Below are 57,671 nucleotides of genomic sequence, written 5' to 3'. Positions count from 1 at the left end.
CAACCAAGGGCGTGATGACGCTTTCGGCCTCTGCACTGCGCCCCACCGCCGACGGGCTTCCGTTCCCGTTGATGGGCGGGCAGCTGGGGCGCGACGCCAACGAAATGCACTTCTACGCCATTTTGCTCAACGGACTGTTTCTCACCACCGAACTGCCCAAGAAATTCGGCAACCCGTCCATGCGGCACCAGGCCGAAGCAGTGGAAAACAACCCGGGATTTGCCGCGGCCGCATCGACCGCGTGCGCGGCGATGGTGCTCACGCCCTTCCTCTGGAACAGCCTCAACGTGCTCGGCAATCGACTGCAACACCAGGTGTCGCATCTGGGCGCCCAATTCGCAGAAAGCGCCGGTTTTCAGAGCCAGGCGCAGCGGTTGCGTGCACGCCTGACGCCCGGCCAGATCAGCGCGCAATTGCGCACGCAACTCAACGAGATCTGCGCCGCTCTGGAGAACGGCCGAGAAGCGTTTCAACAGGCACGTCGCGCGTTCACCGACCCGAGCCAAGGGCACGAGCTCACCCGCACGCTTAATGCCCAGTGCACGCACCTGCTGGAGACGCTGGACCAATGCAGCAAGCGACTGAGCAGTGCGCTACAAGTGGACCGGAACCAGGACCAGCCAGCCACCATCCCGCGCCAGGTCACCAACCACGACATTGCACCCAAGCTGGCACTGGCGTCGCTGGCGGCCGGAGTGACCGGGCTGACGGTCTACCTGATCCAACCGGATCGAATCGGCACGGTCGACCTGGTTGCCGACTCTATCCTTGTAACGACCGTGATGATGCAGTCGGCGCTCAACGCACATGCGACCCGCCAGGACGCAATGGAGCGCTTCAAGGCCATGTGCTCCGGCAGCTTGGTGATGGCGCTGGCCCTGGGCGTGGAGAAACTGTCCAAGACCTTGGCAGACAAGAGCCTGATCGAATCCTCGTCGGCATCGCCTTACTACGCCGGCGCGATCATGTCGCTGATGTCGATGACCATGCCGGGCCCGATGGCGCGTGGCGCAGAGCTGGCGATGAACTGGGGCGGCGCTCAGGTCATGCGGGTGTTCAAAGGGCCCGACGGCACCACGCTCGCAATCCGTAGGCCGTCCTCGCCCGAGGAGCTCATCCAGAACGTGGAAGACACGGCCAGATATGTGCAAAGCCTGTCGCCGGACCAGGCACAGGAGTACGCGCAGCGGGTCGGCGAGATCGCCCTGCAGGTGATCGAGGACGCCGGCGCGCAGGCGCAGACCAGGCCCAGCAGCAGCGTCACGATCACCGATATCGAGGAGACGAACGACGACGCTGCGTTGGCCGCAGCCAGTGCATCGCCTGAGCAACGCTCGCCTGCGCACGCGCATCGGTCGCCGGATCAGGCCGCAAGCAGCACAGCGCCTTCGTCCTGACGGGACGAGCGCCGGTCATCGGCAACTGCCGCATGCATGCGCAAGCGTGAGTGACGCGCATAAAAGAACCCCGCCATTCGGCGGGGTTCTTTTACTGCAACAACCGAGTGGCGTGGATCAGAAATCCATGCCGCCCATGCCGCCCATGCCACCGCCGGCCGGCATCGCCGGCTCGTCCTTCTTCGGTGCATCGGCCACCATGGCTTCGGTGGTGATCATCAGGCCGGCGATCGAGGCTGCGTTCTGCAGCGCCGAACGGGTGACCTTGGTCGGGTCCAGAATGCCGAATTCGACCATGTCGCCGAACTCGCCGTTGGCCGCGTTGTAGCCGTAGTTGCCGGTGCCTTCCTTGACCTTGTTCAGGATCACGGACGGCTCTTCGCCGGCATTGGCCACGATTTCGCGCAGCGGGGCTTCCATGGCGCGCAGGGCGATCTGGATGCCGTGGGTCTGGTCTTCGTTGGCACCGGTCAGGTTACCGACGGCCACCAGCGCACGCACCAGGGCCACACCACCGCCCGGGACCACGCCTTCTTCGACGGCTGCACGGGTGGCGTGCAGGGCGTCTTCGACGCGGGCCTTCTTTTCCTTCATTTCGATTTCGGTCGAGGCGCCGACCTTGATCACTGCAACGCCACCGGCCAGCTTGGCCACGCGCTCCTGCAGCTTTTCGCGGTCGTAATCGGACGAGGTGTCTTCGATCTGGGTCTTGATCTGGCCGACGCGGGCTTCGATCGCGGCCGAGTCGCCGGCGCCATCGATGATCGTGGTGTTTTCCTTGGAAACCTGCACCTTCTTGGCGCGGCCCAGGTCCTTGATGGTGGCCTTCTCCAGCGCCAGGCCCACTTCTTCGGAGATCACGGTGCCGCCGGTCAGCACGGCCATGTCTTCCAGCATCGCCTTGCGACGGTCGCCGAAGCCCGGTGCCTTGACGGCCACGACCTTGACGATGCCGCGGATGGTGTTGACCACCAGGGTCGCCAGCGCTTCGCCTTCGACTTCTTCGGCCACGATCAGCAGCGGCTTGCCGGCCTTGGCCACGCCTTCCAGCACGGGCAGCAGGTCACGCACGTTGGAGATCTTCTTGTCGTGCAGCAGGATGAACGGGTCGTCCAGATCGGCCGACTGGCTCTGCTGGTTGTTGATGAAGTACGGGGAGAGGTAGCCGCGATCGAACTGCATGCCCTCGACCACGTCCAGCTCGTTTTCCAGGCCCGAGCCTTCTTCAACGGTGATCACGCCTTCCTTGCCGACCTTCTGCATCGCTTCGGCAATGATGTTGCCGATCGACTCGTCCGAGTTGGCCGAGATGGTGCCGACCTGGGCAATCGCCTTGTCGTCGGTGGTGGGCTTGGAGATGTTCTTCAGTTCGATGACGGCGGCCTTGACGGCCTGGTCGATACCGCGCTTGAGGTCCATCGGGTTCATGCCGGCGGCCACGGCCTTGGCGCCTTCGCGGATCAGGGCCTGGGCCAGCACGGTGGCGGTGGTGGTGCCGTCGCCGGCGTTGTCGTTGGTCTTGGAAGCGACTTCCTTGACCATCTGCGCGCCCATGTTCTCGAACTTGTCAGCCAGTTCGATTTCCTTGGCGACGGAGACGCCGTCCTTGGTGATGGTCGGCGCGCCGAAGCTCTTCTCGAGCACGACGTTGCGGCCCTTCGGGCCAAGGGTTGCCTTCACGGCATTGGCAAGCACGTTGACGCCACGAACCATACGGGTACGTGCGTCTTCACCGAAACGAATGTCTTTAGCAGCCATTGTCTGAAACTCCGGGATTTGAGATTGGGGATTGGGAATTCGCTAGAGCGGGTTCCGGGAGGGATGCGGGATCAGCTGCGCCAAGCGCACTGACCAATCCCGAATCTCGACTCCCGAATCCCGCCGTCAACGGCTTGAGCCGATGACGGCCAGAATGTCGTCTTCGCGCAGCACCTTGTACTCGATGCCTTCGGCCTTGTAGCTGCTGCCGGCGTACTGGCCGTAGATGACCTTGTCACCGACCTTGACCGCCGGCGCGCGCACGCTGCCGTTGTCCAGCGGCTTGCCGGGGCCGATGGCGACGACTTCACCCTTGGTGGACTTTTCCTTGGCGGAGTCCGGGATCACGATGCCGCCGGCGGAAACTTCGTCGGCTTCGATCGGCTTGACTACAACGCGGTCGTGAAGCGGCTTCATGCTCATAGAGAAAGACCCTCTTAAGTGTTTGATTGTTCTTGAAATTATCGGCGATGTTAGCACTCGCATATGACGACTGCCAGCACAGCGCGCGGAAAAAACCCGACAGAGCGGGTGCGGGCCAGAGATTGTGCTGCGCGGGCGGCTTTCAAGGGCTGGGCGCAAAAAATTTTTCGTCTGCGCGGTCTCATCCAGAGGCTAGGACAACTGCGGCGGCGGCCCGCAACGCGTCCTGCGCGTGCGCATCGGCAGCGGCGGCAGGGCCGATGCAGGCGCTCCTTGCCCGAAGCCACACCGCGCGAAGCAGCGCCGCCGCTGATCTCCCCGCAGCCACCGCGTGCCCCATGCCGCGCAGGCCCAGGCGCGCATCCAGTCGCGCTCTAGAAATGGAACCAGGTTCCACCGTTTGTCATGCGCACGTTTTACAGTCGGGAGCGCATTCCCCGATCACAAGGAGCTGTCGATGAGGTTGCCGTCCCGTGCTGTGACCCTGCGTTGCACCCTGCCCCTGGCCTGCGCGTTCGCGCTGAGCGCCACGGCCGCCAATGCGGCGGTCTTCATCAACGAGCTGCACTACGACGACGCAGGCGCCTCCGGCGACAGCGGCGAAGGCGTGGAAGTGGTGGCCACCGCCGGCGAATCGCTGAGCGGCTACCGCATCTATCTGTATAACGGCAGCGCCCCGAGCGCGGCCACGGTCTACGCCAACACCGCGGTGCCGGCCGGCAGCCTGGTCAGCTGCGGCAGCCAGGTGCGGCTGGCCACCGTGAGCTACGCCAGCAACGGCGTGCAGAACGGGCCCAACGACGGCGTGGCATTGGTCGACCCCAATGGCCAGTTGGTGCAGTTCCTCAGCTACGAAGGCGCCATCACCGGCGGCGGTGGCCCGGCGGCCGGGGTCACCAGCCAGAACCTGCCGGTCAGCGAGAGCAACAGCAGCGCGGTCGGCAGTTCGCTGCAACTCACCGGCACCGGCACCGGCAGCGCGGAAGCGAACTTCAGCTGGGCCGGCTCGGCGGCGCAGACCTTTGGCGCCTGCAACCGCGGCCAGACCTTCAACGGCAGCGGCGGCGGTGGCGGCGGCACGGGCGCACCGACGATCACCAGCACCTTGCCGAACCAGGGCGCCACCGGCTTCCCGGCGGCCGGCGACCTGGCGGTGGGCTTCAGCGAAGCGGTGACGTTGAGCAGCGGCGCGTTCGCGCTGAGCTGCGCCCGTTCCGGCAACGTGGCACTGAGCTACGCAACCGCGGGCACCCGTTTCACCCTGTCCACCAACACCGCCCTGGTCGGCGGCGAGCGCTGCACCCTGGCCATCACCGCCAGCGCCATCCGCGATGCCAGCGGCCTGAGCCCGGCCGCCAACCAGGCCATCGCCTTCACCGTGGCCACTGCCAGCGGCGGCGCCACCGGTTACTACTCGCGGGTCAACACCGCCAATGCCAGCCAGCTGCGCTGCTCGCTCAACGCCACCATCCGCGGCCACACGGTCTACCCGTACAGCGGCACCGGCACCAATACCTGGACCATCCTGGAGATGGCCGACGAGGACCCCAACAACAGCGGCCGCATCCTGGACGCCTACCGCAACCGCAGCTACGCCAAGGGTAGCGACCGGGCCGGGACCGGCAGCGGGCTGACCTACAACCGCGAGCACACCTGGCCCAACTCGCTGGGCTTCGGCAGCGCCACCGGCGACCGCGGCCTGCCGTATGCGCCCTATACCGACACCCACATGCTGTACCTGACCGACACCACCTTCAACGCCGACCGCGGCAACAAGCCCTATGCCTCCTGCACCAGCAGCTGCGGCGAGCGCGTGACCGAGATCAACGACGGCAGTGGCGGCGGCAGCGGGCGCTACCCGGGCAATTCCAACTGGGTGCGCACACCCGACGGCAACGGCGGCACCTTCGAAGTGTGGGGCAAGCGCAAGGGCGACATGGCGCGTGCGGTGATGTACATGGCGATCCGCTACGAGGGCGGCACCGACGCGGCCACCGGGCAGTCCGAGCCGGACCTGGAGCTCACCGACGACCGCAGCAAGATCGTGCAGACCTCTGCCTCGCCGGCCTACATGGGCCTGCTGTCCACGCTGCTGGCCTGGCACCAGGCCGACCCGCCGGACGATGCCGAACGTGCCCGCAACCAGGTGATCTTCAGCTTCCAGGGCAACCGCAACCCGTTCGTGGATCACCCCGAATGGGCCACTACCGGTCTGTTCAATTCGGCCAGACCGGCCAGCTGCCAGCTGGCCAACTGAGCTGCGCCGGCCCGGCGCATGATGCGACGGGCCGGTAGAGTTGGGTCATGCGGGAAAAGACGTACGGGAACCGGTGGCGGCCAGGCGCCGGTGCCGACGGCGTGCTTCGCAGCAGGCAGCACGCCCTCGATCGGATCCGATGCTGGTAACTAACGCCGGGCGTGGCAATGCGTAGCCTCCGCACCGACATGCGGAATTTCAACAACGCCTCGCCAACGACTGCTGCCTCCTCGCACGCGAGCGAAATAATCGTCGGGGCAGCCCGCGCAACGCACGCCGCAGACGTTGTCGGCCAGTCTTCGCAACCGAGCCCGCGTTCTTAGCCCTGGCATGGCCGGCGCAGTGCAGCACGCGCTACTTGCCGGCCCCAGGCCGCCGCTGCACGCAGGCACGGCCGCCCTGCCCTCCCGCACGGCGAAGGCAGCGAAGTTGCCACTGTTCCAGAACCGGCGGTCGATCCCCCGCAGGCAGGGGATTACACTGGCAGGCCGAATGAGCGCACCTTCTCTCCATTTGTTGTTCAGCACCTGCCCGGACGCCGACAGCGCCGACCGCATCGCGCACGCGTTGCTTGAAGAGCGGCTGGCGGCCTGCGTCACCCAGCTGCCTGGCGCGCAATCGCTGTACCGCTGGAGCGGCGCGATCGAGCGCAGCACCGAAGTGCAACTGCTGATCAAGACCTGGGACGACCGCCTGCCCGACGCCATCGCGCGGTTGCAGGCCTTGCATCCGTATGAACTGCCGGAAGCGGTCGCTGTCCAAGCCAGCGCCGGGCTGCCGGCATATCTCGATTGGGTCCGGGCCGAAACCCGCAAGGAATCCTGACGTCCATGAAGTCTCTGTCCCGCTGGATCGCCCGCTGCGCGTTGCTGGCCGCCCCCTTGTTCGCCGCGCCGCTGGCGTTACTGGCACCTGCCCCGGCGCAGGCGGCAGTGACCGAAGCCGACCTGCTGCCGGTGGACCAGGCGTTTGCACTGAGCGCCACCGCCGACAGCCGCGACCGCATCGCGTTGAGCTGGAAGATCGCGCCGGGCTATTACCTGTATCGCCACCGCATCAGCGTCAAATCCGGGCAGGGCTTTGCTGCCGGAGAGCTGGCGCTGCCGGAAGGCGAGAGCAAGCACGACGAGTTCTTCGGCCAGGTGCAGACCTACCGCAAGCAGCTGCAGGCCACCCTGGCCGGCAAGGCCGTGCCGGCCGTGCAGACCGCCGTCCTGCAGGTGCAATACCAGGGCTGCGCCGATGCCGGCGTGTGCTACCCGCCGCAGCGGCGCGAGATCCGCGTCAGCCTGCCCGCCGCCGCAGCGGCCGGCGCGTCAGCCACCGCCCCGCAACGCGAAAACCTGGGCGCGCTGGTGCCGCGCAGCGCGGCAGGCCCGCGCCTGTTCGGCGCCCCCGGCCAGACCGCCGGCGTGGACGCGCTGCCGCTGCCGGCCGAGCAGGCCTTCACCTTCGAAGCCATCGTCGGCGACGGCAACAGCCTGCTGCTACGCTTCACCCCGGCGCCGGGCTATTACATCTACCGCGACCGCACCTCGTTGGCGCTGGAAGGCGCCGGCGGCGTGCGCACCGGGCTGCCGCGCTGGCCGCAGGGCAAGGCGCACCGCGACGAGCACTTCGGCGATGTGGTGGTGTATTTCGACCAGGCCGAAGTCACCTTGCCGCTGCTGCGCGATCACCCCGACCCGGCGCATCTGACCCTGGTGGCCACGTTCCAGGGTTGCCAGACCGACGGCATCTGCTACCCGCCGATGACCCGCCGCGTCGCCCTCGACATCCCGGCCGGCACGGTGTCGCCGCAGAACCAGGCGCAAGCCGCGCCGTTGATGATTTCGCCGCTGGCCGCCGGCCAGGCGCCGGTTGAACCCGCACCCGCCGCCGATACTGCCGGCCCGGTCGCCGACGCTTCGGCCGGCAACCCCCAGCGCACCCCGCCACCGCATACCGACAAGGGCCTGCTGGCGATGCTGGTGCTGGCGCTGCTTGGCGGGCTGGTGCTGAACCTGATGCCGTGCGTGCTGCCGATCCTGTCGCTGAAGGTGCTGGGCCTGGCGCACAGCGGCGAGAGCCGCAGCCACGCGCGCAGCCATGCCATCTGGTACTCGCTGGGCGTGCTGGTGTCCTTCGCCGCCATCGGCGGGCTGGTGATCGGCTTGCGTGCAGCCGGGCAGGCCGCCGGCTGGGGCTTCCAGCTGCAGCAGCCGTGGTTCGTCGCCGCGCTGGCGTACCTGATGTTCGCGGTGGGCCTGAGCCTGTCGGGCGTGTTTACGCTGGGCAGCAATCTGGGCGGCATCGGCCAGTCGCTGGCATCGCGCAACGGCCCACTCGGTGATTTCTTCACCGGCGTGCTGGCCTGCGTGGTGGCAAGCCCCTGCATCGCCCCGTTCATGGGTACCGCCCTGGCGTATGCGTTCACCGCACCGGCGCTGCTGGCAATGCTGGTGTTCCTGGCGCTGGGCCTGGGCCTGGCGCTGCCGTTCCTGCTGATCGGCTTCATCCCCTCGCTGGCGCGGCGCCTGCCCACGCCCGGTGCGTGGATGGAAACGCTCAAGCAGGTGCTCGCGTTCCCGATGTATCTCACCGCGATCTGGCTGCTGTGGGTGCTGGGCAAGCAGCGCGGTGTGGATGCGCTGGCGTTGATGCTGGTCGGTGCCACCCTGCTCGCCTTGGGGCTGTGGTGTTTCGAACGCAGCCGCTGGAAGAGCCACCGCCTGGGCATGGGCCTGGCCACGGTGATGCTGGTGCTGGCGCTGGTGCCGGTGGTCGCAGTCACCCGCCTCAGCCTGCCCGCGGCCACCGCGGCCGAAGGCGTGGTGGCGTTCTCGCCGCAACTGCTGGACCGCCTGCGCGCCGACAACCGCGTGGTGTTCGTCAACATGACCGCCGACTGGTGCGTGACCTGCAAGGCCAACGAAAGGAACGTGCTGAGCAGCGCCGAATTCCGCGATGCACTGCGTCGCGTCGATGCGGTCTACATGAAAGGCGACTGGACCAACGTCGACCCCAAGATCAGCGCCTTCCTGGACCAGCACCAGGCCGTCGGCGTGCCGCTGTACGTGGTCTACGGCCCCGGCGCGCCACCGGCGATCCTGCCCACGGTGCTGACTGGCGCGATCACCGAGGATGCCTTGCTGCGCGCGGCGCGGTGAGTCGCGTTGTGAGTGCAGGCAAGGGTGTGATGTTCTGCGAACGCGTCGAGGGCGACACACCAACCCCGGCAACGCCACCCAGGCTGCGCACGGCGCTGCACTGACATAGATCGTTGTGGCGGCGCTGCCGCTGCAATGCGCAAACAGATCCGGCGGCCAACGACGAGCATCCGCCGGCTGTTGGTGGTCGCAGCAGACACGCCAGCGTCGATTGGCGGCACTGCTGGCGGTGCGACTTGCGACACGCCACTGCGCCATTGCCACCGCAGGCCGCCCGGGCGATCGACCACCACGCGAGGCAGCGCGATCGAAGACCCAAACGACGAACTGCTGCCGCGGGCACAAAACCCCGACGCGCGGCTGTGGAGGATGCAGATATCCAAACCGGCAGCACTGCCGACCTGGCCGTGTCGCCTGATTGCCGGGCCCAAGCGCATCGAGCCTGACTCCACGCCGACGCGTTGAAGCTCTACGCACGGCAGGCGGCGGGCCCTCGCAACCGGACCTGTTCTGCCCGGATGCCCGCCAGCACTCGCACCCGCCGCAGCCACTGCGCACTTTCAATCGAACGTTTAAAACACGCACAACTTCGCCTATCTGGACAGCAACGCCCACATCGCGCAGACTTCGGGCCTTTCCACTCTGCTGGATCCCATGGCCCACCTGCTGCTGTTGCACGGCCCCAACCTCAACCTGCTCGGCACCCGCGAGCCGGAGGTCTACGGGCGCACCACGCTGGCGCAGATCGATGCGGCCCTGGTCGACCATGCGCAGGCAGCCGGGCATACGCTCAGCAGCCTGCAATCCAATGCCGAGCACGTGCTGGTGGACCGCATCCACGCCGCACGCGAAGACGGCACTGCCTACATCCTGATCAACCCGGCCGCGTTCACCCACACCTCGGTGGCGCTGCGCGACGCGCTGCTGGGCGTGGGTCTGCCGTTTGTGGAAATCCATCTGTCCAATCCGCATGCGCGTGAACCGTTCCGTCACCACAGCTATCTCAGCGACAAGGCCGAGGGCGTCATCTGCGGTTTTGGCGCAGACAGTTACCGGCTGGCGCTGGAAGCGGTGATTGCGCGCCTGGAGCGCGACGCATGACACCTGCAGCACCGACCTCGGCCAGCGTGCCTGCGTCCTGACCCTATTCCCGCCGGCATCCGCCGGCACTCCCCACCGTTTCACTTCCAGAGGCCCTTATGGATCTCCGCAAAATCAAGAAACTGATCGACCTGCTCGAAGAATCCAATCTCGCCGAAATCGAGATCAAGGAAGGCGAAGAAAGCGTGCGCCTGGCGCGCGTGCCCAAAAGCACGGCCATGATGAGCGCCCCGGTGCAGCAGTACGCGCCGGCCCCCGCCCCGCAGGCACCGGCCAGCATGCCGATGCAATCGCCCACCGAAGCCTCCACCGGCGGCGCCAAGCAGGGCGCCGCACTGCCGGAAGGCCACGTGCTGCGCGCGCCGATGGTCGGCACGTTCTACATCTCGCCCGCACCGGACAAGCCGGCCTTCGTCACCGTTGGCCAGCAGGTCAAGGCCGGCGACACCCTGGCGATCATCGAAGCGATGAAGATGTTCAACCCGATCGAAGCCGACGCCTCCGGCACCATCGTCGCCATCCTCGGCGAAACCGGCCAGCCGGTGGAATTCGATCAGCCGCTGTTTGTGATTGGCTGAAGCGCCGGGATTCGGGAATCGTGATTCGGGATTCGCAAGAGCGACCGCATGAGCGCCTGACGGTGTGGCGCGATGCGATGTCGCTTGTCGAAGCGATCTACCGCCTGAGCCACGATTTTCCCGATTCCGAACGTTTTGGACTGACAGCACAGATGCGGCGTGCGGCAATCAGCGTACCGTCCAACATCGCCGAAGGTGCTGCACGGCGCTCCACCGCCGAATACCTGCGTTATCTCTCGATGGCGCGAGGCTCGCTGGCGGAGCTGGACACGCAACTGCAGATTGCAACACGCCTGCAGTTCGCATCGCCCGGTGCGGCAACTGTCGATCTGCTGAATCGCACGTTTGCCAGGCTCAATGCATTGATCCGCACGCTGGAACAATCGCGCCATCTGCGCGAATCCAGCGCCCTGTACGACTCCCCAATCCCGAATCCCGAATCCCATGCTCGATAAAGTCGTCATCGCCAACCGAGGTGAAATCGCGCTGCGCATCCTGCGCGCGTGCCACACGCTCGGCATCCGCACGGTCGCGGTGCATTCCACGGTCGACCGCAACCTCAAGCACGTCGCCATGGCCGATGAGTCGGTGTGTATCGGCCCGGCCGCGTCCAGCGACAGTTACCTCAACATCCCGGCGTTGATCGCCGCGGCCGAGGTCACCGATGCGCAGGCCATCCATCCCGGTTACGGCTTTTTGTCGGAAAACGCCGACTTTGCCGAGCGCGTGGAAGAATCCGGCTTCATCTTCATCGGCCCCAAGGCCGACACCATCCGCCTGATGGGCGACAAGGTCGAAGCGATCCGCGCGATGAAGGCCGCTGGCGTGCCGTGCGTGCCCGGCTCGGGCGGCCCGCTGGGCGATGACATCGTCGCCAACACCAAGGTGGCGCGCGAGATCGGCTACCCGGTGATCATCAAGGCCGCCGGCGGTGGCGGCGGGCGCGGCATGCGCGTGGTGCATTCGGAAGCGGCGCTCAAGGCCGCGATCGAGACCACCAAGTCCGAAGCCAAGGCCGCTTTCAGCAACGATCAGGTCTACATGGAGAAGTTCCTGGAAAATCCGCGGCACGTGGAAATCCAGGTGCTGGCCGACGGCCAGGGCGGTGCGATCCATCTGGGCGAACGCGATTGCTCGATGCAGCGCCGCCACCAGAAAGTAGTGGAAGAAGCCCCCGCACCGGGCATCACCGAAGAACTGCGCAACGCCATCGGCAAGGTCTGCGTGGACGCCTGCATCCGCATCGGTTACCGCGGCGCGGGCACCTTCGAATTCCTGTTCGAAGGCGGGCGTTTCTACTTTATCGAAATGAACACGCGTATCCAGGTGGAGCACCCGGTGACCGAGCGCATCACCGGCATCGACCTGGTGTGCGAGCAGCTGCGCATCGCCGCCGGCCACAAGCTCAGCATCAAGCAGAGCGACATCGTGCTGCGCGGGCATGCGATCGAGTGCCGCATCAACGCCGAAGACCCGGAAACCTTCATGCCCAACCCGGGCCTGATCACCGCCTTCCATCCACCCGGTGGCCCGGGTGTGCGTGTGGATACGCACATCTACGCCGGCTACAAGGTACCGCCGAACTACGACTCGATGATCGGCAAGCTGATCGTGCACGGCCCGGACCGCGAAACCGCGATCGCGCGCATGCGCGTGGCGCTGAGCGAGATGGTGGTGGACGGCATCAAGACCAACATCCCGCTGCAGCAGCGCATCATGCGCGACAAGGGCTTCCAGGCCGGTGGGCAGAACATCCACTACCTGGAAAAGCGCCTGGCCGAGCGCAAGAACAAGTCGATCGCGTTGACCTGATCGCAAGCGCCATGGCAAGTTGCGAAAAAGCCCGGGAAACCGGGCTTTTTTGTTGCTCCCTGGGGCGTCGCGCCACACTGCATCGCGCCGTCAGCCCTGCAAGCCAGCCGGTCCATGCGTAGGAGCGCAGCCGGGCGCGATGGGGCGTTATCGGTAGAGCCCTGTCGCGCCAGGGTGCGCTCTCACGGAACCGAGTGTTCGAAGACCGATGGCGCAAGCAGCGCCGGATCCGATGTGCAGTTCTTCGGTCATCTGCACACGTGACAGTGGCTGGGCTGCGCCCCGCACGCTCCCGCCGGTGCCGCCCGCGCTACCGGATGCGCAGCGGCCGCGCTCTAGCGACACGCGACGCGCTGCACGTTCACCGCCGCGGCGCAGGCGCCTGCTGGCTGCCGGGCACCGGCACGATGCCGCTGGCCGATGACGGGTCGACCACGGTCATGGTTTCGGTGGAGCCGTCCGGCCACACCACCTGAAACGTCGAGCCGGCCGGCAAGGTGGAAAACGGCATGGCGCTGCTGGCGCGGTACACCGCTGCAACCTGGCTTGCGCCGTGCCGTCGCTGCTGTTCGTCGGCGGTGACGCTGGTGGATTTCACCGACAGCGGCTGGTAGCGGTGATCGGCGGTATCGATCATCACGATGCCCACCGCCGCCGCCGAATACGCCACGAACAATGCGACCCAGAACCAGAATTTGGCGCCATGCGCCAACCGACGGTAATTCATGACTGCGCTCCCGGCTCGGATACCAATTTATCGACCATCTCATCCACCCTGTCTGCTCCCTGCCGCGGCACCGCGGCATCGAATACGAACGACACAAAATCCTGCGCGGCATCGCGCGAGCAGATGCCCGCGTTGGCGCAATAACTGGTGACCAGGGTGCTGTCGGCACTGCAATCCAGCCCCAGCCGGCACGCGGCCACTTGCCAGGCCAGTTCGGCGAACTGATCGCCGGCCACATAGCCTTGCAGACTGTCGTCGCCGCTGGCGCGCGCGCCCATGGCCGGGGCCAGGGCCAGATAGGCCTCCGGGTCGCGCGAGGCCAGCACGCGTTGCACAAGCGCGCGCTTGTAGCCGGGCGATGCCTGCAATGGTTCGCCCAGTGCCAGCATGGCGGCCTCGGCGGCCAGGCTGCCGGCACGCGCCGCGGCCTGGCGTTGCTGGGCGACCACGCGCGCACTCAACCCGTCGGCGGGGGCAAAGCCGGCGCAGCGCTGCGCCACGCGCTCGCGCGCGGCGTGCATCGCCACCACCCCGGGGGTGGGTTGCGCGGCGATCCAGGCACTGTCGGCGGCATAGCCGGACGGGCTGGCCGCATAGGGCGCGCAGTAATCGTAGACACGGCTCAATCGCCAACCTGCTTGCGCATCGCCGGCACGTACCTGCTGCAGCAATTGCTGCGCGTAGCGGTACAGATCCGGTTGCGCTTCCACCGCGTCGCGGTAGGGCAGCTGCAGTGCCGTGCCGTGCTCTGCAAACGCGTGCTGCGGCGTTGTCACACCGCTGAGGTGCGCAGTGCTGGCAGAAACAGCCACTGATCGGTGAGCAGCGTGCTCGGCCGGCTGCGCGCGCACATGCCACCACCCGGCCGCCGCAAGCGCGGCAGGAGCGAGCAACAGCCAGAGATGGCGGGCACGAACAAGCGGCATGACAGGCGGCGACCCTGCCGCGGCAACACCCGCAGCGACGACGCGGAGTCTAGCACCCGCCCATGCGCACAGCCGCGGCCAAGCGGACGCTGCCAGCGCGCGTCGCGGGAGGGGCGATACCGGCAATGACGGCCTGCGCGGAACGCAGGTGCGTGGCGCGCGACAGGTACGCCACGCTGTGCGTTGGTAACGATGCGGCTGACCTTCTGTGATTCGACGCGCATGGCAACGCGCACCTTGTTCGATCACGCGGCAGTGTCATCGACACACCGAGACGCGGCCAGCCGATACACCGCCAACACCAGCACGCACGTCACCGCGCCCCGATTGCAGCCTCATCGCAAGCAGGCACCAGGATCCCGCACGCCCTGCTTGAATAACACCGCACAGCTGCCCGGCAACGAAGCACTTTTCATCAGGAACACTCATTGCCCCAAGCCATCTGTATGCGCGAGGCAATGCTCCAGGGGCGGCGACTGCTCCGAATGCAGCCATCCGCGCAGCGCGGCTGCGTTGGGGCAGGCCAACACGAATGGTCTACGATGCGTGCTTTGGAATGACCCGACCGCCACGATGCCGTTTCTTGAACTGACCCTTTCCTGTTCCGAGGTCACCCAGCCCCGTTTCCAGAATGCGCTGGACGATGTCGGCGCACTGGCGGTGACCATGCTCGACGCCGATGCCGGTACCAGCAACGAGCACGCCCTTCTCGAACCCGGCGTGGGCGAAATGCCGTTGTGGGACAGGCTGACAATGACTGCGCTGTTCGACGGCGAAAGCGACGCGCTGGTGGTGCTGGCGGCGCTGGAAGCCTTCGATCCGGGCCTGGACTGGAGCCAGGTCGCGTTTCGCATGGTGGAAGACAGCGACTGGATACGCGCCTGGATGGACCTGTTCAAGCCGATGCAGTTCGGCGCGCGCACCTTTATCGTGCCGTGGAATCACGACCTGCCCGAGGCTGCCGATACTCCAGAAGCGGCGGTGGTGCGGCTGGATCCGGGCCTGGCCTACGGCTCGGGAGCCAGCCCGACCACCGCGTTGTGCCTGCGCTGGCTCGACAGCCTGGGCACCAGTGGCGCGCTGCAAGGCGCGCATGTACTCGACTTCGGTTGCGGCTCGGGCATTCTTGCGCTGGCCGCGCTCAAGCTGGGCGCCGCCAGCGCGGTGGGCGTGGACAACGACCCGCAAGCGCTGCTGGCCACTGCCGAGAATGCAGAGCGCAATGGCCTGCAAGCGCAACTGACGGCCTACATGCCGGAGGACGAGCCGGTGCAGACCTACTCGGTGGTGGTGGCCAACATCCTGGCAACGGCGCTGGACGCGCTGGCCGAGCTGCTGGCCGCACGCGTGGCCCCGGGTGGACGCTTTGCGATGTGCGGCATCCTGCACGGCCAGGAAGACGCCTTGCTGGAACGCTACGCCCCCTGGTTCGAGCAACTGCGCTGCGAACGCGATGAAGACTGGATGCGCATCGACGGCGTGCGCCGCGCGTCCTCCGGCGCGTAATCCGCACGGCTAACGCGGTGGCCGGGCGGCGCGGATCTGCGCGGTGGTCACCGCATCGGCCACGCTGATCGCCCGCAGCCGGGTCACCGGCTGCCAGCCGCTGCGTTGCAGCGCCGCAGTGCGCCAACGCCCGGCCCAGCGGGCCACGCACAGCCGCAGCACCACCTCTGCCACCAGCAGCACTGCCCATGCTGGGGGCGACCACGCCTGTACGCCTGCAAGCGCCACTGCACCGGCCACGCCCAGCATGAGCACACTCACCGCCAGCAGCGACCAGCGCCGGTCGCGCAGCGCCCGGACGCGTGGTGCCAGCGCGGCTGACCACTGCACGCCCTCGGCAACCGCCGTCCACTCGGAACCGCGTCGCCAGACCTGAAAACTGGGGGCGCCACGAAAGTGTTTTACCGCAGGGTCCAGTGGCGAATGCGCCGGCCATGGCGCGTCTGCGGGCGCGGAAGGCGGGGTGGTACTGCGCCCGTGGGCGTCGGGCTTGGGAACGGCAGGCTCGACCATGAACATCCTCCTTGAGTTCGCTGTGCTGTTGTCGTCATTGACGACACGACAGTATCGCAAACATATGCCGATATGAAAGACATACGAACTATCCCCAAGCGCTGCTAGGGCTATATCTCCCGGCCCTGCCTGCTTTCCAACGGTGCCGTGTGAGCAAGCTGTACGAACGGGTACGCGAAGCCCGCAGCCTCACCAAGCTGACCCAGGAAGCCCTGGCCGGCGAGTTGGGCGTCACCCGCAGCGCCGTGGCGCAGTGGGAGATGGCCGAGGGCACCGCCCCGTCGGTGGAGAACCTGATCGGCCTGGCCAAGCGCAGCGGCATGGCGTTCGAATACCTGGCCACCGGCCGCGGCGAGCGCGTGTTCGGCCCGCCGGTGTCGGCCATTGCCGAAGAACCGGCGCAATACCGGCGCCTGGACGACCAGCAACGCGTGCTGCTGACCCGCTTCGACACCCTGGCGCCGCGCCAGCGCAGCGGCCTGCTGGATCTGTTGCTGGCCGAGGGGAAGACGCGGCGCAGGCGGTGAGCTCGGGATTCGGGATTCGGGATTCGGGATTCGGGAATCGGGAATCGGGAATCGGGAATCGGGAATCGGCGAGCTGACATTGCCGGGGCTGATTTTCCGAGGGGAGGTTTCGCTGGTGGCAGCTCCCACCATTTTTTGGGCCAAGCCTGGATGGGACTCGCTTGCTTGCGGTGGTTCGGCGGCTGCCGTCGGCGTGAGCTGCGCTGCGCGATTGGCGTCAGCACCGACGCTTGCCGGTTCGCCCTGCGACGTGCGCGTGGTTGAATAGGGCTCTTCCCGCTGCACGCCTGCCGATGTCCGAGACTCCGCCACCGCGCCGCCCCCTGGCCACGTTCCTGCGTGCGACGCCGGCCGCTCCATCGCTGATTCCGACCCCGGCTGTGCCGCCCACCGAACCGGCAGAGCAGGTGCCACCGGCCCCGGCTTCCGCATTGCCGCCGGCCCCAGCAGCGGAGCGGGTCGCCGCGCCACCGGCGCCGCGCGTGCCTGCGCCTTCTGCGTCGGCCGCCGCGCATACCGTCCCCGGCGACCACGGGCTGGCCCCGCCCGTTGCCGTTACCGATGCAGCTGCTGCGGGCCGCCCGGACCAAAACACGCAACCACTGCCAGGCACCGTGGACGCGGCGCAGCCGGGTGCGCTGCGTGCGGCAGCCGATCGCGACGCGTCTTATCCGAATGCGCCGGGCACACCACCAGCGTCCGCACACACGACGGGCCGTGACACTTCAATTGCAACAGCGCCAGCCTCTGCGCGGCCTGCAGGCGCCGCGGCAACGCCGACGATCATCACGACAACCGACACCGACACCAGCGCAAGCCACCAGGTGACGAGCGTGACCGACAGCGCACCGCACGCAGATCGTCTTTCCGGCCGCACCGATCCGGCAGCAACCGAACTCGCCACCGCCAGCGCACCGGCAGCCGATCCCGCGGAGGTGGAGGCCGATGTCGGCAGCGCGCCACGCGACACCACAGCGCAGTTCCATCCCCTGCCCGCTGCCGCCGCCCCTGCGTTTGCGCGGCGTGGCATTGGCCGTCCGCGCCTGCGCGCCAGCGGGCTGCAGTGGGCGGTGTTGGTGGGCTTGGTCGCTGTGCTCGGCTTGCAGATCGTCATCGCCGACCGTGACCAGCTGGCCAGCAACGCGCGCTGGCGCCCGTTGGTCAGCGCGGCCTGCACGCTGGCGCGCTGCACGTTGCCGGCCTGGCGCGAGCCGGCGGCGCTGACCCTGCTCAACCGCGATGTGCGCCCGCTGCCTGGCGTGGCCGGCGTGCTGCAGATCCAGGCCAGCTTCCGTAACGACGCGCGCTGGGCGCAGGCCTGGCCGTGGCTGCAGCTGTCGCTGTCCGACGCCGATGGCCGGGTGATCGGCACCCGCGTGCTGTCGCCACAGGAGTATCTGGGCCCGTCGCCAGACGCGCAGGACACCCTGGCGCCGGGGCAGGCGGTGCAGGTGGCGTTCCGCGTGCGCGAACCGGCCGCGAGCACGGCAGCCTTCAGTTTCGACTTCCGGTGAGCGGGCGCGACCGCCACGCATGCGTCACACGGGCGTGGCGAGCGATGAGGTCACGCGCTAGACTCACTCCCCCTCGCCGGCCACGCGTCCCGGCTTCGTGACACTGGGAACCTCCTTTGAACGCAGCCCCCTCTCGTCCTGACACCAGTCGTGGCGCCCCGAAGTCGCCCCTGCGCGAACACGTGGCCCAGTCCGTGCGCCGTTATCTGCGCGACCTGGACGGCAGCGACGCCGATGATGTCTATGAAATCGTGCTGCGCGAGATGGAGATCCCGTTGTTCGTCGAAGTGCTCAACCACTGCGAAGGCAACCAGAGCCGCGCCGCGGCCATGCTGGGCATTCACCGGGCGACGTTGCGCAAGAAGTTGAAAGAGTACGGGCTGACCTGACGCCGGGAGTAGGATTGGCGAATCGTGAGAGCGGTGCAGCGTCGCTGGCTGCTCAGTGCGCTCCACTGCCATGGTTGACGAAGCCAAGCCGCCCTGAGCGCTGATGCATGGAGCGTCGTCTGGATGCCTCGCTCTGCCGATGCGCATCCGGCGCTGACATGCGCGTTTCACTCTGCGTGACCCGCTTCAGGGACTGGCGACGCCAGGCGGGCATGCGGCAGTCATCGGGGGCACTGCAATGCGTGTTTGAGCAGATCAGGCCAACTGCCGCTCATCGGGCAGTTGGCCGCGGCCGTTGATCAACGCCACCGATCGCCTGCGTGCGTTGCTTGCTCAGTGGGGTGCATGCGCGTCAGGCGCGTGATCGGCTGCAGACGCCGACCCGTTGTCATGCTCGAGCACGATCGCGTCGATCGTGTCGAAAGGATCGTCGAATTTTTCGACCACGTTCTTGTCGTCGTCGACCTGATAGGCGGTATCGGCTTCGACACCCTCCTCGCCGGTCTTGGCAATGATGTTGGTATAGCGCTTGCCGTCCCAGCATCGGAAGATCAGCACCGAGTCTTCGCCACCGGTGAGGGTGGAGCCCAGGCTACCGATCAACCGGCTGTTGGCGCCCGCGGTCAGGATGCTGTTCTTGCCGGCGGTCAACTTGCTGCGGTCGCCTGCCATCAGCGTGCAATCGTCGCCTGCGGTGAGTTTGCTGCGGTCCCCCGCGGTGAGGAAGCTGTTGCTGCCGGCCAGCAACTTGCTGCGATCGCCGGCGATCTGGGTGCTGTCGGCGCCGGCGATCAGCTTGCTGCGGTCGCCTGCGGTCTGGATGCTGCCCCTGCCGGCGATCAGCGTGCTGCGCGAACCGGCCGTCTGCGAACTCAGCTTGCCGGCGATCAACATGCTGCGATGGCCGGCAATCTGGGTACTTTCGTGTCCTGCGATCAACGAGCTTCCGTAGCTTGCGATCTGGTTGCTGCCATAGCCAGCGGTCAGATAGCTGCGCACGCCACTGGTCAAGCTGCTGCCATACCCGGCGATCAGCGAGCTGTCCTGTCCTGCGGTCTCGGTGCTGCCGTAGCCTGCCGTCAGCGTACTGTTGTCCAGGGCCATCAAGGTGCTGCCGTAGCCGGCGGTCAACGTGCTGTCGCCACCGGCGGTCTGGCTGCTGCCGTAGCCGGCGATCAGCGTGCTGGAGAAACCGGCGATTTCGGTACTGCCGTAGCCGGCGGTGAGCGAGCTGTTTTCCAGCGCGGTCAGGGTGCTGCCGTAACCGGCGGTCAGGGTGCTTTCGTAGCCGGCGGTCTGGGTACTGCCATACCCCGCGATCAGGGTGCTTTCATAGCCGGCGGTGGAATTGCTGCCGTAACCGGCGGTCAGGATGCTGCCATGGCCGGCCGTTTGCGTGCTGCCGTAGCCGGTGGTGAGCCAACTGATTTCCTGCGCCGTCTGGGTGCTGCCGTAGCCGGCGGTCAAGGTACTTTCGTAGCCGGCCGTCTGCGTGCTGCCATAGCCGGCAATCAACGAACTCTGGAAGCTGGCGGTGGACGTACTGCCGTAGCCGGTGATCAACCAGCTGCTGCTCTGCGCGGTCTGGGTACTGCCGTAACCGGCCGTCAGGAAGCTGTCGTAACCGGCAGTCTGGGTACTGCCATAACCCGCGATCAGCGAGCTGTCCGGGCCGGCCATGGAGGAACTGCCGTAGCCGGCGATCAGCGAACTGCTTTCCTGCGCGGTCTGGGTGCTGCCATAGCCGGTGGTGAGAATGCTCTTGTAGCCGGCGGTCTGGGTACTGCCATAGCCGGCAATCAGCGTACTGTCATGCCCTGCCGTCGATGTGCTGCCGTAACCGGTGGTGAGCGTGCTGCGCTCCTGCGCGGTCTGGGTGCTGCCGTAGCCTGCGGTGAGGATGCTTTTGAAGCCGGCCGTCTGGGTGCTGCCGTAGCCGGCGATCAGCGAGCTGTCGGAGCCGGCGGTGGACGAACTGCCATAGCCGGCAGTGAGCATGCTGCCTTCCTGCGCGGTCTGGGTGCTGCCGTAGCCGGTGGTCAGGACGCTTTTGAAGCCGGCCGTCTGCGTGCTGCCATAGCCGGCAATCAGCGAACTGTCAGAACCCGCAGTTGAAGTGCTCCCGTAACCGGCGGTGAGGTCACTGCCCTTACGTGCGGTTTGCGTACTGCCATAGCCGGCAGTGAGCGAGCTGTCGCCCCCGGAGGTCTGGGTGCTGCCATAGCCGGCGATCAGCGTGCTGTCGGCACCGGCGGTCGATGTGCTGCCATAGCCGGTGGTGAGGTCGCTGCCCTTACGTGCGGTTTGCGTGCTGCCGTAGCCGGCAGTGAGCGAGCTGTCGCCCCCGGAGGTCTGGGTGCTGCCATAACCGGCGATCAGCGTGCTGTCGGCACCGGCGGTCGACGTGCTGCCATAGCCGGTGGTGAGGTCACTGCCCTTACGTGCGGTTTGCGTGCTGCCGTAGCCGGCAGTGAGCGAACTTTCCCCGCCGGAGGTCTGGGTACTTCCGTACCCTGCAATCAAGGTGCTGTCGGCACCGGCCGTGGAGGTGCTGCCATAGCCGGTGGTGAGGTCGCTGCCTTTGCGCGCGGTTTGCGTGCTGCCGTAGCCGGCGGTCAGCGAACTGTCGCCGCCCGATGTCTGGGTGCTGCCATAACCGGCAATCAAGGTGCTGTCGGCGCCGGCCGTGGAGGTGCTGCCGTAGCCAGTGGTGAGGTCGCTGCCCTTGCGTGCCGTTTGCGTGCTGCCGTAGCCCGCAGTGAGCGAACTTTCACCACCGGACGTCTGCGTGCTGCCATAACCGGCGATCAAGGTGCTGTCGGCACCCGCCGTGGAGGTACTGCCGTAGCCGGTGGTCAGGTCGCTACCGCTGCGCGCGGTTTGCGTGCTGCCGTAACCCGCAGTGAGGGAGCTGTCCCCGCCGGAGGTCTGGGTACTGCCATAACCGGCAATCAAGGTGCTGTCGGCACCCGCCGTGGAGGTACTGCCGTAGCCGGTGGTCAGGTCGCTACCGCTGCGCGCGGTTTGCGTGCTGCCGTAGCCCGCAGTGAGGGAGCTGTCCCCGCCGGAGGTCTGGGTACTGCCATAACCGGCAATCAAGGTGCTGTCAGCGCCGGCCGTGGAGGTACTGCCGTAGCCAGTGGTCAGGTCGCTACCGCTTCGCGCCGTCTGGGTGCTTCCATAACCGGCAGTCAGCGAGCTTTCGCCGCCGGAGGTCTGCGTGCTGCCGTAGCCTGCAACCAATGTGCTGTCGGCGCCGGCCGTGGAGGTGCTGCCATAGCCGGTGGTCAGGTCGCTGCCGCTGCGTGCGGTCTGCGTGCTGCCGTAGCCGGCGGTCAGCGAACTGTCGCCGCCCGATGTCTGGGTGCTGCCATAACCGGCGATCAGCGTACTGTCCGCACCGGCGGTTGCGGTGCTGCCATAGCCGGCAGTTAGATCGCTGCCTTTGCGCGCAGTCTGCGTGCTGCCGTAGCCGGCGGTGAGCGAGCTGTCCCCGCCGGAGGTCTGGGTGCTGCCATAGCCGGCGATCAGCGTGCTGTCCGCACCGGCAGTGGATGTGCTGCCGTAACCCGCGGTGAGGTCGCTGCCGGTGCGGGCGGTCTGGGTGCTGCCGTAGCCTGCCGTCAGCGAGCTGTCGTTGCCCGATGTCTGCGTACTGCCATAACCGGCGATCAATGAGCTATCGGCACCGGCGGTGCCCGTGCTGCCATAGCCGGCGGTGAGGTCACTGCCGTCCTGCGCTGTCTGCGTGCTGCCATAGCCGGCGGTCAGCGAGCTTTCTCCGCCCGAGGTCTGGGTGCTGCCGTAGCCGGCGATCAGCGAACTATCGGTGCCCGCCGTGCTGGTGCTGCCGTAGCCTGCGGTGAGGTCGCTGCCGTTCCGCGCGGTTTGGGTGCTGCCGTAGCCGGCAGTCAACGAGCTGTCGCCGCCGGAGGTTTGCGTGCTGCCATAGCCGGCGATCAGCGAGCTGTCTGCACCGGCGGTTTCGGTACTGCCGTAACCTGCCGTCAGCTCGCTGCCCTGGCGCGCGGTCTGGGTGCTGCCATAGCCGGCAGTCAGTGTGCTCCCGCCTCCTGCAGTCTGGGAACTGCCATAGCCGGCCAAGATGGTGCTGTCGGATCCGGCCACGCCGGTACTGCCATAGCCGGCGATCAACTCGCTGCCGTTACCGGCGGTCTCGGTGCTTCCATAGCCTGCGATCAGCTGACTCTGATCGGCGCCGGTGAGCGTGCTGCCATAGGTGGCGATTTCGCGGGTGCGCAGGATCGTATTGGACGGCTGCGCGGCTTGGGGATCGGTGCCGTTGGGCGGTGATGGAAGTGGCGCGGTGGAATGCGGACCGCTTTCAACAGCAGGCGCGGTGAACTGCGCGTACGGTGCCTTGGGGGTGAATTCCGCAGCCATGACCGTGTCGTCAGGCAATTCGGGTTTGGGTGGCGCGTGTTGCTCGATGCCGGCGGCGATGCAGCTCATCGCGCCCGCACGGTTACCGGCGTAGACCACGTCGGCCTTGGGAAACTTGATCATTCCCTCTTCGCCCAACCAGATGATATCGGCGGTCTCCACCATGCACACCACCCAGTGCGCATCGGCATGCATGTTCAGATGCGCATTGGTTCCCTGCCCCCACAACAAACCGGTCAAACCATTTTCCTGTTTGACGCTAGGCTGCCAATGCCTGCATTCGACCGGACCGCTTTTCGGCCAGATCAATCCGCAATGATCGGACATGTTGTTTGTGCATGTGCGTAATGCCAAAACTTTTTCACGATTCATAAGATAATCTCATCTGAATTTTCTAAAACAGCCGCGCAAGTCAGGTTCATGCCATCGCCGATAGAAAGATGGGAGCGACGCCCATGCGGGCGAAACGCATCCTCCCGCTGGCAAGGACTGCGTCGGAACGGCAATGGTGGTCCTTCGGGAACGCCCTAGGGCGCGGAGTGCGCTGGGGTGTCTTGCTTGAATCGCAGGGTCATGGATCGCCGTGACGGCAAGACGCAGCTTAGGATGAGGGCAAGGCTGGCTCCTGCACGGCAGCCCTTGCAGCAAGTAGTGGTGGACGCCTCGCCGACAGCGTCATTGCCTTTGAACGTTAGGGAACTCAACAGATCAGCGAGTCCAGATCGTGATTCAGCAGCACATGGCAGATGTCGCCACAGCAGAAAACATGTTTCCGATACCGAAGCGCGAAACGCGCGTTGCGCCGAGATTTCCAACTTTTTTCTAAATATGCGAACTGGTCTTGATTATGTCATTTGGCGAATCGCTCGCTTTCGAACAGACCGGCAGCCCGCCGATTTTTACAGCAAAGTGTTTTCGTGATTAATGCATTATTTATTGGTGAATTGGCCCGCCAAATCAATTTAATCGCAATGGTCGAATGTCGCTTTTCAGATGTGCACTCAGTCATTTTGCGTTTGTGACGCGGACTTTATCTCACTGCATCAGCGCGCTCCTCTTCTCCGCCGGGTCGATCATGCGCGGCAGCTGCCGCATTTACGGCAAGCCGGCAGCGCGCTGCCATGACTGACATCAGCTGCAGTCAGTAAACGACACCACCGCAGGTGGCCGTTCGATTGCAGGTATCTCGCCGAGTGCCAGACAGCCTTGGGTGGAGCGATCGCTTCGCCGACATCTGCGTGATCATGTCTGGCAACCGAACACCTCGACCGAACGGCACGTGGTCGTCACCCGCTGTCGCCCGATGCCGTTGCGCTCTAGCGCCCACCAACCCTGCGCCCGTAGCAGCGCCTGGAAGCTTCCCGTCAGCACACGGATCAAGGCCATCGCGCAGGTGTCGAGCCCATCGCGCGCTGGCGCAGCCTACAATATCGGCTGCTCCGCAACGACATCCCCCACCGATGGCCTCTGATTTCCTGCCCGTGCGCCGGGCCCTGCTCTCCGTTTCCGACAAGACCGGCCTGATCGACCTGGCCCGCGCGCTGGTGGCGCGCAACGTCGAACTGCTGTCCACCGGCGGCACCGCCAAGGCGATCCGCGAGGCCGGCCTGCCGGTGAAAGATGTCGCCGATCTCACCGGCTTCCCGGAAATGATGGACGGCCGCGTCAAGACCCTGCACCCGCTGGTGCACGGCGGCCTGCTCGGCCGCGCCGGCGTCGATGAGGCGGTGATGGCCGAACACGGCATCGTGCCGATCGACCTGCTGGTGCTGAACCTGTATCCGTTCGAGTCGGTCACGGTCAAAGCCGACTGCACGTTGGCCGACGCGGTGGAAAACATCGACATCGGCGGCCCGGCAATGCTGCGCAGCGCGGCCAAGAACTTCGCCCGCGTGGCGGTGGCTACCGACCCGGCGCAGTACGCCGAGCTGCTGGCCGAACTCGACGCCAACGACGGCCAGCTGTCGGCGGCCAAGCGCTTTGCCTTGTCGGTGGCCGCGTTCAACCGCGTGGCGCAATACGACGCGGCGATCAGCAACTATCTGTCGGCAGTGGCCGATAGCGCCGAAAGTGTGCCCACACGCAGCCCGTTCCCGGCGCAGATCAATTCCAATTTCATCAAGGTGATGGACCTGCGCTACGGCGAAAACCCGCACCAGTCCGGCGCTTTCTACCGCGACCTGTCTCCGGTGCCGGGCACGCTGGCCACCTTCCAGCAGTTGCAGGGCAAGGAGCTCAGCTACAACAACCTGGCCGATGCGGACGCAGCGTGGGAATGCGTGCGTCAGTTCGATGCGCCGGCCTGTGTGATCGTCAAGCACGCCAACCCCTGCGGCGTAGCGGTGGGCGCGGCCTGCGGCGATGCCTACGAGCTGGCCTACGCCACCGACCCGACCAGCGCGTTCGGCGGCATCCTGGCCTTCAACCAGACCCTCGACGCAGCGACGGCGAAAGCCATTCTGGACCGCCAGTTCGTCGAAGTGCTGATCGCGCCCGACTACGAGGCCGGCGCGCTGGAATACGCCACCAAGAAAGCCAACGTGCGCGTGCTCAAGATTCCGCACGGCAATGGCTTGAACAATTACGACACCAAGCGGATCGGCTCGGGCCTGCTGATGCAGTCGGCCGACAACCGCGGCATGTCGCTGGGCGAATTGAGCGTGGTCACCCAGCGTGCGCCCAGCGAGGCCGAACTGGGCGATCTGCTGTTCGCCTGGCGCGTGGCCAAGTACGTCAAATCCAACGCCATTGTCTACGCCAAGGACAGCCGCACCATCGGTGTCGGCGCCGGGCAGATGAGCCGCGTGGTCAGCGCCAAGATCGCCGCGCTCAAGGCCGAAGAAGCCAAGCTCACCGTTGCCGGCTCGGTGATGGCCTCGGACGCGTTCTTCCCGTTCCGCGACGGCATCGATGCCGCCGCCGCGGCCGGCATCAAGGCGGTGATCCAGCCCGGCGGCTCGATGCGCGACGGCGAAGTGATCGCCGCCGCCGACGAACACGGCATCGCGATGGTGTTCACCGGCGTGCGGCATTTCAGGCACTGACGTGCCGGGAATGGGGAGTTGGGAATCGGGAATCGGCAGAGCGGTTCCCTGAATGCCACTCCACATCGTACGGCCTGCAGAACCAAAGACGTTGCTATTCCCTCTTCCATATTCCCCATTCCCGGCACTCAAATGAAAATCCTTGTCATCGGCTCCGGCGGCCGCGAACACGCCCTGGCCTGGAAGATCGCGCAGTCCGCACGCGTGAGCGAGGTCCTCGTGGCGCCAGGCAATGCCGGCACCGCTACCGAGGCCAAGTGCCGCAATGTCGCGATCAAGGTCGACGATCTCGATGGCCTGCTCGCACTGGCGCAGCGCGAAGCCGTCGCGCTCACCGTGGTCGGGCCGGAAGTGCCGCTGGTGCTGGGCGTGGTCGACCGCTTCCACGCCGCCGGGTTGCGCATCTTCGGGCCCACCGCCAAGGCCGCGCAGCTGGAAGGCAGCAAGGCCTTCGCAAAGGATTTTCTTGCGCGTCATGGCATTCCCACTGCGTATTACGCGGTGCACACGGAAGTGGACGCGGCGCTGGCCTATGTGCGCGAGAGGGGCGCGCCGATCGTGGTCAAGGCCGATGGCCTGGCAGCCGGCAAGGGCGTGATCGTGGCGATGACATTGGCCGAAGCCGAAGACGCGGTGCGCGACATGCTCTCGGGCAATGCGTTCGGCGATGCCGGTGCACGCGTGGTGATCGAGGAATTTCTCGACGGCGAAGAAGCCAGTTTCATTTCCGTGGTCGACGGCACACACGCCCTGCCGATGGCCACCAGCCAGGACCACAAGCGTGTGGGCGATGGCGACACCGGCCCGAATACCGGCGGCATGGGCGCCTACTCACCAGCCCCGGTGGTCACACCCGAGGTGCATGCGCGGGTGATGCGCGAAGTGGTCGAGCCGACCGTACAAGGCATGATTGCCGACGGCGTGCCGTTCAACGGTTTTCTCTATGCCGGGCTGATGATCGATGCGCATGGCGCGCCCAAGGTGATCGAGTTCAACGTGCGCTTCGGCGACCCGGAAACCCAGCCGGTGATGCTGCGCCTGCAGTCGGATCTGGTCGATCTGCTCGACGCGGCCATTGACGGCAAGCTCGACAGCGCGCAAGCAAAGTGGGACCCGCGCCCGTCGCTGGGCGTGGTCATCGCCGCCAGGCCGTATCCCGAAACCCCGGTCACCGGCGAGGTCATCACTGGCCTGGACGCAGTGCCGGCCAACGCCAAGGCCTTCCATGCCGGCACCGCGTTGAATGCCGATGGGCAGGTGATCAGCGCCGGCGGTCGCGTGCTGTGCGTTGCCGCGCTCGGCGACAGCGTGCTGGACGCGCAGCGCACCGCCTACGCCGGCCTGCAGCCGATCCACTGGCCCAACGCCTTCCAGCGCAGCGACATCGGCTGGCGCGCGATCGCCCGCGAGCGCGACGCACAGAGCTGAGCACTCGCAACCACACCTTGCAAGGTCGTCAAGCGCGATACATGCCCGTGCAGTTGGCCGGACGCGCAGCTCACGCGGCTGCGCGCAGGCACGTGCTGTCGGGCTGCAGCGCAGGCACCGTCGTCGCGCAATCGGCTCCAATCCGCACAATCGCCGCCCTACTGACAAAGAACTAGCCGCCGTCCACACCGGCGGCGCCGGGCTGCGGCAATAATGCCCGGGCACCCTGCCTTGTAGAGACCGTGGCCACTCCCTCCTTCGAAACCCGCCTTAGCCGCTTGTGGGCCCATGAAAAGGCCAGCTATGGCCTGCGCGTGTTCATCGCGCTGGCGGTGGCGATGGGCGTGTGCTGGCACTGGCAGCAGCTCACTGCGGTGCCGGCGCTGTTCCTGGGCGCGATCGCCAGCGCCATTGCCGAAACCGACGACAACTGGCTGGGCCGCATCAAGTCGGTGCTGCTCTCCTTGCTGTGCTTCGCCGCCGCCGCGGCTGCGGTGGTGCTGCTGTTTCCGTACCCGCTGCCGTTCGTGATCGGCATGGCGTTGGCGACCTTTTCGTTGACCCTGCTCGGCGCGCTGGGCGAGCGCTATGCCTCGATCGCGCAGGCCACGGTGGCCTTGTCGATCTACGCCATGATCGGCATGGATCAGCACGGCAGCCACGATCCATTGATCGCCTGGCACGGCGCGGCGCTGCTGTTGATCGGCGCCACCTGGTACGGCGTGCTGTCGATCCTGTGGACCATCCTGTTCGCCAACCGCCCGGTGCGCGAGCGGTTGGCGCGGCTGTTTTTCGAGCTGGGCCGCTACCTCAAGCTCAAGGCCGATCTGTTCGAACCGGTGCGCCAGAGCGACCTGCATGCGCGCCGGCTGGCACTGGCCGAGCAGAATGCCAAGGTGGTCGGCGCACTCAACGCCGCCAAGACCGCGATCATGAGCCGCTTCGGCCGCTCGGGGCGGCCGGGCGTGCAATCGGGCCTGTATTTCCGGCTGTATTACATGGCGCAGGAATTCCACGAGCGCGCCAGCTCCTCGCACTATCCGTATGAAGCGCTGACCGACGCGTTCTTCCACAGCGATGTGCTGTACCGCTGCCAGCGCCTGCTCGCATTGCAGGGCAAGGCCTGCGCGGCGTTGGGCGAGGCGATCCGCCTGCGCCAACCGTTCGATTACGGCGACAACAGCCGCCTGGCCACCGAAGACCTGCGTCAATCGCTGGACTACCTGCACGCGCGTGCCGACCCTGCGCTGGCGCGCCTGCTCGGTGCGCTGGAATTGCTGGTGACCAACCTGCAGAGCATCGAACGCAAGCTGTCGGAGGCGGCGCAATCCGATTCCACCAGCGATAACCTCGACACCCGGCTGCGCGACTCCTCGCCGCACACCTTGCGCGAAATGGCCGCACGCCTGGGCCAGCAACTCACGCCCGGCTCGGTGCTGTTTCGCCATGGCCTGCGCATGGCCATCGCGCTGGTAGTCGGCTACGCCATCATGCAATCCATCCATGCCGACAACGGCTACTGGATCCTGCTCACCACCGCGTTCGTGTGCCGGCCCAACTACGGCGCCACCCGCCTGCGGCTGGTGCAACGCATCGCCGGCACCCTGATCGGCCTGGTCGCCACCTGGGCGCTGATGCAACTGTTCCCCGGCACCGAAGTGCAGCTGCTGCTGGCGCTGGCCGCTGCGCTGATTTTCTTCATCACCCGCACCGATCGCTACATGCTCGCCACCGCCGGCATCACGGTGATGGCGCTGTTCTGCTTCAACCTGCTCGGCGATGGTTTCGTGCTGATCTGGCCGCGCCTGATCGACACGCTGATCGGTTGCGCCATTGCCGCGGCCGCCTCGTTCCTGATCCTGCCGGACTGGCAGGGCCGCCGCCTCAACCAGGTGATGGCCACGGTGCTGGCCAGTTGCGCGCGTTATCTGGCCCAGGTGCTGGAGCAGTACGCCAGCGGCATGCGCGACGATCTGCCCTACCGCATCGCACGCCGCGACATGCACAACGCCGATGCCGCGTTGTCGGTTGCGCTGTCCAACATGCTGCGCGAACCGGGCCGCTATCGGCGCAATCTGGATGCAGGTTTCCGCTTCCTGGCGCTGTCCAACACCTTGCTCGGCTATCTGTCTGCACTGGGCGCGCACCGTGCCGCACTCGATGGCGAACACGACCCCAGCATCGCGCAGGCCGGCGACTACCTGCAGCGCGCGCTGGGCGAAATCGCCACCGCCTTGCGCGAACGCCAACCGTTGCCGGTGCACGACGAAACCGAAGAAGTGGCCACCGCCGAGGCGCTGGAACAACACGCCGTGCAACTACCGCCCAAGCAGCGCCTGGTGCGCGACCAGTTAGCGTTGACCCTGCGCCTGTTGCCCAAGCTGCGTGCTGCGGCGATGGCGGTTACCACTGCACCGGCAGACAGCACCACCCGGTTGGCGATCAACAAGGCCTAACGCGTCCTTGTCGGTAGGCGCGGAGGCCGCGCACCAATGCAGCATCCATGTGGACAGCCGATGCCGGGCGATGCGATGCAAGCACAGGCGACCTCCATCCGACAGCCGCGCCGTCGCTCTGTCAGCCACACTTACTTCCACTGCTTGCGCGCCACGCTCAGCCACACCCATCCCAACGCCGCCACGGCCAGCACTGCGCCACCGATCACCACGCCGTTCCAGCCGGCCTGCGCATACGCCGCCGTGCCTAATGTCGAACCCACCGCGCCGCCGATGAAGTAGCAGGTGATGTAGGCCGAGGTGATGCGATTACGCGCATTGGGATTGCGCTGATAGATCACGCTCTGGTTGGCGATATGCACGCCTTGCACCGCGATATCCAGCAGCAGCACGCCGACGATCAGCAAGCCGATCGATTGCGGCGCAAACGCCAGCAATCCCCACGACAGCAGCAACATCACCAGCCCGCCCCAACTGACCCGATCGCCATGCCCGTGGTCGGACCAATGCCCGGAGCGATTGGCGGCCAGCGCACCAGCCGCGCCGATCAGGCCGAACAACCCGATCACCGCTATGCCATAGCCATAACTTGGCCCGGACAGCAAAAACGCCAGCGTGGTCCAGAACATGCTGAAACCGGCAAAGATCAGCCCGCCCAGCACCGAACGCGATCGCAGCACCGCATCGTCGCGCAGCAGCGTCAACACAGAGCCCACCAGCTGCGGATAGGACAACTGCGCATTGCCGGGATGGCGCGGCAGCCCGCGCCACAACAAGCCGGCAGTGAACAGCAACGCGCCCGAGGCGATCCAGTACACCGTATGCCAGCCGCCAACACCGGCCAGCACCCCGGCGGCCGTGCGCGCCAGCAGGATGCCCAGCAACAACCCGCTCATCACCGTACCGATCACCCGCCCGCGCTCCTTGGGCGCGGCCAGCGTGGCCGCAAACGGCACCAGAATCTGCGCCGCCACCGAGCTGGCGCCGGTCACGATGGTGCCCACCAGCAACATCGCAAAACTGTGCGAACTGGCGCTCACCAGCAGGCCCAGCGCGCTCAGCACGAACAGGCCCACGATCAGCCCGCGCCGCTCCAGCCGGTCGCCCAGCGGCACCAGCAACAGCAAGCCGGCCGCGTAGGCCAGCTGCGCGGCCGTGACCACCGCACCGGCGCTGCGCACCTGGATGCCGAACGCCTGCGCGAGCGTTTCCAGCAGGGGCTGGGCGTAATAGTTGCTCGCCACCGCCAGCCCGGTGGCGGCGGCCATCAGCAGCACCAGCCGGCGCGGCAATGGTAGGTGGGCAATCGGTTCGACGGTCATGGCAGGTGCCTGCTGAAGGAGTGGGCGCAGTGTGGGCAGCGACGCCGCATCTTTCCAATGTATTGTTTTCACCGTGTCCATCGCGTTTTGAGATCGCATGCTGACCCTGCGCCAACTGGAATTTGCCGTGGCCGTGGCCGAAGAAGGCGGCTTTACCGCTGCCGCACGCCGTTGCAACACCGTGCAATCGGCGCTCAGCCATCAGGTCGCCAAGATCGAGGAAACCCTCGGCGCGCGCCTGTTCGAACGCGGCACCCGCCAGGTGCGGCCTACCGCAGCCGGCGAGGTATTCCTGCATAACGCCCGCGAAACCTTGCGCGCGGCCGAGCGCCTGCACGAGGAAATGGCCCAGGCCCTGGGCACGGTGCGCGGCCGGCTCACGCTGGGGCAGATCTCCTCGCTCACCACCGTGCAGCTGCCCACGCTGCTGCGCGCGTTTCGCAGCGCGCATGCGCGGGTGGACGTGCACCTGCGCACTGCGATGAGCGAGGCCCTGCTGCACGACCTGAGTGAAGGCCGGCTGGATGTGGCCCTGGTCGGCGTCGGCCCGCAGGTCGCGGTGCCAGCGCAGCGCCTGCTGCTGCATGAAGAGGCGCTGGCCTTGATCGTGGCCCCCGGCCACCGCTTTGCCGCGCGCAAACGGGTGGCGCTGGCCGAGCTCGACGACGAACCGATGGCCGGGCTGATTCCCGGTGCCGGCGTGCGCGGCATCGTCGATGCGGCCTTCGCGCAGGCCGGTTTGCGGCAGCGCCAGCAATACGAGGTCACCCATGCCGATCTGGTGCGCGAACTGGTCGCCGCCGACCTGGGCGTGGGCATCGTGCCGCACACCATGGCTGCGGCCATGCGCGGGGTGGTGACGGTCGCGCTGAAGGAGCGCTTCGGCTTTTTGACCTATGCGGTGTGGCGGCCCGATCCCACCCCGGCCGCGCGTGCCTTCATGGCGCTGCTGCGCGCCCAGGCCGCGCGACGTGCGCCATCGGCACGCGCTCCGCGCTGAGCGCATCGGCCATGCACCAGCCCGCCGTGGAAGCCTGCTAGGCTGCGCGCGTTCGCAAAGGAAACTGCATGTCCGGTCACAGTCAGTTCGCCCTGCTCAGGCAGCGCCGCTTCTTGCCGTTCTTCGCCGTGCAGGCGTTGGGCGCGTTCAACGACAATGTCTATCGGCAGGCCATCATCGGCTTGTTGTTCTACCTGGGCATCGATGCGGCGCAGCGCACGCTCTACACCAATCTGGCGCCGGCATTGTTCATCCTGCCGTACTTCCTGTTCTCCGCGCTGGCCGGCCAGATCGCCGAGAAACTGGAGAAGCAGAAACTCATCGTGATCACCACCACGATGGAAATCGCGATCATGTCGCTGGCCGCAGTGGGCTTTCTCACCGAGAACATGGCGATATTGCTGATTGCGCTGTTCTGCACCGGCCTGCAGTCCACCCTGTTCGGGCCGGTGAAGTATTCGATCCTGCCTTCGGTGCTCAAACCCGAGGAACTCACCGGCGGCAATGGCCTGGTCGAAATGGGCACCTCCATTTCGATCCTGTGCGGCATGATCTTCGGCGGGCTGATCTTCCAGATTGCCGGCAGCCATGGCCCGGAGGCTGCGGCCACCGCGGTGATCGCAATCGCGGTCACCGGCAACCTGGTGGCGCGGCTGGTGCCCAAGGTCGATGCCGGCGCGCCCGAGCTGACCATCAACTGGAACCCCATCCCCGAATCGCGCGCCATCATGCGCCTGACCCGGCGCACGCCGGCGGTGCGCAACGCGGTGCTCGGGGTGTCGTGGTTCTGGTTCGTCGGCACCGTGCTGACAGCGCAGTTGCCCACCTATGCGCAGCTCAATCTGGGCGGCCAGCAGGACTTGTACGTGTTTGCGCTGGCGCTGTTTTCGATCGGCACCGGCGTCGGTTCGCTGCTCTGCGAACGGCTGTGCGGGCGCACCGTGGAGATCGGTCTGGTGCCGCTGGGCGCGTTCGGCATCAGCGCATTCCTGCTGGACCTGTACTTCGCCCGCCCCGGTGCAGCGCCGGTAAGCGATCTGTCAATCGGCCAGTTCGTGCAGCAGCCCGGCAGCGTGCGGCTGATCGTCGATCTGGTCGGAATCGGCCTGTTCACCGGCCTGTTCGTGGTGCCGTTGTTTGCGCTGATCCAGAGCCGCACGCCCAAGGCCGAGCTGTCGCGCGCGATCGCCGGGCTCAACATCCAGAACGCGTTGTTCATCGTGGCCGCGGCGGTCATCGGTATCGCACTGCAGCTGCCGCAGGTCGTGCTGTTCGGGGTGCGTATTCCGTTGCCCGGCCTGAGCATTCCACAGGTGTTCCTGGCGCTGGCCATCGCCAATACGTTGGTGGCGCTGTGGATCTTCACCCTGGTGCCCGAATTTTTGATGCGCTTCCTCAGCTGGGTGCTGGTGAGCGTGTTGTACCGCCTGCGCGCGCGCGACATCGACGCACATGTGCCCGACGAAGGCGCCGCATTGCTGGTGTGCAACCACGTCAGCTACATGGACGCGCTGATCCTGTCGGCAGTGATTCCGCGCCCGGTGCGTTTTGTCATGTACTACAAGATCTTCCGCATCCCGGTGATGCGCTGGATCTTCCGCACCGCCAAGGCCATCCCGATCGCAGGCGCGCGCGAAGACCCTGCGCTGATGCAGCAGGCCTTCGACCGCATCGATGCCGCGTTGGCCGATGGCGAACTGGTATGCATCTTCCCGGAAGGCGCGTTGACCAAGGACGGCGAGATCGCGCCGTTCAAATCCGGCGTCGAAAAAATCCTGGCGCGCCGCAGCGTGCCGGTGATTCCGCTGGCGCTGCGCGGCATGTGGTCGAGCATGTGGAGCCGGCGCGACACCCGCCTGGGCCGCATGCGGGTGCCGCGGCGGATGCGCGCGCAGATCGACGTGGTGGCAGGTGCAGCGGTTGCCGGCGACCAGGCCAACGCCGCGCTGTTGGAACAACAGGTGCGCGCACTGCGTCAGGATCGTCCCTGAGCCCGGCAGGTGCAGGCTTTGCGTCCATCGCGTGCCGCGAGTAGCCTGTGCGCCATTGCACGCTTTGCCGCCGCGCCCACCAAGCGGACGCGGCCGGTCGTAACGGGGGACGTCGTTGTGCTCAACATCATCGCGCCTGAGGCGCCTGCCGTGATCGGCGGGCGTCGCGCACTCCGGTGGCTGGCCGTCATGCCGGCAGCGATAGGCATGCCGATGCGCCCGGCACCGGATAACGCATCCCACTCACCCATCAGTTCGCAGTTGTTTACCACCCAAGGAGCTTCACCATGAGTGCCATCCCACCGCCGATCCATCCGCAGCCTTCCGTCGTTCCGCCGCCTGTCCAGCCGATCCGGAATCATCTGGCCTGGTCCATCACGATGACGGTTCTTTGCGTTCTGGTTTGCTGCTCATGCTGGACCATTCCGGGCATTATTACCGGCATCGTGGCAATCATCTTTGCCGCGAAGGTCAATCCCTTGCTCAACGCAGGAGATATTCCAGCAGCGATCAAGGCATCTAATACTGCAAAGATACTGGCCTGGGTTACCACTGGCATCTTTGTGCTCGGATTGATTCTTTGGATCGTCTCGATCGCCAGCCTTGGCGTAGATGGCTACAAGGAACGCATTATCGAGATGCAGCAGCAGATCGAGAATTCGAGATAAGCGTGTCAAAGCGCCTAGTTCAGCTTTCGCTCGCACCGGCTGCCTTGGCAGTCGGTGCGGGCGTCTGGATTTTTTGGAAGTTTGATCCCAACCTTCCGGGAAACCCATTCCCACCCTGCATCTTTCACGCGTTGACGGGCTTCTATTGCGCTGGGTGTGGCATCACGCGTGCCCTGCATGCGCTCGCACACGGTGATTTAGTTACAGCTATCAAAATGAACGCGCTTGCAGCCGGGCTCTTGTTTCTTATCCCGTGGGCGGCGCTGTGGCATCTCGGATGGCAGCCAAGGCGCTTGATGCCACTGGCCAGAATCCTTGGCTCTCCCTGGCTCTGGGGGATTTTATTGCCAGGCTTTTGGATAGGGAGAAATTTGCCTTGGCTTCCATTTACCTTGCTTGCTCCGGGCTGAGGCTATGTCCACTGAAGCAGCGCCCAGGGCTTACGAAAGTGCGATGCCGCGCCGCTTGGCGATATCGGAGTCTTGGCAGTCAAGCGAGCAGCCAGTTCACACAACAGCGATTTGCTCAGGTTGCTCGCCACACGCCTCATCAGTGCTGCAGTAACGTTGACACATGCCGAACAGGCACTACCGCACCCACCCCGCAATCACCAGCAACGCCAACACCACCATCCACAGCAACAACACGCGCCAGACCAGACTCATTGCATCGCGCACTTCCGGCAGGCGGCGCCACACCGGCACCAGGCCCGAGTCGGTGTAATCGTGCGCCTGGTCGCGTAATTCGGCACTGACGCTGGCACGCGCCACCGCCCCGAGAAAATGCGGCTCCAGCGACCAACGGTTGCCATGCGCTTGGCGCCAGGCGCGGAAGACGGTGTCGAAATTGCCCACCAGCGCCATCGAGACCGTCATCAGCTGGGCCGCCGGCCATTCCAGCACCGCCAGCAGCCAGCGCGCGCCGGCCAGATTGCGTGGCGGCAGCAAGACCGCCAGCGGGCTTTCCACCGCCAAGGCCGTGAGCCGGTACAGCACCGCACCAAACGGCCCCAGCAGCAAAAACCACCACAGCACCGCAAACCAGCGCCGCAGTCCATTCACCACCACCGCTTCCACCAGCGACGGTGCGTCTTCGTGCACGCTGCCGCCGGCGGCCTGCAACTGCGCGATCGCATCGCGCCGCGCGCCCGGCTCATCGGCGTCGATCACCGCTTCGACATCGCGATCCAGATCGCGCGGGCCCCAGGTCCAGGCCAGCACCGCCACACCGAACAGCAAGGCCACAAAGCCGTGCCAGACATCGTCCAGCAGCCACTGCAACAGCACCACCAGCAGCGCCGGCAGCACTGCCAGCAGCACGCCATAACGGCCCTGCCACACGCCGCGCCCGGCCGCATGACTGTCCAGTCGGCGCAGCCATTGGCCGAACCAGGCGAAATTGCGCAGCCTGGCCACCTGCGCCGGCACCAGATGGCCCAACGCGAGTGCGACGACGACGGCAACCAGGATAGTGAACATGGGTGGGCCTCCTCAGCCGAGTCTAGCCGAGCGGACGCAAGCGCCGCTGCACCGCTGCAACAGCCGGCCAGGCTCAAGCATGCGCACGATGCCAATGCTCGATCAACGCACGCGCAATGGAAATGCGCGGCGGCAAGCCGATCTCACCCTCGCCGGCCAGCGCAGCGCCGACCTGCGCATGGCTGACCCAGCGCGCGTGTTCCAGCTCGCCGGTGACCTGCGGCACCTCGGTCGCCGCGGCGCGCGCGGTGAAGCCCAACATCAGCGCGCCCGGAAACGGCCATGGCTGCGCGCCCAGATAGCGGCAGTCCTGCACATGCACGCGGGTTTCTTCGAAGACCTCGCGCGCCACGGTCTGCTCCAGCGACTCGCCCGGTTCGACGAACCCGGCAATCACCGAATAACGCCCGGTCGCCCAGCTGGCCTGACGGCCGAGCAGCAGGCGCGCACCATCGCTGACGGCCACGATAATGGCCGGATCCACACGCGGGTAGTGCTCGGTCTGGCACTGCGTGCAATGCGCGATGAAACCGGCGCGGCGGAACGCAATCGCCCCACCGCACACGCCGCAGAAGCGCGTGCGTGACTGCCAGTGCAGCATCGCGCGTGCATAGGCGAAGGCGGTGGCGATGTCGGCCGGCCAGTCGGCGGCCGCCTGGCGCAGATCGATCCGCTGCGGCGCCTGCACCGCAACGATGTCGGCCGGCAGACAGAACCAGCACACCGCGTCGCGCAGGCCCAGGAAGATCGCCGCCTCCGGCCCGTCGGCCAACGCAGCACCCTCCATCAGCAGCGGCTGTCCATCGGCATCGGCCAGCGCCGCACCTTTGGCATCGAGCAACAGCACACGGCCTTGCGGCCATAACCGCGCCAGGGCGTCGGGATCGTCACGCAGCACATCTCCGCGATCGAGCGGGGCGTGGGTGAAGGCAAAACCGGAAGATGAAAAAAGAGACTCTGACATCCGCGCAAGCCTGCCGATAATCGCCAGCGCCTGCAACCGTCGCACGCGGTCTGCTTGCCGCGCCTGCAGTGCGTGTTCAGACGCCGCGGCCACCAGCGCCGGAGACAAGGTTCGGCGCGTGGTTCACGGCATGTCGCACGCCGACCGATGCAGGGGCAGCATGCGCAGCTGTCGCGTCAGAACAGGCGTTGCAAGTCCTATCCGTAGAGGGAAACGCGGCTGCTACGAGCCGGTGCAGGTGCGGGCGCATCGAAGCCCGCAGCTGCATCGGCCTGCACCTGCGGCAGCATCAAACGATGACCGTGGCGTTACCGCTGCTTGTCCAGCAGCTGATGCCGCACCGCCACGATGCACGGCTCGTTGGCCACCAGATGGACGAAGGCCGAGTTGTCGTCGGGGTTGCCACTGCCGATATCCACCAGCGACACCTGGTTGCTGCCGCGGCGCTTGAACCCGGCAATGGCCGTCTACGCATTGTTGAGCGGGATGGTGGCGTCGTTGGACGAACCCCACAGCACGGGGCGCGGCGGTGTCCTCGCAATAGAGGATGACTGCAGCAATCACGGATCGTTAAAACACCAGATGCAGGCGTGATCTACGGCGACGATTCGCGCAGTGCGCCGGTCAAATCGGCGGCCATCACGTTGATGGCAGTCCGGCGGTCGCATCGCCATTCCAGCAAGCGGGGCAAGCGACGCTTTGCGTACGGCCTACGACAACATGCGCCAGGCGCTCTCCCGTACCACCAGCAGCTTGAGACGCATCAGGTCGCAGCCGGCATACATCTGTCGCCATCGACACGACGCGCAGGAATTAGGGCCTTATTGGCTGCATATCGCCAGGACATCGGCCATCGCAACACAGGCGGTTGACCACAAGCGCGCAATACACACAGCCGCCCAGCACCCACCCGTACTCAAACGCTGAAGCTGCTCCCGCAACCGCAAGTCGTTTTCGCGTTGGGGTTGCGAATCACGAACTGTGCGCCGGTCAGGCTCTCGGTGTAGTCCACCTCAGCGCCCATCAGGTATTGCAGGCTCAGCGGGTCGACCAGCAGCGTCACGCCATCGGTGGCTACCGCCAGGTCGTCCTCGGCACGGTTTTCGTCGAACTCGAAGCCGTACTGGAAGCCGGAGCACCCGCCACCCTGGATGTAGACGCGCAATGCCAGCTCGGCATTGCCTTCTTCCTGGATCAGCTCGCGCACTTTGGCGGCGGCGGCCACGGAAAAGTTCAGTGGCCGGTCGATGGACTGGTAGTCCGGTGCCGGGGCGGCGGTAGGGAGCGAAACGAGCGTACTCATGTCAGCAGCATGGGGGTCGGGCGGCCGCACTTCAAGCCGCAGCGACCGCGGTGGCTGCCGGGGCGTTCACCGCCCACGCCGTACTCAGGCGCCCGCCGTTTCGGCCTGCAGCGCCTTGACCGGCTCGGCACGGCTGGCTTCCGGTGCCGGCAACGCCGCAGTGGCACCGGCACTGGCAGCGTGAATCAACCGCCCGGTGAGCTGCGCACCGGCGCTCATTTCCACCACCTGGTAATGCACATTGCCCTGCACCCGCGCATTGGCGGCCAGTTCGACCCGCTCGGCCGCATGCACGTCGCCGGTCAGCTGGCCATTGATGATCACCACCGGCGCGCGCACTTCACCCTCGATGCTGCCTTGCTCGGCCACCGTCAGGATGGCGCTGGCGCCGTCTTCGGCAATCACCTTGCCCAGGATGCGACCTTCCACATACAGCCCGCCGCTGAACACCAGGTCGCCGCGAATCACCACCTGCGGCCCGATCAAGGTATCGACCACGGTCTGCGCACCACGGTTGGATTTGTTTCCGAACATGAGCTACTCCCCCGCGCCATTGCCGGCGACTTTCCAGTCGAATGTCTGAGTGACCGGCGCCCCATCGCCGCTCAAGGAGATTTTGACACGTTGCGGAGTGAAATCCTTCGGCAGGATGACGCTTCCGTCCAACTGCTGGAAATAGCGGAACGAATACGGCTGGCCGGCGGCATCGGGCTTCTGGTGCAATTCGTTCCAGCTCACCGTCACCAGCTTGCCGGCGCGCACGCCTTCCACCGCAAAGCGCAGCTGGCCCTGGCTGATCGCGCCGCGGTTGATGTTCTGGGTCAGCACCACGCTGTAATTCCAGGTGCCGCCGGCCTCGGCGGTGAACTGCACCGAGTGCGCGTTGAGCCCCTTGCGTTGCGCGGTCGAGCCCACAAGCCGCTCGTAGAAGGCCACATCGGCGCGCAGCGCGGCGATCTGCTCGTCGCGCTCGGCCAACGAGGCCTGCACCTCGGTATTGGCAGCGCGGCTGATCTTGTCCGACATCGCCAGATTGACCTGGCGCTGCTGCAATTGTTCGATCTGCTTGCGCTGCTGGGTCTGCGCGCGCTGCGCCTGCTGCAGCGCTGCTTCGGCCTCCACAAGGCGCGGGGCGGCGCTGCGCGTGGCCAGCCACCACACCCCACCCAGCGAGGCCAGCCACACGACGGCCACCACCAGCCACAGCCAGCGCCCACTGAAATGGCCGCCGCCGGAGGCACGTTGGACGATCTGCACGCGGGCGGCTGGTCTCATGGGCATCGGGTCCGGGCAGGCCGGCGCAGTCATGGGCGGCGTAGTGTGCCAGAGCCCCGACACCCGTCGCGCTGGCGCTGGGCCGGCGGTTATCCCATAGTTCTGCAATTGTTTGCAGGGAACCACGCCATGAGCGAAGCGCATCTGTTCGTGATCGGCATCCTGCTGGCCTGGCTGGCCGGCATCCGGGTTTATCTCACCGTGTTCGGCGTCGGCCTGGCCGGCCTGCTCGGCTGGATCGACTTGCCGCCGGCCCTGCATCCGACGCAGTCGGTGTGGGTATTGGGCACCTCGGGCGCGCTGGCGGTGGCTGAGTTCTTCGCCGACAAGATTCCAGGCGTGGACTCGGGCTGGGACCTGCTGCAGACGCTGGCCCGTGTGCCGGCCGGCGCATTCCTGGCCGCGGCCACGCTTTCCCCCGATGGCGACCTTGGCGCGGGCGCCCTGGCGGCCGGCGCCGGAGTGGCGCTGACCAGCCACACGCTCAAGGCAGGTACACGCGCACTGCTCAACACCTCGCCCGAGCCGGCAAGCAACTGGATCGCCTCACTGGCCGAAGACACCATCGCCACCACGGCATTGGCGCTGGCGTTGGCGCACCCATGGCTGGCACTGAGTGTTGCGGTGGGCTCCAGCGTGCTGGCCGCGCTGGTGGTGTGGTGGATCTGGCGATTGCTGTGGCGGGGCATGCACCGGCTGGTTGCGCCGATGCGCACAGCCACCACGCCCGCTGCACGCCGCTCCCCGCTATCGTGAAGTTCATCGCATAATCACCGCGACTGCAGGGAGTATCGATGGCCGCCCGAGATCCGGTTCCTTCCACCACACGTGACGACACCGCCACGCGTAATCGCCCACTGCGCGCCGAGACCCCGCCGGCCGACCATTGGCGTCGCTGGGCCGATGAAGCGGCGGTGGCAGCCGACGATGCGGCGCCGGTGAGCGCGGCGATCATTCCTGCGCCTGCTGTTGCCAGCCGGGCAGCAACCGTAGCGCCGCTGCGCGCGGTGGCCGCCAGCGGCAGCGTGCACCCGACATCGGCGCCTACCGCGCTGCCGCCGTCGGCAGCGCCGGCGCTGCCCCGCAATGGCGACGACAACGTCGCGGCCGATGCGCCGTATCGCGTGCTCATTGTCGAAGACGATCGCTCGCAGGCCTTGTTCGCGCAGAGCGTGCTGCACGGCGCCGGCATGCATGCGCAGGTCGAAATGACTGCCGCCAGCGTGCCGCAGGCGATCCAGGACTACCACCCGGATCTGATCCTGATGGATCTGCACATGCCCGAGCTGGACGGCATCCGCCTGACCACGCTGATCCGTCAGCAGCCCGGCCAGCAGCTGCTGCCGATCGTGTTCCTGACCGGCGACCCGGACCCGGAGCGTCAGTTCGAAGTGCTCGACAGCGGCGCCGACGATTTCCTCACCAAACCGATCCGCCCGCGCCATCTGATCGCCGCGGTATCCAACCGTATCCGCCGCGCGCGCCAACAGGCGCTGCAGCACGCCGGTGAACAGGTCAGCGTGCGCAGCAACCCGGAAACCGGCCTGCCGACGCGTGGTCACGTGATGGAGTTGCTTGCCGATGCGCTGGAGCGCAAGCAGTCCGGCGGCCTGTTCTTCATCGAGATCGCCAGCGCGCTCGGCCTGCGCGAACGCTATGGCTACGCCGCCTACGAACGCCTGATGACCCAGGCCGGGCACCGCCTGGCCAGTGCCGCCCAGCCCTATCCGCTGGCGCGGTTGAACGACAACAGCTTCCTGTTGCTGGCCGTGGACATGCCCGAAGCCAGCCTGGAACAGCAGGCGCTGGAGATCCGCCAGCGGCTGTCTGCCAACGCCTTCCCGGTGCGCGAAGAAGAATCCGTGCATGTGCGCTGCGCCATCGGCGTGGCACCGCTGGGGCTGGGCTTCGACGACACCGGCAGCGCGCTGGAAGCGGTCGAACGCACCGCCCTGCAGGCACGCCTGCGCAGCGATGGCGTGCAGACCTATCTCGCACCCAGCCAGGCCGAACAGCAGGAACAGCTACGGCTGGTCGAAGGCCAGCTTGAACTGGCCTATCAACCGATCGTGGCCGTGGCCGGCGGCGACACCGCGCAATACCAGGTGCTGCTGCGGCTGCGCCAGGCCGACGGCACGCTGCTGTCGGCCGGCCAGGTGATTCCTGCCGCCGAAGCGGCCGGGCGCATCGCCGATCTGGACCAGCAGGTCATGGACCACGCGCTGGGCCTGCTGCACCTGTACCAGCACGCCAGCCCGCCGCTGCGCCTGTTCGTCTCGCAATCGCCGCGCACGCTGGCGCGCGATGCATTTGCGGACTGGCTGCTCAAGGCGCTGGTCGAACGTGGCGTGGCCGGGCAATCGCTCATTGTCGACCTGCGCCTGGACGATGCATTGATCCACGCTGTCACTGTGCAGCAGTTCTGCGCCAAGTTGATGCCGGCCGGCGTGCAGTTCTGCCTCAGCCAGTTCGAACCCGGCGACGAAGCCAACGCGCTGCTGAGCCAGTTGCCGCTGAGCTTCGTACGCATGGCCAACCGGTTCGCCGATGCGCATGGCAATGCCGCGGTGCGCGACCAATTGCGCGGCGTCATCGACATCGCCCACCAGCGCGGCCTGCTGATCATCGGCCAACGCATCGAAGATCCGCAGGCAGCGGCCGCGATGTGGATGAGCGGTGTGGACTTCATCCAGGGCAACCTGGTGCAGACGGTCGGCAAGGAACTGGACTTCGACTTCACGAACGCGGTGCTCTGAGTGACGGCGCAGGCAGGAGGCTTTCGCGCGTGGAGCATCGTGGCAACCCTGGCCGCCCTGGCGGCCGCACTGGGCGCAGGCTTGCAGTGGTCTGCGCTGCAGGGCCCGTGGCGCGCGGTCACCGCGGTGTCGGCAACGCTGGCGGTGGTGTGTGGGCTGTGCGCTGCGTTTGCCGCCTACAGGGCCGCACGTGCGCAGCAAACGTTGGCGCAGCACCTGGAAGAGGCCGAGCTGGCCCGTGAACGCCTGCAGCAGGAACTGCAGCGCCACGGCGAACTGGAACAGGAACTGCTGCGCGCCAAGCAGGCCGCCGAGGCCGCCACGCTGGCCAAGGGCGAGTTCCTGGCCACCATGAGCCATGAAATCCGCACCCCGCTCAACGGCATCATTCCGATGCTGGAGCTGATCTCCAGCGGTCAGCTCAGCCTGGATCAGCGCGACATGCTGCAAACCGCCACCGGCAGTTCGTTGCAGTTGCTGCGCATCGTCGACGACATCCTCGATTACTCCAAGCTCGAAGCCAACAAGCTCGAACTGGAGATCACTACCTTCAACCTGCGCGAACTGCTCGACGGCGTCGTGCAGCTGCTGCAACGCACCGCCGAAGGCCGCCAGTTGCGGCTCAGCCTGGATATCGAACCGTCGGTGCGCCTGCTGGTGCGCGGCGACCCGATCCGCCTGCGCCAGGTCCTGGGCAACCTGATCGGCAACGCCATCAAGTTCACCGAACACGGCGGCGTCGACATCCAGCTGCGCCGCCTGGGCGAAACCCGCGCCCAGCATCTGTTGCGCTTCCAGATCCGCGACACCGGCATCGGCATCGCACCGGACCAGCAGGCGCGCCTGTTCCGCTCCTTTGCACAAGCCGACGCCTCCACCACACGCCTGTACGGCGGTACCGGGTTGGGGCTGGCGATCTGCAAACGCATCATCGACCTGATGGGCGGCCGCATCGGGGTGGAATCCGAGCCCGGACGCGGCGCCACGTTCTGGTTCGAAATCCCGCTGCTCAAGGTCATCGGCGACCTGCAGCAGGCCTCCGGCGCCGACGCGGCGCGGGTGATGGTGATCAGCTCCGATGCGCGCCTGTCACAACGCCTCAAGCGCCTGCTCGACAGCTGGGGCATATCGCATGTGCTGATGGAAACCACCCAAGAAGCGCTCGAACGCGTGCGCCGCAACACCGACACCGAAGGCTTCCGCTGCGTCATCGCCGACCACGACACCTTGCGCTATAGCGCGCGCGCCGTGCACCGCGCGCTCGCCCGCCCGCATGATGCCAACGGCGCGCGGCTGATCTGGCTATACGGCGAAGAACCGGTACCGGCCGAACTGCAGGACCACACCACCCTGGTGCCGCGCCAGAGCCCGGACGAAACCTTGCGCGCCCTGGTGCTGCCGCCCGACCCAAAGCCAGCGCACGCCGCCACGCTGGCCGCGGCGATGATCCCCGAGCCGTTGCCGCCGCCGATGGCCAACGCGCGCGAGGTGCGCATCCTGCTGGTCGAAGACAACCCGGTGAACCTGCTGGTCGCGCAGAAGCTGCTGGCCGTGCTCGGCTTCGAGGCCGACACCGCCACCGACGGCGAAGCCGCGCTGAGCAGCATGGAATCCACCCGCTACGACATGGTCTTCATGGATTGCCAGATGCCGGTCCTGGATGGCTACGCCGCCACCCGGCGCTGGCGCGCCATGGAGACAGAAAGCGGCGGCCGCCCGGTACCGATCGTGGCGATGACCGCCAACGCCATGGCCGGCGACCGCGAACGCTGCCTGGCCGCGGGCATGGACGACTATCTGTCCAAACCGGTCGCGCGCGAACAGCTCGATGCCTGCCTGCAACGCTGGCTGCCGCGTCAGCCGCTGCTGCCCGGTCCAAGCCCTGCCGGCCAGCCCCCCCACGACCCGGAAAGCGCCAGCTCCGCCGCGCAGGCACGCGCACTGCCGATCCTGGACAACAGCGTCATCGACGAGCTCTACGAAGTGGCCGGCGCGGACACCATCACCATCCTGCAGCTGTTCCTGGAAGACGCCCCGCTTCTCATCGAACAACTGGAAGCGGCCGCAGCCAATCGCGACAGCATGCAACTGCGCGATCTGTCCCACACGCTCAAGTCTTCCAGCGCCAACGTCGGCGCGCAGGCCGTGTCCAACGCAGCCCGGCGCATCGAACTGGCCGCCCGCACCGGCACCATCGAACGCCCCTCGGTCATGGTCGCCCTGGTCATCGCCGAATACGCCCGCGCCCGCCTGGCCCTGCTAGGCCAGGTCGCCCGCCTGCAGGCCATCACCAGCACGACGAGCCAGTAGTCCTGCCAGCGTCATCGAAGCGACAGCAACAACCGTGCGTCGGCCATTCGCGCACTCAACAAACTGCGCTCGCATCGAATCGAAGCATTGCTCAACACCCGCCTTCGGACCGCCTCTCCAACTGCGGCAAAACGCTTAAGCCCCTCTCCTGCGGGAGAGGGGTTGGGGTGAGGGTACGGGCGAAGCCACGCGTCCTCACTCGCCAAACAAAGCGCCCGAAGAGGCGAACTACCAGCGCCCAGCAACCAGCGCGCGCAACCGACGCGCAGCAACACCCACAGCCAGACAATCACCGCGACCAAACGCGCTTTCAGTCGTCAAGCTTGGTCAGCAGGTAATTCGGCTCGCCGATACGGGCCACCAGATCCAGCTGGGTTTCCAGCCAGTCGATGTGTTCTTCTTCCGATTCCAGGATGTCCACCAGCAACTGACGGCTCACGTAGTCCTTGACGGTCTCCGCATACGCCACTGCATCGCGCAGCACGACAACCGCCTCGCGCTCCAGGGTCAGATCGCAGCGGAACATCTCGGTCGGGTTCTCACCGATGCGCAGCTTGCCCAGCGCCTGAAAATTGGGCAACCCTTCGAGAAACAGGATGCGGTCGGACAGCTTGTCCGCATGCTTCATTTCGTCGATGGATTCCTTGTACTCATGCTCGGCCAATTCCTTCAGGCCCCAGTTCTTCAGCATCTTGGCGTGCAGAAAGTACTGGTTGATCGCAGTGAGTTCGTTGTAGAGCACCTTGTTGAGGTACTCGATGACTTTGGTATCGCCCTTCATGCGATGTCTCCGAGACAGTGAGCCGGCCGCACTCTAACGCGTTGGCGCGGCGCATGAAGGAACGCGAATCGTGATCAGTTGCGGGACGCTTCCGGCCCCGCTCCAGGGCGGCGCTGCTGGTCAGCGCATGGCTGCTGGTCTGCGCATGACGGCTGGGGAATCGAGTTGACGGATAGAGTGCGATGTCAGCTGGAACTACGCATTACCGGCACCGACCACCTGACGCCGCTCAGGCCGTCAGGAGCGGAAGCCGTAACGCACCGTTTGCACAATGCGTAGACGACGCATCGTCGCGAGCCATCAGCATCGCAGGGCAGACGCCAGCACGTCTGCCTTCAGTGCCTGAACCAGTACTCCAGCAGGCCAGGCACGCAGCCCACAGAGCCAACGACCTCAGGCTCAGGCAGCGCTGGCCAGGCCCAGCATGGGCAGCGGCAACGCGCAGGTGGCATGCGCCTGATGCAACAAGTCGCCGGCCATGTCCAGGCACGAGCCGCAATTGGACCCGCAGCCGGTGCGCATGGTCAGTTCGGCAAGACTGGCGCAGCCGTTCTCGGCCGCTTCGCGGATCTGGTGGTCGGTGACCCCATTACAGATGCAGACGTACACGGTATCGGTCGGGTGTTGGCGATCCGGAAAGGACCGGGACTGATTGCACCGCAAACGAGAATAGGTGTCAATTCCAAACGTTAATCATTATTAATCCGCGCCGGGCGAGCCCCGCTGCGCTTGCGTAGACGCTTGCGTGGGCTGTCGTGTCCTGCCGCGCTACTCCCCGGCAACCAGGCTTCCAGCGCACGCTCGGGCATCGCACCCACCGCTGCCGGGCCGGCCAGGTTTTGCGCCAGGGGCGCCAGATGACGCAACGCCCGCGCATAGACGCCACGCTTGAACATCACCACATGCTCGACCGGGTACCAGAAATCCACCCAGCGCCAATGATCGAACTCCGGGGTATCGGTATGGTCGAGCTTGAGGTGGGATTCGTCGCCGGTGAACTGCAGCAGGAACCAGACCTGCTTCTGCCCGATGCATACCTGGCGCTCGTTGCGGCGCACCGCGCGGCTGGGCAGGCGATAGCGTAGCCACCCAGGCGTGGCACCGAGCAATTCCACATGCTCGGGCAACAACCCGGTTTCTTCGCGCAACTCGCGGTACATGGCTTCGACGGGTGTCTCATCGGTGTTCATGCCACCTTGCGGGAACTGCCAGCCGTCCCTGCGCACACGTCGTGCCCAGAACACCTGACCGTCCTGCCGCATCAGCACGATGCCGACGTTTGGCCGGAAACCGTCCGGATCGATCACGATGCGGACTCCTGAAAATCTACTGTCACCGACTCTGCCACGGCGACGCCCGGCTCACAAGCTGAAAACGAAATGCTTGACAACAGCGCAATGCATCGTGAGAATTGCCGGCTCCCTAGGCTATGTAGCTCAGCCGGTTAGAGCACAGCACTCATAATGCTGGGGTCGGTGGTTCGAGTCCACCCATAGCCACCAAGGTATTCACGCCCTCACCGGCATGCGATAATCTTGTATCAACACGTTTTTATTGCCCCGTCGCCAAGCGGTAAGGCACCTGACTCTGACTCAGGCATCGGTGGTTCGAATCCATCCGGGGCAGCCAAACACGAAAGGCCCGATCGAAAGATCGGGCCTTTTTTGTTGCCCGGCGTTTCGACAGCGATGCAGCGACCAACCGCATGACGCGCACTTCGGCCGAATGAGGGCACAACAGTCCGTCACCAATAGTTGCGATCGCAGCGCAGACAGCGCATGGGCCCAGCTTCTACACTCCTCCCCAGGCATGGCGCAGGCAGCATTGCCCTCGACATGCGCGACACGACCCCAACCGCTGCCGCACCGCAATGAAACGCCGAACTCCCCCAGCAACATCCAGCTGACGAATGCAGATGCACTACTGGTGCCGCATGCCGCCAGCCAGGCATTAATGACATTTCGACTTCGGTTTCGACTCTGACCTAGGCTCCGTCTCTGGTTTCGCCTGCGAGCTGATTTAGCAAGACAGCGGAAACAGGCGCCGCGTACGCACGCAGCTAGAGGCGCATCGCGCGCCCTCCCTCACGAAGAACATCAGCACGCCTTGCAGCAAACAGACGTCAAACCTCAAAACGACAAAAGCCCGGCATGACCGGGCTTTTGAAGCAGGCGCCCCGGCGGACCGGGACGCAGCAAACGCGATGGATCAGCGCTTGGAGAACTGGGTCGCGCGACGGGCCTTGTGCAGACCGACCTTCTTACGCTCGACTTCGCGGGCGTCACGGGTCATGAAGCCAGCCTTGCGCAGCTCGGACTTCAGGGTTTCGTCGTACTCGACCAGTGCACGGGCGATGCCCAGACGGATCGCACCGGCCTGACCGGTGGTGCCGCCGCCGGAGGCGGTGACCAGGATGTCGAAGCTTTCGGTGTTCTTGGTGAGTTCCAGCGGCTGACGCACGATCATGCGCGCAGTTTCACGACCAAAGAACTCGTCCAGCGGACGGTCGTTTACAGTGATGTTGCCGGTACCCTTGCGCAGGAACACGCGAGCGGTGGAGGACTTGCGGCGGCCAGTGCCGTAGTTTTGCGTGATAGCCATGATTAGATATCCAGAACTTGCGGCTGCTGGGCGGCGTGCGGATGCTCGGCACCCGAATAGACCTTGAGCTTGCGGTACATGGTGCGGCCCAGGGGGCCCTTCGGCAGCATGCCCTTGACGGCGATTTCGATCACGCGCTCCGGGTGGCGCTGCAGCGCCTGCTCCAGGCTCTCGGTCTTCAGGTTACCGATGTAGCCGGTGAAGCGGTGATACTTCTTGTCTTTCAGCTTGTTGCCCGTGACGACGATCTTCTCGGCATTGATCACCACGAGGTAATCGCCGGTATCGACGTGAGGGGTATAAACCGGCTTGTGCTTGCCGCGCAGGCGGCGGGCCAGTTCGGTGGACAGACGGCCGAGCGTCTTGCCGGCGGCGTCGACGAGATACCAGTCGCGCTGGACGGTCTCGGACTTGGCGGTGAACGTAGTCATGAGAAAACTCTTGAGTGGTCGGGCGGATTGCAGTGGCCGAAGACCACTGGAACTTTGCCACGCGTTGTGAAGGCGAAACAGAAGAGGCGGGATTGTACGGGACGCCCGGCGTCGGCGCAAGTTGCAGCCGCCGCCGAGCCACGGCGGTTGGCAGCGCGGTCGAGCGGGGCCAGAATCGACGCATGACCCAGACCTCCCCTTCCCGACTGCATAGCCCGCTCGACCGGCTGCTGGTCGAAGCCCAGCGCGCGCTGGACACGGTGTTCGGCAATCCGCCGGCCGAACGCCCCAATCCCGCTGCCGAGACACCCGATGTCGCACTGGACCCGCAGCAACGTCGCCACGCCGCCGGCCTGATGCGCATCAACCATGTCGGCGAGGTCTGCGCGCAAGGCCTGTATTTCGGCCAGGCCGCGGTTGCCCGCGACGCGCATACCCAGCACCACCTGCTGGAAGCCGCGCAGGAAGAGACCGACCACCTGTCCTGGTGCGCCGATCGCCTGCACGAGCTGGACAGCCGCCCCAGCCTGTTCAACCCGCTCTGGTATGCCGGCAGCTACGCACTCGGCGCGCTGGCCGGGCTACGCGGCGATGACTGGAGCCTGGGCTTCGTGGTCGAAACCGAGCGCCAGGTCGAAGCCCATCTGGACGAGCATCTGGAGACCTTGCCAGCGGTCGACCAGCGCAGCCGCGCCATCCTGCGCGTGATGAAGATCGACGAAGCCCGCCATGCCGACCAGGCCGAACAAGCCGGCGCCCGTCCCCTCCCGGCCCCGATCCCCAGCGCGATGGCCCTGGCCTCGAAGCTGATGAAGACAGTCGCCTACCGGTTCTAGTCGGGAATCGGGAGTCGGGAACGCGACACCCCAACTGGAGCAAAGCCCCCTTTGTTAAGGGGGCGCGCCAAAGGCGTGGGGATAGGCAGCTACTGAGTTGGGGCCCAAAGGTTTGCGAAGCAAACTTTGGGGCTGCGCCCGCGCTGCGGGTGCGGCCACGGCCGAAGGCGTGGGGATAGGAAGCCAACGAGTCGGGGCCCAAGGTTTGCGAAGCGAACGTTGGGGGCGGGCCCGCGAAGTGGGACCGACTACCCGACCAGCTTCAACCCGATCACACCAGCCACGATCAAACCGATGCACGCCAGTCGCGACCACGATGCGCTGTCGCCAAACAGCGCGATGCCGGCAATGGTCACGCCCAGGGCGCCGATGCCGGTCCAGATTGCATAGCCGGTGCCGACCGGAATGGTCTTCAGCGCCTGCGTCAGAAACCACAGGCTGATACCGGCCAGACCGATGGTCAGCACGGTGGGCCACAGCCGGGTGAAGCCGTCGCTGTATTTCAGTCCCATGGCAAAGCCGATCTCGAACAGGCCGGCCAGCAACAGATAGATCCAGGGCATCGCAGTACTCCTCACAAAAAACGGTCAAAAAAAAAAGCGACCCAGTGTCTGCACACTGGGCCGCCGTCGGCTGTGGAACGCGAGGTCATCGCGTGGCGGGCCGTCCCGCCTTGAGTCGTTGACGCACCTTCGAACAGGCGCGCAACCGGTCGTTCTTGACAATTACTCGCTCAGGTTACGCCCGTGGAACAGCTCTTCGATCTCGCGCTTGAGCAGCGTTTCGATCTTCATGCGCTCCTTGAACGAGAGGTTTTTGGCACGCTCTTCGAACAGGTACTGGTCCAGGTCGAAGTCCTTCAGGTGCATCTTCGTGTGGAAGATATTTTCCTGATAGACATTGACGTCGATCATCTCGTAGCGCGACTTCACGTTCTTGGCGAGGAAGTGCTGGATCGAGTTGATCTTGTGGTCGATGTAGTGCTTCTTGCCCTTCACATCGCGGGTAAAGCCACGGACACGGTAGTCCATGATCACGATGTCCGATTCCAGCGTCTCGATCAGATAGTTCAGCGCCTTCAGCGGCGAAATCACGCCGCACGTGGCGACGTCGATATCGGCGCGGAAGGTCGCGATGCCTTCCTGCGGATGCGTCTCCGGGTATGTGTGCACAGTGATATGGCTCTTGTCCATATGAGCTACCACGGCGTCGGAGATGAGCTCCTTGCCGGCCTGCTTCTTGTCGATCACCGGCTCTTCGGAAATCAGGATCGTCACCGATGCACCCTGCGGATCGTAGTCCTGACGTGCGATATTGAGGATGTTGGCGCCAATGATCTCGGCCACATCGGTCAGGATCTGCGTCAGACGATCGGCGTCGTATTGCTCATCGATATACTCGATGTAGCGCTGACGCTCTTCTTCGGTACGCGCATAACAGACGTCGTAGATGTTGAAGCTCAGCGCCTTGGTGAGGTTGTTGAACCCCTGTAGCCTCAGGCGAGGCAACGGCTTGACCACGTCGGTCTGTCCTTATGGAAATCGGGAAAGGAGTCAATTATGAGCCAAAGGTCCCAGCAACGAAATGCCGATGTTGAGAATGGTTTACCTTGCATGACTCATGCCGTTAAGCTTCAGGGATCACACGCGGAACTACCATGAGCCCAGGAAACACGACGGTTGTCACCACGACGGTACGTAACGCTACCCCCTCACTGGCGCTAGACGCGGGCACTATCGAGCGTTTTCTGGCGCACAGCCACCGCAGGCGCTATCCGACCCGAACCGATGTGTTCCGGCCCGGAGACCCGGCCGGTACCCTCTACTACGTGATCAGTGGCTCGGTGAGCATCATCGCCGAGGAAGATGACGACCGTGAGTTGGTGCTGGGCTACTTCGGTAGCGGGGAATTCGTCGGCGAGATGGGGTTGTTCATCGAATCCGATACCCGCGAGGTGATCTTGCGCACCCGCACCCAGTGCGAGCTTGCCGAGATCAGCTACGAGCGGCTGCAGCAGCTGTTCCAGACCAGCCTGTCGCCGGACGCGCCGAAGATTCTGTACGCGATCGGCGTTCAGCTTTCAAAACGGTTGCTCGACACCACAAGGAAAGCCAGCCGCCTGGCCTTCCTGGACGTGACCGACCGCATCGTGCGCACTCTGCACGACCTGTCCAAGGAACCGGAAGCGATGAGCCATCCGCAGGGCACCCAGCTGCGCGTGTCGCGCCAGGAACTGGCACGCCTGGTCGGCTGCTCGCGCGAAATGGCCGGGCGCGTGCTCAAGAAGCTGCAGGCCGACGGCCTGCTGCATGCACGCGGCAAGACGGTCGTGCTGTACGGCACACGCTGACGGCACTGTGCAGCCAGTGCCCTGTGCACTGGCTGCAAGCCGAGCCGGGCAACGATTTGATCCAATTGCGATGCGGCTGAGTTCGGCGCAGGTGCAAGCCGGCAGTAACGCACTGCGCGAAACCTCTCATAAGCGTGCGTTCGAGCGGTCACGCCGCACGCTACGCATCGCGACTGCGTCACGGTCCTGACGATTCGTCGATTTTGTGACCACGCCACACCCATGCTGGTTGGCATGCCAAACGCCGCACGTTGGGTCAGACCGCGTAGCGGTTTCGTCTCGCGTAACCGAATGGGGCTTGGATGGGTGTGCTTGTCTTACAGCGCCTTGCCGCCGCGGTCGCGACAGCCCCAGTTGAGAATCGGCGTGCCTGCGGGCAGCACCTGCCGAAACAACGCTTCGCGATTGGCCTTGGGATTGACCACCACCGGCGCGCGCGCGGCCTTCAACAGCGGCAGGTCTGCGGTGCTGTCCGAATAGGCGATGGCGATGTCGGCATAGCCGCGCTCGCGCAACATGCGCATCTTCTCTTCGTTATGGCAGTGACGCCGGGCGGTGACCGCGCCCAGGCGCGGGCCGACCAGGCTGCCGATCACCGGCACATCCTGATGTGCGACGAATCCGAGAATTGCGCGCGCCAACTCCGGCGGTGCGCCGGTGGCGACCACCACACGGTCGCCGGCGGCGCGGTGTTCGGTGAAGACCTTCAAGGCATGCGGCAACAGGCGCTGGCGGATCTGCGCTTCATGCTTGAGCACGTATGCGTCGATGAAACGGTTGAACTCGCGCGTGCGGTGCAGCCCGAAGGTGGCGATCCACACATAGCCGGACACGCCACGCCGCCGGGTCGGCAGCAGTGCCACCATGGGACCAAGAACAGGTGAGACCAGCAGCGCAACCAGCAGGCGCAACGGGTTGCGCTTGATCAACCAGGCAAACAGATGGCTGCCGGAATCACCATCGTACAAGGTGTGGTCGAAATCGAAGACCACCAGCGGTGCGTCTTCGCGCGGTGCGGGATACGACTCAGTCATGCGCGAAGAATAGCTGACGCAGCGACTCGCCGGGTTCGGGCGCGCGCATGAAGGTTTCGCCAACTAGAAACGCGTTCACACCCTGGCCGCGCATCAGCTGCACATCGGCATGGGTGACGATGCCGCTTTCGGTGACCAGAATCCGGTCGCGCGGCACCGCGGCACGCATGTCCAGCGTGGTCCGCAGGGTGACTTCGAAGGTGCGCAGGTTGCGGTTGTTGATGCCGATCAATGGCACCGGCACCTGCACCGCACGCTCGAGTTCGTCGATGTCATGCACTTCCACCAGCACGTCCAGGCCCAGCTGCATGGCCAGGCCGGACAGATCGACCAGCTGCGCATCGTCCAGCGCCGAGACGATCAACAGGATGCAGTCGGCACCGAGCACGCGCGCTTCGTAGACCTGATACGGGTCGACGGTGAAATCCTTGCGCAGCACCGGCAGCGTGCAGGCCTCGCGCGCCTGGCGCAGATAGGCGTCCGCGCCCTGGAAGAAATCCACGTCGGTGAGCACCGACAGGCAGGTAGCGCCACCGAATTCGTAGCTGACCGCGATATCGGCCGGACGGAAGTCGGGCCGGATCACGCCCTTGGACGGGCTGGCCTTCTTCACTTCGGCAATCACGGCCGGGTCGCCGGCGGCGATGCTGGCCTGCATGGCGGCGGCGAAACCGCGCGTGAGCGGCAGATCCGCGCTGCGCGCGATCAACTCGGCCAGCGGCACGCGCGCGCTGCGCTCGGCGACTTCGTCGGCCTTGCGGGCAAGTATGGTGTTGAGGATGTCGCTCATCGTATCGGGTCCTGGCGGGCGGGCATTATCGGTCAAGACGGCCGCACCGGAGCGCGGCTGCACGCCAGCGCACAGCATGCCAGCGTGACTGTGAGGATGCCGGCGGGCGATTGCCGCCGCGTGCGGCAGCCGGCATCGCTCAGGGCTGCAGGGCGAGTTGGCGGGTGCAGGCCACGTAGGCGTCCAGCCGCGCACGCGCAGAGCCATCGGCGAGCACCGCACGTGCGCGCACCACGCCATCGGCAATGCTCTCGGCCACACCGGCCACGTACAGCGCGGCACCTGCGTTGAGCGCCACGATGTCCAGGGCGGGGCCGGGCACGTTGTCCAGCACCTGCAACAACATCGTGCGCGATTGCGCAGCATCGGCCACCTTGAGGTTGCGGCTGGCCGACATGGCGATGCCGAAATCTTCCGGATGCACTTCGTATTCGCGCACCTGGCCGTCGCGCAATTCGCCCACCAGCGTGCCAGCGCCTAGCGAGAGCTCGTCCATGCCGTCGCGCCCCCACACCACCAGCGCACGTTCGGCGCCGAGCTCCTGCAGCACGCGTGCCTGGATACCGACCAGATCCGGGTGGAACACGCCCATCAGGATGTTCGGCGAGCCGGCCGGGTTGGTCAGCGGGCCGAGAATGTTGAAGATGGTGCGCACGCCCATTTCGCGACGTACCGGCGCCACCACCTTCATGGCCGGGTGATGCACCGGTGCATACATGAAGCCGATACCGGTCTGCGCCAACGCGCTGGCAACCTGCTCGGGCTGCAGCTCGATCACTGCGCCCAATGCTTCCAGCGCGTCGGCGCTGCCGGACTTGGACGAGACGCTGCGATTGCCGTGCTTGGCCACCTTGGCACCGCCAGCTGCGGCGACGAACATGGCGCAGGTGGAAATATTGAAGGTGTGCGAGCCATCGCCGCCGGTGCCGACGATGTCGACCATGTGCTGGCGATCACTTACCTCCACGCGGCGCGAAAATTCGCGCATCACCATGGCGGCACCGGCGATTTCGCCGATGGTTTCCTTCTTGACCCGCAGCCCGGTGAGGATGGCCGCGACCATCATGTCGGAGACCTCGCCGCGCATGATCTGCCGCATCAACTCGACCATTTCGTCGTGGAAGATTTCGCGGTGTTCGATGGTGCGCTGCAGGGCTTGTTGCGGAGTGATGGGCATGGGAACGACCGTGGCAGAACGTGATGGGTGGATACGCAGGCGGCTTGCGCCGCGCTCGCTCGGTGTGGGAAAGCGCGCTGTCTAAGCGTTGCAACAAGGCGAAGCGTCTGCATCTGCGGCGATCATTGGCCTGGACGCCGCATGCGAAAGCGCGCCTGCGGCTGCACTTCGTAATAATCGGCCGGCCCGCCTGCGCGCAGAATCGTCTGCACCGCGGCCGGGTCGTAGATGCCCTCGTGCAGCGCCGATTTGGCCAGATGCACGCCAACGACCTCGCCCAGCACCAACCAGGTCTCGATGGCGTGACCGCTTGCACTGTGCAGCTGCAGCAGTTGGCTCAAGCGACACTCGAAACTGACCGGGCTTGCCGCGACCCGTGGCACATCGATCAAACGCGATGGCGCCATCTGCAGACCGGCAAGATCGAATTCGTCGACATCGGATGGCACCACCGCCGCGCTGGCGTTCATGGCTTCGGCCAGCGGACGGGTGGCCAGATTCCAGGTGAACTCGCCAGTGGCCTCGATATTGCGCAGGCTGTCCTTACGGCCGATGCTGGCAAAGCCGACGATCGGCGGGGTGTAGTTGAAAGCGTTGAAAAAGCTGTAGGGCGCCAGATTGGCGATGCCCTCGGCGCTGCGCGAACCGATCCAGCCGATCGGGCGCGGGCCCACGATGGCATTGAACGGGTCGTGTGGCAGTCCGTGGCCTCGCGCTGGCTCATAGAAGTGCATGCTGTCGTCGGACGTGTTCATTGGGAAGCAATCTCGGTTAACTGCGAAGCGCACAGGCCTTGCTGGGCGAAAAAAACGCTGGCTGCATGCGTCGGCGCCGCCGTCCGCGATCGGCTGCGTATCGTCTCGTAGGCAGCCGTGCTGGCACAGCCCGGCCACGCGGGTGCGTGGATGCCGATGCAAGCTGCGCCGCTGACGGCAACGTGCATGGCGGCCATCGCGATCAACGCTGCAGAAAGTTTTTCAGCAGCACATGCCCGTGCTGGGTCAGGATCGACTCGGGATGGAACTGCACGCCTTCCACCGGAAACTGGCGATGGCGCAAGCCCATGATCTCTTCCACCGAGCCGTCCGGATTTTCGGTCCAGGCGGTGACTTCCAGCGCATCCGGCAAGGTGGTCTTGTCCACCACCAGCGAGTGATAGCGCGTGGCCTCGTAGCTGTCCGGAAGGCCGGCGAACACGCCCTTGCCCTCGTGGCGAATCGGCGAGGTCTTGCCGTGCATGATGTTGCCGGCACGGATCACGTCGCCGCCATACACCTGGCCGATGCTCTGATGGCCCAGACACACGCCCAGGATCGGCGTGGTCTGCCCCAGCTGTTCAATCAGCTGCAGCGAGATGCCGGCCTCGTTCGGCGTGCACGGACCAGGCGAGATCACGATGCGCTCGGGCTTGAGCGCGGCGACCTGATCGACGCTCATCGCATCGTTGCGCACCACCGTGACCTCGGCCCCCAGCGCCTGCAGGTACTGCACCAAGTTGTAGGTGAAGCTGTCGTAGTTATCGAGCATGAGCAACATATCAGGCCTATCTATTTGTTTTTAAAAGGGGACAAAGCCCGAAATCACTCATCAATACCCGCTGCGATACCCACTAACTAGTTTGATACCCAAGCTGCTGGGGAGCGAGCAACACTGCACATATCTTCGCACGGGCTCGCTCGAGCTTCCGGGTCTCTGTACAGCTGCAAGCCTACGAGCCGTACAAGCCGGTCGACGCCACTCGACATGAAGTACGGCTGCGCAAGTCCAAAGCCATCTGTCAGCGCCGGGGCCTTGATGTTCGCCCCACGCTGCGCCTGAGCTGCGTCCGGCCGAAGCCTTGAACCACTGCGTGAAGAGCATGGAAGCAGAGGCATGACTAAGTCCGCGAAGTCCTCGTCCAAGACCCCTGGACTGCCCACTCGGCATGGCCAGCACTGGAGCGCTGAGAACTTGGAGAACTACTTGACGGCATCAGGCGCGGCATGGATCTGGACCAGCTTGCCTGTAGCCACCAGCGGTCACGCTCAAGCATCGTGCGGCGCAGCCCGCCTTCTTCCTGAGCAGATGCGCCCGGCAACGCGACGCATTCGTTTGCCGTCTTAGCCCAGTACATACTGCAACAGTAGAAGAGTCAGCCCCCCCCCCGTCCTGAGTAGCGGCCGGGTCTAGAGTCCGGGGTTGATGATATCGGTGTTGGCCAGCTGTTGGGCATACGCGGACGGGGTCATGCCGCCAATTGCTTTCTTGGGTCGCTCCTCGTTGTATTCGCGTCGCCAGCGCTCGATCTCGGTGCGTGCGTGCAGCAGTGTCGGGAACCAGTGTTCGTTGAGGCATTCATCGCGTAGCCGGCCGTTGAACGATTCGACATAGGCGTTCTGGTTTGGCTTGCCGGGTTGGATCAGCCGCAGCTGCACACCATGCGCATGCGCCCAAGCGACCATCGCCTTGCCGCAAAACTCCTTGCCGTTGTCGGTGCGGATCACCTTTGGCAAGCCGCGGCTGATGGCCAGCCGATCCAGCACACGCGTCACGCCGTGTCCGCAGATCGCTCGCTCCACCTCGATGGCCACCGCCTCATGTGTGGCGTCGTCCACGATCACCAGGCACTTGATCGCCCGGCCGTCGGCGGTGCGGTCGAACACAAAGTCCATCGACCACACCTGGTTGGCCTGCGATGGCCGCAGCAGCGGCTGAC

Annotated in this window: 49 protein-coding genes, 2 tRNA genes and 1 pseudogene (1 of these 52 running past the window's edge); 26 read left to right on the top strand and 26 right to left on the bottom strand. The window is 65.7% G+C overall.

Features of this window, described 5'->3' with window-relative positions:
• Window positions 1-1,397, top strand: the 3' portion of a protein-coding gene (gene xopX, locus A7D16_RS03605) for a XopX family type III secretion system effector (RefSeq protein ID WP_064629909.1). The gene continues 709 nt to the left of window position 1, outside the view; 1,397 of the gene's 2,106 nt are visible here — the last part of the coding sequence; the start codon falls outside the window, past its left edge; the stop codon is at window positions 1,395-1,397.
• A 117-nt stretch (window positions 1,398-1,514) separates the two neighbouring features.
• On the opposite strand, the gene groL is transcribed toward xopX, so the two are convergent.
• Entirely contained in the window at window positions 1,515-3,155 is a 1,641-nt protein-coding gene (gene groL, locus A7D16_RS03600) for a chaperonin GroEL (RefSeq protein ID WP_064629907.1), read from the bottom strand.
• Window positions 3,156-3,281: 126 nt separating this feature from the next.
• Window positions 3,282-3,578 carry a co-chaperone GroES gene (locus A7D16_RS03595; protein ID WP_064629906.1) on the bottom strand — a complete coding sequence of 99 codons (297 nt, stop codon included), beginning with the start codon at window positions 3,576-3,578 and terminating at the stop codon, window positions 3,282-3,284.
• Window positions 3,579-4,035: 457 nt separating this feature from the next.
• Between A7D16_RS03595 and A7D16_RS03590 the strand changes: the two genes are divergently transcribed.
• The 7 genes from A7D16_RS03590 (at window position 4,036) to accC (ending at window position 12,475) form a co-directional block, all read left to right on the top strand.
• Window positions 4,036-5,835 (top strand): endonuclease, encoded by a 1,800-nt coding sequence (locus A7D16_RS03590; RefSeq protein WP_064629904.1) that lies wholly within the window; start codon window positions 4,036-4,038, stop codon window positions 5,833-5,835.
• 492 nt (window positions 5,836-6,327) lie between these two features.
• Window positions 6,328-6,660, top strand: coding sequence for a divalent-cation tolerance protein CutA (gene cutA, locus A7D16_RS03585; protein ID WP_064629902.1), 333 nt, complete (start codon window positions 6,328-6,330; stop codon window positions 6,658-6,660).
• Window positions 6,661-6,665: 5 nt separating this feature from the next.
• Window positions 6,666-8,984 carry a protein-disulfide reductase DsbD family protein gene (locus tag A7D16_RS03580; RefSeq protein ID WP_064629900.1) on the top strand — a complete coding sequence of 773 codons (2,319 nt, stop codon included), beginning with the start codon at window positions 6,666-6,668 and terminating at the stop codon, window positions 8,982-8,984.
• Window positions 8,985-9,638: 654 nt separating this feature from the next.
• A complete protein-coding gene (gene aroQ / locus A7D16_RS03575) occupies window positions 9,639-10,085 on the top strand; it encodes a type II 3-dehydroquinate dehydratase (protein WP_064629898.1) in 447 nt (148 codons plus the stop codon).
• Between the two features lie 98 nt (window positions 10,086-10,183).
• Entirely contained in the window at window positions 10,184-10,663 is a 480-nt protein-coding gene (gene accB, locus A7D16_RS03570; protein ID WP_064629897.1) for an acetyl-CoA carboxylase biotin carboxyl carrier protein, read from the top strand.
• Between the two features lie 77 nt (window positions 10,664-10,740).
• Window positions 10,741-11,118, top strand: coding sequence for a four helix bundle protein (locus A7D16_RS03565; RefSeq protein WP_239686939.1), 378 nt, complete (start codon window positions 10,741-10,743; stop codon window positions 11,116-11,118).
• Complete coding sequence (gene accC / locus A7D16_RS03560) at window positions 11,108-12,475, top strand: acetyl-CoA carboxylase biotin carboxylase subunit (RefSeq protein WP_064629891.1); 1,368 nt, start codon at window positions 11,108-11,110, stop codon at window positions 12,473-12,475. Before A7D16_RS03565 ends, accC begins: the two co-directional genes overlap by 11 nt.
• Window positions 12,476-12,836: 361 nt before the next feature.
• Here the strand turns inward: accC and A7D16_RS03555 are convergent, their stop codons facing one another.
• Window positions 12,837-13,202: a hypothetical protein gene (locus A7D16_RS03555; RefSeq protein ID WP_064629889.1), complete on the bottom strand. Its 366-nt coding sequence runs from the start codon at window positions 13,200-13,202 to the stop codon at window positions 12,837-12,839.
• On the bottom strand, window positions 13,199-14,128 hold the full coding sequence (locus tag A7D16_RS03550; protein WP_064629887.1) for a hypothetical protein: 930 nt from the start codon (window positions 14,126-14,128) through the stop codon (window positions 13,199-13,201). Before A7D16_RS03550 ends, A7D16_RS03555 begins: the two co-directional genes overlap by 4 nt.
• A 573-nt stretch (window positions 14,129-14,701) precedes the next feature.
• Here A7D16_RS03550 and prmA point away from each other — a divergent pair.
• Window positions 14,702-15,634, top strand: a complete 933-nt coding sequence (gene prmA, locus A7D16_RS03545; protein ID WP_064629885.1) for a 50S ribosomal protein L11 methyltransferase — start codon at window positions 14,702-14,704, stop codon at window positions 15,632-15,634.
• A gap of 9 nt (window positions 15,635-15,643) precedes the next feature.
• Here the strand turns inward: prmA and A7D16_RS03540 are convergent, their stop codons facing one another.
• Window positions 15,644-16,153: a hypothetical protein gene (locus A7D16_RS03540; RefSeq protein ID WP_064629883.1), complete on the bottom strand. Its 510-nt coding sequence runs from the start codon at window positions 16,151-16,153 to the stop codon at window positions 15,644-15,646.
• Window positions 16,154-16,296: 143 nt separating this feature from the next.
• Between A7D16_RS03540 and A7D16_RS03535 the strand changes: the two genes are divergently transcribed.
• The 3 genes from A7D16_RS03535 (at window position 16,297) to fis (ending at window position 18,577) form a co-directional block, all read left to right on the top strand.
• Window positions 16,297-16,674, top strand: coding sequence for a helix-turn-helix transcriptional regulator (locus tag A7D16_RS03535; RefSeq protein ID WP_064629881.1), 378 nt, complete (start codon window positions 16,297-16,299; stop codon window positions 16,672-16,674).
• A gap of 293 nt (window positions 16,675-16,967) precedes the next feature.
• Complete coding sequence (locus tag A7D16_RS21160; RefSeq protein ID WP_082925713.1) at window positions 16,968-18,188, top strand: DUF3426 domain-containing protein; 1,221 nt, start codon at window positions 16,968-16,970, stop codon at window positions 18,186-18,188.
• A 116-nt stretch (window positions 18,189-18,304) separates the two neighbouring features.
• The gene (gene fis, locus A7D16_RS03525) at window positions 18,305-18,577 is read left to right on the top strand and encodes a DNA-binding transcriptional regulator Fis (RefSeq protein WP_002804983.1); all 273 of its coding nucleotides are present in this window, start codon (window positions 18,305-18,307) and stop codon (window positions 18,575-18,577) included.
• A 333-nt stretch (window positions 18,578-18,910) separates the two neighbouring features.
• Here fis and A7D16_RS03520 read toward each other — a convergent pair whose 3' ends face one another.
• A complete protein-coding gene (locus A7D16_RS03520; protein ID WP_064629878.1) occupies window positions 18,911-23,353 on the bottom strand; it encodes a beta strand repeat-containing protein in 4,443 nt (1,480 codons plus the stop codon).
• Between the two features lie 1,088 nt (window positions 23,354-24,441).
• Here A7D16_RS03520 and purH point away from each other — a divergent pair.
• The 3 genes from purH (at window position 24,442) to yccS (ending at window position 29,909) form a co-directional block, all read left to right on the top strand.
• Complete coding sequence (gene purH, locus A7D16_RS03515; protein ID WP_064629875.1) at window positions 24,442-26,025, top strand: bifunctional phosphoribosylaminoimidazolecarboxamide formyltransferase/IMP cyclohydrolase; 1,584 nt, start codon at window positions 24,442-24,444, stop codon at window positions 26,023-26,025.
• Between the two features lie 132 nt (window positions 26,026-26,157).
• A complete protein-coding gene (gene purD / locus A7D16_RS03510; RefSeq protein ID WP_064629873.1) occupies window positions 26,158-27,453 on the top strand; it encodes a phosphoribosylamine--glycine ligase in 1,296 nt (431 codons plus the stop codon).
• Between the two features lie 242 nt (window positions 27,454-27,695).
• On the top strand, window positions 27,696-29,909 hold the full coding sequence (yccS, locus tag A7D16_RS03505; protein ID WP_064629871.1) for a YccS family putative transporter: 2,214 nt from the start codon (window positions 27,696-27,698) through the stop codon (window positions 29,907-29,909).
• Between the two features lie 131 nt (window positions 29,910-30,040).
• Here yccS and A7D16_RS03500 read toward each other — a convergent pair whose 3' ends face one another.
• Window positions 30,041-31,231, bottom strand: coding sequence for an MFS transporter (locus A7D16_RS03500; protein ID WP_064629870.1), 1,191 nt, complete (start codon window positions 31,229-31,231; stop codon window positions 30,041-30,043).
• Between the two features lie 97 nt (window positions 31,232-31,328).
• Here A7D16_RS03500 and A7D16_RS03495 point away from each other — a divergent pair, with 97 nt between their 5' ends.
• From A7D16_RS03495 to A7D16_RS03480, 4 genes are all read left to right on the top strand, one after another.
• Window positions 31,329-32,231, top strand: coding sequence for a LysR family transcriptional regulator (locus tag A7D16_RS03495; RefSeq protein WP_064629868.1), 903 nt, complete (start codon window positions 31,329-31,331; stop codon window positions 32,229-32,231).
• 68 nt (window positions 32,232-32,299) lie between these two features.
• The gene (locus A7D16_RS03490; protein ID WP_064629866.1) at window positions 32,300-34,222 is read left to right on the top strand and encodes an MFS transporter; all 1,923 of its coding nucleotides are present in this window, start codon (window positions 32,300-32,302) and stop codon (window positions 34,220-34,222) included.
• Window positions 34,223-34,509: 287 nt separating this feature from the next.
• Window positions 34,510-34,890, top strand: coding sequence for a CD225/dispanin family protein (locus tag A7D16_RS03485; RefSeq protein ID WP_064629864.1), 381 nt, complete (start codon window positions 34,510-34,512; stop codon window positions 34,888-34,890).
• Window positions 34,891-34,892: 2 nt separating this feature from the next.
• Window positions 34,893-35,300 (top strand): DUF2752 domain-containing protein, encoded by a 408-nt coding sequence (locus A7D16_RS03480; RefSeq protein WP_064629862.1) that lies wholly within the window; start codon window positions 34,893-34,895, stop codon window positions 35,298-35,300.
• 177 nt (window positions 35,301-35,477) lie between these two features.
• Here A7D16_RS03480 and A7D16_RS03475 read toward each other — a convergent pair whose 3' ends face one another.
• The 6 genes and pseudogenes from A7D16_RS03475 to A7D16_RS03455 all read right to left on the bottom strand — a co-directional run bounded on the left by A7D16_RS03475 (window position 35,478) and on the right by A7D16_RS03455 (window position 39,910).
• Entirely contained in the window at window positions 35,478-36,368 is an 891-nt protein-coding gene (locus tag A7D16_RS03475; protein WP_064629860.1) for a cobalamin biosynthesis protein, read from the bottom strand.
• Window positions 36,369-36,441: 73 nt separating this feature from the next.
• Entirely contained in the window at window positions 36,442-37,332 is an 891-nt protein-coding gene (gene nudC / locus A7D16_RS03470) for an NAD(+) diphosphatase (RefSeq protein ID WP_064629983.1), read from the bottom strand.
• A 308-nt stretch (window positions 37,333-37,640) separates the two neighbouring features.
• A pseudogene (locus tag A7D16_RS21150) lies at window positions 37,641-37,850 on the bottom strand (alpha/beta hydrolase); the annotation flags it as partial.
• A gap of 398 nt (window positions 37,851-38,248) precedes the next feature.
• Window positions 38,249-38,635: an iron-sulfur cluster insertion protein ErpA gene (erpA, locus tag A7D16_RS03465; protein WP_064629859.1), complete on the bottom strand. Its 387-nt coding sequence runs from the start codon at window positions 38,633-38,635 to the stop codon at window positions 38,249-38,251.
• Window positions 38,636-38,719: 84 nt separating this feature from the next.
• Window positions 38,720-39,169 (bottom strand): bactofilin family protein, encoded by a 450-nt coding sequence (locus A7D16_RS03460; RefSeq protein WP_064629856.1) that lies wholly within the window; start codon window positions 39,167-39,169, stop codon window positions 38,720-38,722.
• A 3-nt stretch (window positions 39,170-39,172) separates the two neighbouring features.
• Entirely contained in the window at window positions 39,173-39,910 is a 738-nt protein-coding gene (locus A7D16_RS03455) for a DUF6776 family protein (protein WP_064629849.1), read from the bottom strand.
• A gap of 129 nt (window positions 39,911-40,039) precedes the next feature.
• Here A7D16_RS03455 and A7D16_RS03450 point away from each other — a divergent pair, with 129 nt between their 5' ends.
• The 3 genes from A7D16_RS03450 to A7D16_RS03440 are packed head-to-tail and all read left to right on the top strand — an operon-like array spanning window position 40,040 to window position 44,976.
• Entirely contained in the window at window positions 40,040-40,666 is a 627-nt protein-coding gene (locus tag A7D16_RS03450) for a DUF4126 domain-containing protein (protein ID WP_064629847.1), read from the top strand.
• Window positions 40,667-40,704: 38 nt separating this feature from the next.
• Window positions 40,705-42,666, top strand: a complete 1,962-nt coding sequence (locus A7D16_RS03445; protein ID WP_064629845.1) for an EAL domain-containing protein — start codon at window positions 40,705-40,707, stop codon at window positions 42,664-42,666.
• Between the two features lie 39 nt (window positions 42,667-42,705).
• Window positions 42,706-44,976 carry an ATP-binding protein gene (locus tag A7D16_RS03440; protein ID WP_064629981.1) on the top strand — a complete coding sequence of 757 codons (2,271 nt, stop codon included), beginning with the start codon at window positions 42,706-42,708 and terminating at the stop codon, window positions 44,974-44,976.
• 310 nt (window positions 44,977-45,286) lie between these two features.
• Here the strand turns inward: A7D16_RS03440 and bfr are convergent, their stop codons facing one another.
• The 3 genes from bfr to A7D16_RS03425 all read right to left on the bottom strand — a co-directional run bounded on the left by bfr (window position 45,287) and on the right by A7D16_RS03425 (window position 47,064).
• Window positions 45,287-45,757, bottom strand: a complete 471-nt coding sequence (gene bfr / locus A7D16_RS03435) for a bacterioferritin (protein WP_064629844.1) — start codon at window positions 45,755-45,757, stop codon at window positions 45,287-45,289.
• Window positions 45,758-46,156: 399 nt separating this feature from the next.
• Complete coding sequence (locus A7D16_RS03430) at window positions 46,157-46,366, bottom strand: (2Fe-2S)-binding protein (RefSeq protein WP_064629842.1); 210 nt, start codon at window positions 46,364-46,366, stop codon at window positions 46,157-46,159.
• Between the two features lie 80 nt (window positions 46,367-46,446).
• Window positions 46,447-47,064, bottom strand: coding sequence for an RNA pyrophosphohydrolase (locus tag A7D16_RS03425; RefSeq protein WP_064629840.1), 618 nt, complete (start codon window positions 47,062-47,064; stop codon window positions 46,447-46,449).
• Window positions 47,065-47,182: 118 nt separating this feature from the next.
• Between A7D16_RS03425 and A7D16_RS03420 the strand changes: the two genes are divergently transcribed.
• Window positions 47,183-47,259: transfer RNA gene (locus A7D16_RS03420), tRNA-Met, on the top strand.
• 53 nt (window positions 47,260-47,312) lie between these two features.
• Window positions 47,313-47,386, top strand: a tRNA-Gln gene (locus A7D16_RS03415).
• 579 nt (window positions 47,387-47,965) lie between these two features.
• On the opposite strand, the gene rpsI is transcribed toward A7D16_RS03415, so the two are convergent.
• Together rpsI and rplM are read right to left on the bottom strand one after the other, a co-directional pair.
• Window positions 47,966-48,358 (bottom strand): 30S ribosomal protein S9, encoded by a 393-nt coding sequence (gene rpsI / locus A7D16_RS03410; protein WP_016902423.1) that lies wholly within the window; start codon window positions 48,356-48,358, stop codon window positions 47,966-47,968.
• A 2-nt stretch (window positions 48,359-48,360) separates the two neighbouring features.
• Complete coding sequence (gene rplM, locus A7D16_RS03405; protein WP_003483082.1) at window positions 48,361-48,789, bottom strand: 50S ribosomal protein L13; 429 nt, start codon at window positions 48,787-48,789, stop codon at window positions 48,361-48,363.
• A gap of 182 nt (window positions 48,790-48,971) precedes the next feature.
• On the opposite strand from rplM, the gene coq7 reads away from it, so the two are divergent.
• Window positions 48,972-49,625 (top strand): 2-polyprenyl-3-methyl-6-methoxy-1,4-benzoquinone monooxygenase, encoded by a 654-nt coding sequence (gene coq7, locus A7D16_RS03400; RefSeq protein WP_064629838.1) that lies wholly within the window; start codon window positions 48,972-48,974, stop codon window positions 49,623-49,625.
• Between the two features lie 248 nt (window positions 49,626-49,873).
• Here coq7 and A7D16_RS03395 read toward each other — a convergent pair whose 3' ends face one another.
• Complete coding sequence (locus tag A7D16_RS03395; RefSeq protein ID WP_003483069.1) at window positions 49,874-50,188, bottom strand: DMT family transporter; 315 nt, start codon at window positions 50,186-50,188, stop codon at window positions 49,874-49,876.
• A gap of 162 nt (window positions 50,189-50,350) precedes the next feature.
• Window positions 50,351-51,145 carry an adenosylmethionine decarboxylase gene (gene speD, locus A7D16_RS03390; protein WP_010368069.1) on the bottom strand — a complete coding sequence of 265 codons (795 nt, stop codon included), beginning with the start codon at window positions 51,143-51,145 and terminating at the stop codon, window positions 50,351-50,353.
• A gap of 137 nt (window positions 51,146-51,282) precedes the next feature.
• On the opposite strand from speD, the gene crp reads away from it, so the two are divergent.
• On the top strand, window positions 51,283-51,975 hold the full coding sequence (crp, locus tag A7D16_RS03385; RefSeq protein WP_010368067.1) for a cAMP-activated global transcriptional regulator CRP: 693 nt from the start codon (window positions 51,283-51,285) through the stop codon (window positions 51,973-51,975).
• Between the two features lie 317 nt (window positions 51,976-52,292).
• Here the strand turns inward: crp and A7D16_RS03380 are convergent, their stop codons facing one another.
• The 6 genes from A7D16_RS03380 to A7D16_RS03355 form a co-directional block, all read right to left on the bottom strand.
• Window positions 52,293-53,009 carry a haloacid dehalogenase-like hydrolase gene (locus tag A7D16_RS03380; RefSeq protein WP_064629836.1) on the bottom strand — a complete coding sequence of 239 codons (717 nt, stop codon included), beginning with the start codon at window positions 53,007-53,009 and terminating at the stop codon, window positions 52,293-52,295.
• A complete protein-coding gene (trpC, locus tag A7D16_RS03375) occupies window positions 53,002-53,877 on the bottom strand; it encodes an indole-3-glycerol phosphate synthase TrpC (protein WP_193395431.1) in 876 nt (291 codons plus the stop codon). Before trpC ends, A7D16_RS03380 begins: the two co-directional genes overlap by 8 nt.
• Window positions 53,878-53,938: 61 nt before the next feature.
• Window positions 53,939-54,976 carry an anthranilate phosphoribosyltransferase gene (gene trpD, locus A7D16_RS03370; RefSeq protein ID WP_064629834.1) on the bottom strand — a complete coding sequence of 346 codons (1,038 nt, stop codon included), beginning with the start codon at window positions 54,974-54,976 and terminating at the stop codon, window positions 53,939-53,941.
• Window positions 54,977-55,098: 122 nt separating this feature from the next.
• Window positions 55,099-55,731: a flavin reductase family protein gene (locus A7D16_RS03365; RefSeq protein ID WP_064629832.1), complete on the bottom strand. Its 633-nt coding sequence runs from the start codon at window positions 55,729-55,731 to the stop codon at window positions 55,099-55,101.
• A 202-nt stretch (window positions 55,732-55,933) separates the two neighbouring features.
• A complete protein-coding gene (locus A7D16_RS03360; protein WP_064629830.1) occupies window positions 55,934-56,512 on the bottom strand; it encodes an anthranilate synthase component II in 579 nt (192 codons plus the stop codon).
• A 629-nt stretch (window positions 56,513-57,141) separates the two neighbouring features.
• Window positions 57,142-57,671: IS3 family transposase (locus A7D16_RS03355; RefSeq protein WP_153043118.1), on the bottom strand; the 530-nt coding region annotated here is incomplete at its 5' end.

This window comes from Xanthomonas nasturtii, from assembly GCF_001660815.1.
GTDB classification, from domain to species: domain Bacteria; phylum Pseudomonadota; class Gammaproteobacteria; order Xanthomonadales; family Xanthomonadaceae; genus Xanthomonas; species Xanthomonas nasturtii.
This window is presented reverse-complemented; position numbering and strand designations above follow the sequence as displayed.

Bases quoted from the DNA above. Each gene is read 5' to 3' on its own strand.
- groL (WP_064629907.1), bottom strand. From the start codon at position 3,155: ATGGCTGCTAAAGACATTCGTTTCGGTGAAGACGCACGTACCCGTATG.
- A7D16_RS03595 (WP_064629906.1), bottom strand. From the start codon at position 3,578: ATGAGCATGAAGCCGCTTCACGACCGCGTTGTAGTCAAGCCGATCGAA.
- A7D16_RS03590 (WP_064629904.1), top strand. From the start codon at position 4,036: ATGAGGTTGCCGTCCCGTGCTGTGACCCTGCGTTGCACCCTGCCCCTG.
- cutA (WP_064629902.1), top strand. From the start codon at position 6,328: ATGAGCGCACCTTCTCTCCATTTGTTGTTCAGCACCTGCCCGGACGCC.
- A7D16_RS03580 (WP_064629900.1), top strand. From the start codon at position 6,666: ATGAAGTCTCTGTCCCGCTGGATCGCCCGCTGCGCGTTGCTGGCCGCC.
- aroQ (WP_064629898.1), top strand. From the start codon at position 9,639: ATGGCCCACCTGCTGCTGTTGCACGGCCCCAACCTCAACCTGCTCGGC.
- accB (WP_064629897.1), top strand. From the start codon at position 10,184: ATGGATCTCCGCAAAATCAAGAAACTGATCGACCTGCTCGAAGAATCC.
- A7D16_RS03565 (WP_239686939.1), top strand. From the start codon at position 10,741: ATGTCGCTTGTCGAAGCGATCTACCGCCTGAGCCACGATTTTCCCGAT.
- accC (WP_064629891.1), top strand. From the start codon at position 11,108: ATGCTCGATAAAGTCGTCATCGCCAACCGAGGTGAAATCGCGCTGCGC.
- A7D16_RS03555 (WP_064629889.1), bottom strand. From the start codon at position 13,202: ATGAATTACCGTCGGTTGGCGCATGGCGCCAAATTCTGGTTCTGGGTC.
- A7D16_RS03550 (WP_064629887.1), bottom strand. From the start codon at position 14,128: ATGCCGCTTGTTCGTGCCCGCCATCTCTGGCTGTTGCTCGCTCCTGCC.
- prmA (WP_064629885.1), top strand. From the start codon at position 14,702: ATGCCGTTTCTTGAACTGACCCTTTCCTGTTCCGAGGTCACCCAGCCC.
- A7D16_RS03540 (WP_064629883.1), bottom strand. From the start codon at position 16,153: ATGTTCATGGTCGAGCCTGCCGTTCCCAAGCCCGACGCCCACGGGCGC.
- A7D16_RS21160 (WP_082925713.1), top strand. From the start codon at position 16,968: ATGTCCGAGACTCCGCCACCGCGCCGCCCCCTGGCCACGTTCCTGCGT.
- A7D16_RS03520 (WP_064629878.1), bottom strand. From the start codon at position 23,353: ATGAATCGTGAAAAAGTTTTGGCATTACGCACATGCACAAACAACATG.
- purH (WP_064629875.1), top strand. From the start codon at position 24,442: ATGGCCTCTGATTTCCTGCCCGTGCGCCGGGCCCTGCTCTCCGTTTCC.
- purD (WP_064629873.1), top strand. From the start codon at position 26,158: ATGAAAATCCTTGTCATCGGCTCCGGCGGCCGCGAACACGCCCTGGCC.
- A7D16_RS03500 (WP_064629870.1), bottom strand. From the start codon at position 31,231: ATGACCGTCGAACCGATTGCCCACCTACCATTGCCGCGCCGGCTGGTG.
- A7D16_RS03495 (WP_064629868.1), top strand. From the start codon at position 31,329: ATGCTGACCCTGCGCCAACTGGAATTTGCCGTGGCCGTGGCCGAAGAA.
- A7D16_RS03490 (WP_064629866.1), top strand. From the start codon at position 32,300: ATGTCCGGTCACAGTCAGTTCGCCCTGCTCAGGCAGCGCCGCTTCTTG.
- A7D16_RS03485 (WP_064629864.1), top strand. From the start codon at position 34,510: ATGAGTGCCATCCCACCGCCGATCCATCCGCAGCCTTCCGTCGTTCCG.
- A7D16_RS03475 (WP_064629860.1), bottom strand. From the start codon at position 36,368: ATGTTCACTATCCTGGTTGCCGTCGTCGTCGCACTCGCGTTGGGCCAT.
- nudC (WP_064629983.1), bottom strand. From the start codon at position 37,332: ATGTCAGAGTCTCTTTTTTCATCTTCCGGTTTTGCCTTCACCCACGCC.
- erpA (WP_064629859.1), bottom strand. From the start codon at position 38,635: ATGAGTACGCTCGTTTCGCTCCCTACCGCCGCCCCGGCACCGGACTAC.
- A7D16_RS03460 (WP_064629856.1), bottom strand. From the start codon at position 39,169: ATGTTCGGAAACAAATCCAACCGTGGTGCGCAGACCGTGGTCGATACC.
- A7D16_RS03455 (WP_064629849.1), bottom strand. From the start codon at position 39,910: ATGAGACCAGCCGCCCGCGTGCAGATCGTCCAACGTGCCTCCGGCGGC.
- A7D16_RS03450 (WP_064629847.1), top strand. From the start codon at position 40,040: ATGAGCGAAGCGCATCTGTTCGTGATCGGCATCCTGCTGGCCTGGCTG.
- A7D16_RS03445 (WP_064629845.1), top strand. From the start codon at position 40,705: ATGGCCGCCCGAGATCCGGTTCCTTCCACCACACGTGACGACACCGCC.
- bfr (WP_064629844.1), bottom strand. From the start codon at position 45,757: ATGAAGGGCGATACCAAAGTCATCGAGTACCTCAACAAGGTGCTCTAC.
- rpsI (WP_016902423.1), bottom strand. From the start codon at position 48,358: ATGGCTATCACGCAAAACTACGGCACTGGCCGCCGCAAGTCCTCCACC.
- rplM (WP_003483082.1), bottom strand. From the start codon at position 48,789: ATGACTACGTTCACCGCCAAGTCCGAGACCGTCCAGCGCGACTGGTAT.
- coq7 (WP_064629838.1), top strand. From the start codon at position 48,972: ATGACCCAGACCTCCCCTTCCCGACTGCATAGCCCGCTCGACCGGCTG.
- A7D16_RS03395 (WP_003483069.1), bottom strand. From the start codon at position 50,188: ATGCCCTGGATCTATCTGTTGCTGGCCGGCCTGTTCGAGATCGGCTTT.
- crp (WP_010368067.1), top strand. From the start codon at position 51,283: ATGAGCCCAGGAAACACGACGGTTGTCACCACGACGGTACGTAACGCT.
- A7D16_RS03380 (WP_064629836.1), bottom strand. From the start codon at position 53,009: ATGACTGAGTCGTATCCCGCACCGCGCGAAGACGCACCGCTGGTGGTC.
- trpC (WP_193395431.1), bottom strand. From the start codon at position 53,877: ATGCTGTGCGCTGGCGTGCAGCCGCGCTCCGGTGCGGCCGTCTTGACC.
- trpD (WP_064629834.1), bottom strand. From the start codon at position 54,976: ATGCCCATCACTCCGCAACAAGCCCTGCAGCGCACCATCGAACACCGC.
- A7D16_RS03365 (WP_064629832.1), bottom strand. From the start codon at position 55,731: ATGAACACGTCCGACGACAGCATGCACTTCTATGAGCCAGCGCGAGGC.
- A7D16_RS03360 (WP_064629830.1), bottom strand. From the start codon at position 56,512: ATGTTGCTCATGCTCGATAACTACGACAGCTTCACCTACAACTTGGTG.